54 protein-coding genes, 1 tRNA gene and 2 pseudogenes are annotated in these 56444 nt (G+C 70.1%); 17 read left to right on the top strand and 40 right to left on the bottom strand.

What is annotated here, in order from left to right; translation table 11 throughout:
• Positions 1–29: 29 nt before the first annotated feature.
• From ABZ914_RS05050 to ABZ914_RS05040, 3 genes are read right to left on the bottom strand one after another with little or no spacing between them, the layout of a single operon-like run.
• Positions 30–1832, bottom strand: a complete 1803-nt coding sequence (locus tag ABZ914_RS05050) for a choline/carnitine O-acyltransferase (RefSeq protein ID WP_500191744.1) — start codon at positions 1830–1832, stop codon at positions 30–32.
• Between the two features lie 54 nt (positions 1833–1886).
• Positions 1887–2699 carry a class I SAM-dependent methyltransferase gene (locus tag ABZ914_RS05045; protein ID WP_500191742.1) on the bottom strand — a complete coding sequence of 271 codons (813 nt, stop codon included), beginning with the start codon at positions 2697–2699 and terminating at the stop codon, positions 1887–1889.
• Positions 2700–2746: 47 nt separating this feature from the next.
• Positions 2747–3631: a HalD/BesD family halogenase gene (locus ABZ914_RS05040; RefSeq protein ID WP_500191740.1), complete on the bottom strand. Its 885-nt coding sequence runs from the start codon at positions 3629–3631 to the stop codon at positions 2747–2749.
• Positions 3632–3894: 263 nt separating this feature from the next.
• Between ABZ914_RS05040 and ABZ914_RS05035 the strand changes: the two genes are divergently transcribed.
• Positions 3895–5388, top strand: a complete 1494-nt coding sequence (locus ABZ914_RS05035) for a protein kinase domain-containing protein (protein WP_500191739.1) — start codon at positions 3895–3897, stop codon at positions 5386–5388.
• A gap of 19 nt (positions 5389–5407) precedes the next feature.
• On the opposite strand, the gene ABZ914_RS05030 is transcribed toward ABZ914_RS05035, so the two are convergent.
• A complete protein-coding gene (locus tag ABZ914_RS05030; protein WP_500191737.1) occupies positions 5408–7087 on the bottom strand; it encodes a DEAD/DEAH box helicase in 1680 nt (559 codons plus the stop codon).
• Between the two features lie 207 nt (positions 7088–7294).
• Positions 7295–7498, bottom strand: a complete 204-nt coding sequence (locus tag ABZ914_RS05025) for a cold-shock protein (protein WP_067460243.1) — start codon at positions 7496–7498, stop codon at positions 7295–7297.
• Between the two features lie 253 nt (positions 7499–7751).
• Here ABZ914_RS05025 and ABZ914_RS05020 point away from each other — a divergent pair, with 253 nt between their 5' ends.
• Positions 7752–7979, top strand: coding sequence for a hypothetical protein (locus ABZ914_RS05020; protein ID WP_500191735.1), 228 nt, complete (start codon positions 7752–7754; stop codon positions 7977–7979).
• Positions 7980–8123: 144 nt separating this feature from the next.
• Here the strand turns inward: ABZ914_RS05020 and ABZ914_RS05015 are convergent, their stop codons facing one another.
• From ABZ914_RS05015 to ABZ914_RS04990, 6 genes are all read right to left on the bottom strand, one after another.
• Positions 8124–8774 (bottom strand): GAF domain-containing protein, encoded by a 651-nt coding sequence (locus ABZ914_RS05015; RefSeq protein ID WP_500191733.1) that lies wholly within the window; start codon positions 8772–8774, stop codon positions 8124–8126.
• The gene (locus ABZ914_RS05010; RefSeq protein ID WP_433143152.1) at positions 8771–9160 is read right to left on the bottom strand and encodes an STAS domain-containing protein; all 390 of its coding nucleotides are present in this window, start codon (positions 9158–9160) and stop codon (positions 8771–8773) included. Before ABZ914_RS05010 ends, ABZ914_RS05015 begins: the two co-directional genes overlap by 4 nt.
• Before the next feature lie 416 nt (positions 9161–9576).
• Entirely contained in the window at positions 9577–10656 is a 1080-nt protein-coding gene (locus ABZ914_RS05005; protein ID WP_500191732.1) for an XRE family transcriptional regulator, read from the bottom strand.
• The gene (locus ABZ914_RS05000; RefSeq protein ID WP_500191730.1) at positions 10656–11297 is read right to left on the bottom strand and encodes a hypothetical protein; all 642 of its coding nucleotides are present in this window, start codon (positions 11295–11297) and stop codon (positions 10656–10658) included. The genes ABZ914_RS05005 and ABZ914_RS05000 overlap by 1 nt, the downstream gene beginning before the upstream one ends.
• A gap of 10 nt (positions 11298–11307) precedes the next feature.
• On the bottom strand, positions 11308–11898 hold the full coding sequence (locus ABZ914_RS04995; protein WP_500191728.1) for a hypothetical protein: 591 nt from the start codon (positions 11896–11898) through the stop codon (positions 11308–11310).
• 70 nt (positions 11899–11968) lie between these two features.
• The gene (locus tag ABZ914_RS04990) at positions 11969–12277 is read right to left on the bottom strand and encodes a hypothetical protein (protein WP_190866052.1); all 309 of its coding nucleotides are present in this window, start codon (positions 12275–12277) and stop codon (positions 11969–11971) included.
• Positions 12278–12503: 226 nt separating this feature from the next.
• On the opposite strand from ABZ914_RS04990, the gene ABZ914_RS04985 reads away from it, so the two are divergent.
• Positions 12504–12740 (top strand): hypothetical protein, encoded by a 237-nt coding sequence (locus ABZ914_RS04985; protein ID WP_500191727.1) that lies wholly within the window; start codon positions 12504–12506, stop codon positions 12738–12740.
• Positions 12741–12767: 27 nt separating this feature from the next.
• Positions 12768–13010 carry a dihydrofolate reductase family protein gene (locus ABZ914_RS04980; RefSeq protein WP_500191725.1) on the top strand — a complete coding sequence of 81 codons (243 nt, stop codon included), beginning with the start codon at positions 12768–12770 and terminating at the stop codon, positions 13008–13010.
• Positions 13011–13393: 383 nt separating this feature from the next.
• On the opposite strand, the gene ABZ914_RS04975 is transcribed toward ABZ914_RS04980, so the two are convergent.
• Positions 13394–13525, bottom strand: coding sequence for a hypothetical protein (locus ABZ914_RS04975; protein WP_500191723.1), 132 nt, complete (start codon positions 13523–13525; stop codon positions 13394–13396).
• A gap of 292 nt (positions 13526–13817) precedes the next feature.
• The gene (locus tag ABZ914_RS04970; RefSeq protein ID WP_500191721.1) at positions 13818–14624 is read right to left on the bottom strand and encodes a hypothetical protein; all 807 of its coding nucleotides are present in this window, start codon (positions 14622–14624) and stop codon (positions 13818–13820) included.
• Between the two features lie 867 nt (positions 14625–15491).
• Here ABZ914_RS04970 and ABZ914_RS04965 point away from each other — a divergent pair.
• Positions 15492–15998: a very short patch repair endonuclease gene (locus ABZ914_RS04965; protein WP_500191720.1), complete on the top strand. Its 507-nt coding sequence runs from the start codon at positions 15492–15494 to the stop codon at positions 15996–15998.
• Between the two features lie 14 nt (positions 15999–16012).
• Here ABZ914_RS04965 and ABZ914_RS04960 read toward each other — a convergent pair whose 3' ends face one another.
• From ABZ914_RS04960 to ABZ914_RS04950, 3 genes are read right to left on the bottom strand one after another with little or no spacing between them, the layout of a single operon-like run.
• On the bottom strand, positions 16013–16807 hold the full coding sequence (locus ABZ914_RS04960; RefSeq protein ID WP_500191718.1) for a protein NO VEIN domain-containing protein: 795 nt from the start codon (positions 16805–16807) through the stop codon (positions 16013–16015).
• A 28-nt stretch (positions 16808–16835) separates the two neighbouring features.
• Positions 16836–18671, bottom strand: a complete 1836-nt coding sequence (locus tag ABZ914_RS04955) for a DEAD/DEAH box helicase (RefSeq protein ID WP_500191716.1) — start codon at positions 18669–18671, stop codon at positions 16836–16838.
• Positions 18668–20083, bottom strand: coding sequence for a hypothetical protein (locus tag ABZ914_RS04950; protein ID WP_500191715.1), 1416 nt, complete (start codon positions 20081–20083; stop codon positions 18668–18670). Before ABZ914_RS04950 ends, ABZ914_RS04955 begins: the two co-directional genes overlap by 4 nt.
• Before the next feature lie 114 nt (positions 20084–20197).
• On the opposite strand from ABZ914_RS04950, the gene ABZ914_RS04945 reads away from it, so the two are divergent.
• Positions 20198–20896, top strand: a complete 699-nt coding sequence (locus tag ABZ914_RS04945) for a KpnI family restriction enzyme N-terminal domain-containing protein (protein WP_500191713.1) — start codon at positions 20198–20200, stop codon at positions 20894–20896.
• A 194-nt stretch (positions 20897–21090) separates the two neighbouring features.
• Entirely contained in the window at positions 21091–22443 is a 1353-nt protein-coding gene (locus ABZ914_RS04940; protein ID WP_500191712.1) for a DNA cytosine methyltransferase, read from the top strand.
• Between the two features lie 48 nt (positions 22444–22491).
• Here the strand turns inward: ABZ914_RS04940 and ABZ914_RS04935 are convergent, their stop codons facing one another.
• Entirely contained in the window at positions 22492–23088 is a 597-nt protein-coding gene (locus ABZ914_RS04935; protein WP_500191711.1) for a KpnI family restriction enzyme N-terminal domain-containing protein, read from the bottom strand.
• A gap of 57 nt (positions 23089–23145) precedes the next feature.
• On the bottom strand, positions 23146–24594 hold the full coding sequence (locus ABZ914_RS04930; RefSeq protein ID WP_500191709.1) for a PIN-like domain-containing protein: 1449 nt from the start codon (positions 24592–24594) through the stop codon (positions 23146–23148).
• 484 nt (positions 24595–25078) lie between these two features.
• Between ABZ914_RS04930 and ABZ914_RS04925 the strand changes: the two genes are divergently transcribed.
• The gene (locus ABZ914_RS04925) at positions 25079–28651 is read left to right on the top strand and encodes a protein kinase domain-containing protein (RefSeq protein WP_500191707.1); all 3573 of its coding nucleotides are present in this window, start codon (positions 25079–25081) and stop codon (positions 28649–28651) included.
• Here the strand turns inward: ABZ914_RS04925 and ABZ914_RS04920 are convergent.
• From ABZ914_RS04920 to ABZ914_RS04910, 3 genes are read right to left on the bottom strand one after another with little or no spacing between them, the layout of a single operon-like run.
• Positions 28648–29211, bottom strand: coding sequence for a TetR/AcrR family transcriptional regulator (locus tag ABZ914_RS04920; RefSeq protein WP_500191706.1), 564 nt, complete (start codon positions 29209–29211; stop codon positions 28648–28650). The genes ABZ914_RS04925 and ABZ914_RS04920 overlap by 4 nt on opposite strands.
• A gap of 18 nt (positions 29212–29229) precedes the next feature.
• The gene (locus tag ABZ914_RS04915; RefSeq protein WP_500191704.1) at positions 29230–30396 is read right to left on the bottom strand and encodes an acyl-CoA dehydrogenase family protein; all 1167 of its coding nucleotides are present in this window, start codon (positions 30394–30396) and stop codon (positions 29230–29232) included.
• 17 nt (positions 30397–30413) lie between these two features.
• Entirely contained in the window at positions 30414–31436 is a 1023-nt protein-coding gene (locus ABZ914_RS04910; RefSeq protein ID WP_500191703.1) for a lytic polysaccharide monooxygenase auxiliary activity family 9 protein, read from the bottom strand.
• 270 nt (positions 31437–31706) lie between these two features.
• Here ABZ914_RS04910 and ABZ914_RS04905 point away from each other — a divergent pair, with 270 nt between their 5' ends.
• The 3 genes from ABZ914_RS04905 (at position 31707) to ABZ914_RS04895 (ending at position 35842) form a co-directional block, all read left to right on the top strand.
• Positions 31707–32198 (top strand): hypothetical protein, encoded by a 492-nt coding sequence (locus ABZ914_RS04905; RefSeq protein ID WP_500191702.1) that lies wholly within the window; start codon positions 31707–31709, stop codon positions 32196–32198.
• Positions 32199–32323: 125 nt separating this feature from the next.
• Positions 32324–33556 carry a chromosome segregation ATPase gene (locus tag ABZ914_RS04900; RefSeq protein WP_500191700.1) on the top strand — a complete coding sequence of 411 codons (1233 nt, stop codon included), beginning with the start codon at positions 32324–32326 and terminating at the stop codon, positions 33554–33556.
• A gap of 111 nt (positions 33557–33667) precedes the next feature.
• Entirely contained in the window at positions 33668–35842 is a 2175-nt protein-coding gene (locus tag ABZ914_RS04895; protein WP_500191698.1) for a bifunctional serine/threonine-protein kinase/ABC transporter substrate-binding protein, read from the top strand.
• Positions 35843–35891: 49 nt separating this feature from the next.
• Here ABZ914_RS04895 and ABZ914_RS04890 read toward each other — a convergent pair whose 3' ends face one another.
• The 5 genes from ABZ914_RS04890 to ABZ914_RS04870 all read right to left on the bottom strand — a co-directional run bounded on the left by ABZ914_RS04890 (position 35892) and on the right by ABZ914_RS04870 (position 41109).
• Entirely contained in the window at positions 35892–36578 is a 687-nt protein-coding gene (locus ABZ914_RS04890; protein ID WP_500191697.1) for a response regulator transcription factor, read from the bottom strand.
• On the bottom strand, positions 36575–37807 hold the full coding sequence (locus ABZ914_RS04885) for a sensor histidine kinase (RefSeq protein WP_500191696.1): 1233 nt from the start codon (positions 37805–37807) through the stop codon (positions 36575–36577). The genes ABZ914_RS04890 and ABZ914_RS04885 overlap by 4 nt, the downstream gene beginning before the upstream one ends.
• A gap of 248 nt (positions 37808–38055) precedes the next feature.
• Complete coding sequence (locus tag ABZ914_RS04880) at positions 38056–38892, bottom strand: hypothetical protein (RefSeq protein WP_500191694.1); 837 nt, start codon at positions 38890–38892, stop codon at positions 38056–38058.
• 397 nt (positions 38893–39289) lie between these two features.
• Positions 39290–39362: transfer RNA gene (locus ABZ914_RS04875), tRNA-Glu, on the bottom strand.
• A gap of 73 nt (positions 39363–39435) precedes the next feature.
• Positions 39436–41109, bottom strand: a complete 1674-nt coding sequence (locus ABZ914_RS04870) for a metallophosphoesterase family protein (protein WP_500191693.1) — start codon at positions 41107–41109, stop codon at positions 39436–39438.
• A 31-nt stretch (positions 41110–41140) separates the two neighbouring features.
• Here ABZ914_RS04870 and ABZ914_RS04865 point away from each other — a divergent pair, with 31 nt between their 5' ends.
• Together ABZ914_RS04865 and ABZ914_RS04860 are read left to right on the top strand one after the other, a co-directional pair.
• Positions 41141–41482 (top strand): metallopeptidase family protein, encoded by a 342-nt coding sequence (locus tag ABZ914_RS04865; RefSeq protein WP_190859235.1) that lies wholly within the window; start codon positions 41141–41143, stop codon positions 41480–41482.
• 111 nt (positions 41483–41593) lie between these two features.
• Positions 41594–42928: an MFS transporter gene (locus ABZ914_RS04860; protein WP_500191691.1), complete on the top strand. Its 1335-nt coding sequence runs from the start codon at positions 41594–41596 to the stop codon at positions 42926–42928.
• Positions 42929–43050: 122 nt separating this feature from the next.
• Here the strand turns inward: ABZ914_RS04860 and ABZ914_RS04855 are convergent, their stop codons facing one another.
• The 7 genes and pseudogenes from ABZ914_RS04855 to ABZ914_RS04825 all read right to left on the bottom strand — a co-directional run bounded on the left by ABZ914_RS04855 (position 43051) and on the right by ABZ914_RS04825 (position 45744).
• A complete protein-coding gene (locus ABZ914_RS04855; protein ID WP_500191690.1) occupies positions 43051–43368 on the bottom strand; it encodes a PspC domain-containing protein in 318 nt (105 codons plus the stop codon).
• 510 nt (positions 43369–43878) lie between these two features.
• Positions 43879–44097: a hypothetical protein gene (locus ABZ914_RS04850; protein ID WP_500191745.1), complete on the bottom strand. Its 219-nt coding sequence runs from the start codon at positions 44095–44097 to the stop codon at positions 43879–43881.
• A 9-nt stretch (positions 44098–44106) separates the two neighbouring features.
• A pseudogene (locus tag ABZ914_RS04845) lies at positions 44107–44219 on the bottom strand (hypothetical protein); the annotation flags it as partial.
• Positions 44186–44509 (bottom strand): annotated as a pseudogene (locus ABZ914_RS04840) (hypothetical protein); the annotation flags it as partial. The pseudogenes ABZ914_RS04840 and ABZ914_RS04845, both read right to left, overlap by 34 nt.
• A gap of 163 nt (positions 44510–44672) precedes the next feature.
• On the bottom strand, positions 44673–45245 hold the full coding sequence (locus ABZ914_RS04835; RefSeq protein WP_500191688.1) for a hypothetical protein: 573 nt from the start codon (positions 45243–45245) through the stop codon (positions 44673–44675).
• Entirely contained in the window at positions 45242–45460 is a 219-nt protein-coding gene (locus ABZ914_RS04830; protein ID WP_500191687.1) for a hypothetical protein, read from the bottom strand. Before ABZ914_RS04830 ends, ABZ914_RS04835 begins: the two co-directional genes overlap by 4 nt.
• Entirely contained in the window at positions 45457–45744 is a 288-nt protein-coding gene (locus ABZ914_RS04825) for a hypothetical protein (protein WP_500191686.1), read from the bottom strand. The genes ABZ914_RS04830 and ABZ914_RS04825 overlap by 4 nt, the downstream gene beginning before the upstream one ends.
• 268 nt (positions 45745–46012) lie before the next feature.
• Here ABZ914_RS04825 and ABZ914_RS04820 point away from each other — a divergent pair, with 268 nt between their 5' ends.
• Positions 46013–47977: a class I SAM-dependent methyltransferase gene (locus ABZ914_RS04820; protein ID WP_500191685.1), complete on the top strand. Its 1965-nt coding sequence runs from the start codon at positions 46013–46015 to the stop codon at positions 47975–47977.
• Between the two features lie 14 nt (positions 47978–47991).
• Here ABZ914_RS04820 and ABZ914_RS04815 read toward each other — a convergent pair whose 3' ends face one another.
• The 6 genes from ABZ914_RS04815 to ABZ914_RS04790 form a co-directional block, all read right to left on the bottom strand.
• Positions 47992–48909 (bottom strand): reverse transcriptase domain-containing protein, encoded by a 918-nt coding sequence (locus ABZ914_RS04815; RefSeq protein WP_500191684.1) that lies wholly within the window; start codon positions 48907–48909, stop codon positions 47992–47994.
• Positions 48872–49426: a reverse transcriptase N-terminal domain-containing protein gene (locus tag ABZ914_RS04810; protein ID WP_500191683.1), complete on the bottom strand. Its 555-nt coding sequence runs from the start codon at positions 49424–49426 to the stop codon at positions 48872–48874. Before ABZ914_RS04810 ends, ABZ914_RS04815 begins: the two co-directional genes overlap by 38 nt.
• Positions 49427–49996: 570 nt before the next feature.
• Positions 49997–50167: a hypothetical protein gene (locus ABZ914_RS04805; protein WP_500191681.1), complete on the bottom strand. Its 171-nt coding sequence runs from the start codon at positions 50165–50167 to the stop codon at positions 49997–49999.
• Between the two features lie 146 nt (positions 50168–50313).
• On the bottom strand, positions 50314–50481 hold the full coding sequence (locus ABZ914_RS04800) for a hypothetical protein (RefSeq protein WP_500191680.1): 168 nt from the start codon (positions 50479–50481) through the stop codon (positions 50314–50316).
• A 201-nt stretch (positions 50482–50682) separates the two neighbouring features.
• Positions 50683–51315 (bottom strand): IS66 family transposase, encoded by a 633-nt coding sequence (locus tag ABZ914_RS04795; RefSeq protein WP_500191679.1) that lies wholly within the window; start codon positions 51313–51315, stop codon positions 50683–50685.
• 103 nt (positions 51316–51418) lie between these two features.
• The gene (locus ABZ914_RS04790; RefSeq protein WP_500191677.1) at positions 51419–51679 is read right to left on the bottom strand and encodes a hypothetical protein; all 261 of its coding nucleotides are present in this window, start codon (positions 51677–51679) and stop codon (positions 51419–51421) included.
• Positions 51680–52576: 897 nt separating this feature from the next.
• Here ABZ914_RS04790 and ABZ914_RS04785 point away from each other — a divergent pair.
• The 3 genes from ABZ914_RS04785 to ABZ914_RS04775 all read left to right on the top strand — a co-directional run bounded on the left by ABZ914_RS04785 (position 52577) and on the right by ABZ914_RS04775 (position 56056).
• A complete protein-coding gene (locus ABZ914_RS04785) occupies positions 52577–54148 on the top strand; it encodes a type IV secretory system conjugative DNA transfer family protein (protein WP_500191676.1) in 1572 nt (523 codons plus the stop codon).
• 179 nt (positions 54149–54327) lie between these two features.
• On the top strand, positions 54328–55347 hold the full coding sequence (locus ABZ914_RS04780) for an aspartate-semialdehyde dehydrogenase (protein WP_387033174.1): 1020 nt from the start codon (positions 54328–54330) through the stop codon (positions 55345–55347).
• 91 nt (positions 55348–55438) lie between these two features.
• Positions 55439–56056 carry a hypothetical protein gene (locus ABZ914_RS04775; RefSeq protein WP_500191675.1) on the top strand — a complete coding sequence of 206 codons (618 nt, stop codon included), beginning with the start codon at positions 55439–55441 and terminating at the stop codon, positions 56054–56056.
• Positions 56057–56087: 31 nt separating this feature from the next.
• Here ABZ914_RS04775 and ABZ914_RS04770 read toward each other — a convergent pair whose 3' ends face one another.
• Positions 56088–56306, bottom strand: coding sequence for a DUF2277 domain-containing protein (locus tag ABZ914_RS04770; RefSeq protein WP_190859209.1), 219 nt, complete (start codon positions 56304–56306; stop codon positions 56088–56090).
• Between the last annotated feature and the right edge of the window lie 138 nt (positions 56307–56444).

Below are 56444 nucleotides of genomic sequence, written 5' to 3'. Positions count from 1 at the left end.
CGGGCGACCGCGCCCCCGGGCGGGGCGCGCTACCCGGCGAGCAGGTCCTGCAGCTCGCGGACGGCCTCGCGGAGCCGGTCGGCGAAGTCGTACATGGCGCCCGCGACCGGCTCCGGCGTGCTCAGGTACAGGTTGAACCGGTCGGGCAGCAGCACGTAGGCGACACCGATGCACTGCTCGCTCGTCGACCCGAACCCGAAGTACCGGATGTTCACCGACGGCGCGGAGCTGGTGCTCAGGTAGTCGTCGCGCATCGTCACCCAGCCGGGCGAGTCGAACAGCGCGAGGTGCTCGGTGACGCCGAGCTCCGCGCCGCGCCGCTTCTGGATCAGCTGCAGCTCCCACAGGTGCTGCTCGGGCGCGCGGCCCGCCTGGCAGTCCTTGGCGCGCCGGACGTGCGCCTCGGCGGCGGCGCGGAACGCGGCGCGGCGGGCGTCGGCGCCCGCGCCCGGGTCGTCCATCGCCGCGACGAACCGCAGCACCTCCGGGGTGACGACCCGCATCGCCTCGGTGCGCCCGTTGCGGTACTGGCGGGTGGCGATCGACTCGTAGGTGGCGCCGGTGAGGCCCTTCGCCCGCTTGTGCGCGAGCTGGTACGCCATCTGGACGAACGCGTCGGGGGAGGTCTTCAGCGCCTTGGCGCGCTCGGAGCCGAAGTCGTCGAACGACACGCAGGTCGTGGCGGTCGCGGCGCCGTAGGCGGCGAACGCGGCGGCCGCGTCCCGGATGTCGGCGCGCAGCGCGTCGTCCAGCGCGAACTCGATCGCCTCGATCGCCGGCAGGCCCTGCGAGCGGGCGCCGGACCGCTGCGCGTGCGCCTCCGCGGACGCGCCGAGCAGCGCGTCCACGAAGCTGAGGATCGTGGTGCCGTCCAGCCCGCAGTGCTCCACGTTGATGCCGGCGGTGCCGTCGGCGAAGACGACCAGGGAGACGGCCTTGTCGAACCAGCGGTTGCCGCTGTCGCCGTGCAGCAGGTTGTCGCACGCCTCCAGGTCGTTCCTCGGCGCGACGTCCTCCAGACAGACGCAGAACAGCGCGGTCTCGATGTCGTCCAGCGCCCGCGCGTTGGCGGGGTCGGCGGCGAGCAGCGCCTCCCGGCTCGCCGCCCACTCGGCGCGCGCCTTGGTGGTGAGGTGCCCGGCGGACGGCTCCGGCGCGGGCTCCGCCTTCATGATCGTGCCGAGGCCCGCGACCAGCTCGTCCAGCGTGTGCGGGACGCCGTCCGGGCCGATCACGTCCATCCGGACGATGTTGCCCCGGTAGAACACGACGATGTGCCTGGCCTGCGACGGCCCCGGCCACTCGGCGCTGTAGGGGGCGCGGACGGTGTCCTGCTCGGCGCCCGGGATGCGCGTGGTGGAGAACAGGAACTTGTTCTGCTCCATCGACAGCGGCGCGCCGCGCTGCAGGACCGGCGGGACCCGCTCGGCGTCCAGCAGCAGCTTGTAGTCCAGCGCGCCGGCGATCAGCCCGGCCGCGCGCTCCAGCTGCCGCTCCCCGGTGTCCTGGAACAGGAAGAAGAAGTTCGCGTTCAACGCGATCCGGTCACGCCGCCCGAGGTAGCGGTACGGCCAGAACGTGTCCAGCCAGCTGCGCACGCCGGGCTCGGCGTCGTAGCGCTCCAGGGCGGCGTGGAGGGCGCGGCCCGGGCCGTCCGGCCGGGCGAACGCCTCCACCGCCGCGCGCGTCTCCGCCAGCTCCGCCTCGGTCAGCAGCGGCGCGCACCACTCCAGGAACCGCTCGCAGGTCTCGTCGAGCGCGGGGAGCGGCACCCGGGGCAGCGCGTCCTCGTTGCCGAAGGTGCGGGCCGACGGTTCAGGGGTGGGGTTCACTTCGTCCCTCGTTCTCCATGCCCGGGCGTTCCGCACGCCCGGGGCCGATGGTGGTCATTCCCCGCGCGGGCGCGACACGTACAGGCCCGCGTAGAGCCAGCCGCCGTCCTCCAGCCCGGACGGGTCGACGCCGGCGTCCGCCAGCGTGTCCAGCACGAGCGCCTGCTCCTCCTCCGTCGCGAACCGCCGCTGCCGGAACAGGCCGTCGCGGCGGACGGTCTCGTACCCCGCCGCCGCCAGCGTGTCGGCGACCGGGTCGAACGGGAACATGCGCAGGATGAAATGCGCCATCCACGGCCGGCGCCCGCCCGCCGCCTCGACGACGCGCGCGATCGTCCGCTCGGTGACGTAACCGAGGCAGCCGGTGGAAATGACGAGATCGGCGCCGGCCAGAAGCGCGGCCTGCTCGTCCGTCGGATCGCGGTCCTCGAGATCGGCGTGCACGGCGCCGTCCAGGAAACCGGCGTCGAGCGCATAGGAGAGCGCGTTCTCGGACGCGTCGAGACCGACGAAGCGGACGCGATTCGCAGCTTCACGGGAACGGACCAGCTCACGGTCGCGGGACAGGAGGGCGCCGCGGGTGAGCCGTTCGGCGTCGCGGCCGGCGTAGCGATCGTACAGCTCCGCCATGGTGGCGCCGTATTTCAGCAGCGCCGCGTTGATGCCGTACGAGCAGCCGATGTCCACGACCGTCGGGACCGGCACGCCGCGGGCCTCCCGGTATTCGGCGATGAGCCCGGAGAAGTGCGGCTTCGCCAGTTCGGGGATGTTGTAGTCGAGGCCCCGCAGGGTGCCGAAGTAGGCGCGCGGGTCGGGCTCGGTGTAGATGTGGTCCAGCGAGATCTTTCCGGTCGTGTCGACGCGCACGTCGCGGTCCTTCCTGGAGAAGGCGGATGGGCCGGGCGGTTCTCGCTTCAGTCGAGCAGCGCGTCCACCCGGACGGCGCGTCCCTCCGCCGCCAGGTGCTCCGGCAGCACCCGGCCGAACAGCTGCCGGGTGCGCGCGACGCTGCCGACCACGCCGGGCCGCTCGCTGTAGGCGAGGATCGCGGTGTGCCGCGCGACGTCCCCGCGCACCTCGCTGACCCGGTGCAGGGAGTAGCGCCCCTTGAAGAGCTGCAGGTCACCGGGGCGCAGTACCAGCCGCCGCACCAGCCGCCCGCCCTCGCCGGCGAGGACGGCGCGGACGTCGGCGAAGTTCTCGTCCGCCGCGGACCGGATGTTCGGGCAGTACTCGAAGACGCCGCCGTCCTCCGGAAGCTGCGTCAGCAGGCTCACCGTGAACTCGTTGGTGTCGAAATGCCACGGGTGCTCCATGCCGGGATTCACCACGTTCAGGCAGAGCCCGGACAGCGGGTCGCCCAGTTCGTGGACGCGCGGCAGCCCGAAGCAGGCGGCCACGAACCGCTGGAAAAGCGGGTCGGAATAGAGCCGGTGGACGATCAGGTCGCGCGGGATGAGGTCGCGGGCCACGAACGCGTTCCCGCGCTCGACGGTGATACGGCCGGGGTGGTCGTCGGGCAGCGGCGTGCCGATGTCGATGTTGTAGGCGTTCACCGTTTCGACGTCGTAATGAGCGTCCGGCGCGATGGCGGCGCATTCGGTGCGCAGCCGCTCCTGCAATGCGCCGCGAATGAAGTCCGGAAGCACGCAGCACCCGGAATTCGCCAGCTCCTCCCGGACCCGGGAAACGACGGCGGTCCAGCCCGCGCCCTCCGGTTCGTCCAGCGGATAGAGATCGGTGTCGACCAGTTCCGTTCCTGCCGCCCGGCCGGCGGCCCGAGCCTCCACTGCGCCCATCAAGATCCTTCCGCGTGGCGAACCCCATCCGGGTTTTAGCACATTCCCCGTGCACATTCATGGCCGTGTTTTGCCGGCGGCTTTGTCAGAATTCGATAAGCCCGGTCGGTGACCTGTGTCTTCGAACGGTCCACTGCCCGCGCCGGCACACTGTCCGGTGTGTCCCATATCACCTCCGGATCGCGGTCGGCGCGAACCTTCGCCCGGGTGACGGCGTCATCGACGGTTGGGACACTGGTCCACTACTTTCCCCAGGAGGGCGCATGGCGGACTGGCGGCTGACGGGCTTCGTCGAGGATCGCGAGCTCGGCCGCGGCGCGCAGGGCCGCGTCGTACTGGCCCGGCACGCCGAGACCGGCGCGCCCGTCGCGATCAAGTACCTGACCGGCGGAGACCCGGCGGCCGTCGCGGGGCTGCGCGCCGAGGCGCAGATGCTCGGCCGGCTGACCAGCCCGTACGTGGCGCGGCTCTTCCGCTTCGTGGAGAGCGGCGAGGGCGCCGCGATCGTGATGGAGGCGGTGAACGGCGCGTCGCTGAAGGCGGTGCTGGCCGAACACGGCCGGCTCGCGCCGGAGGCGGCGCTGACCGTGCTGAAGGGCTCGCTGCTCGGGCTCGCCGCCGCGCACGCCGTCGGCGTCGTCCACCGCGACTACAAGCCCGCGAACGTGGTCGTCCGGCCGGACGGGCTGAGCAAGCTCGTCGACTTCGGCGTCGCCGTGCTGGCCGGGCAGGGCTCCGCCGCCGGGACGCCCGCCTACATGGCGCCCGAGCAGTGGCGCGGCGAGGCCGCCACCCCCGCGACCGACGTGTACGCCGCGACCTGCGTGTTCGTCGAGTGCGTGACCGGGCGGCGGCCGTTCGCGGCCGGCGAGCGCGGCGCGCTGTTTAACCAGAACCTTCCCGCGGGGGCGCACTTGGCGCACGTCCCCGTGGCGAAGCGCCGGCTGTTCCTTATGGGGGTGGCGACTCAGGCCGGGGACCGCCCGCCCGGCGCCGCCGCGTTCGTCGGCGAGCTCGAGTCGGCGGCGGTCGCCGCCTACGGGCCGGACTGGGAGCAGCGGGGCGTCCGGGCCCTCGCGGCGGCCGCCGTCGCGCTGGCGTTCCTGCCGCGCGAACCCGTCCGGCCGCCCGTGCGGGACGCGGCGTGGCGGCCGTCCGCGCGGCTCGTCCGCCTGACCGTCGCGGGGACCGCCTTCGCCGTCGGCTACCTCGCCGTCCTCATGTACATGCCTCTGGTGCTGCTCCAGCGCGGTGCGCCCGCCTGGCTGCCGGGCCTCGCGCTGACCGGTGCCGCCGTCCTCGCCCCGCTGACCGGCCGCCTCGGCCGCCGCGCCCTGGACCGGCTGCCCCACGAACGCGTCCTCGCGCTCGGCACCGGGCTCCTGGCCGCCGCCGCCCTGGTCCTGGCCGTCGGACGGGCCGTCCCGGTCACCGTCGCCGCGTACCTCGCCTGGGCGGTCGCCGACAGCGTCCTCCAGGGGCGGTGGCAGGCGTTGATCGCCTCGATCGCGCCGGAGCCCGAGCGGCCGCGCTGGTTCGCGTTCTTCGGCTCGTCCTGGGGCGTCGCGCAACCGGCCGTCCCGGGCCTTGCGGCCCTGGCGGGCGGCGCGATGCCGGTCGCGGCCGCCGCGTTCCTCCTCGTCCCGCCGATCCTGCGCGGGACGCCCGGCCGGAAGGCCGGCGGCGATGACGGCGGCCCGGTCGTGTCCACGCGGGATGAACGACTGGCGTCCGTGACGGTCGCCGACCCGTCCTGAGGCCGTCCGCTCCGGGACGTCAGCTGTTCAGGGACGAGACCCGGCGGCGCGGCTTGCCCTGCGACGTGCCGCCCTGCGCGTCCGTGTGCGTGCCGCCGCGCCGCGATCGGCGTCCGGCCGCGGTCCCCGCCGAGGACGAGCGGGTGTCCTGGGCGGTGTCGCGCTGCGCGTTGCCGGCGGCGGTGCCGCCGCCCCGGCGCGACCTCCGCCCGGGGGCCGCGTCCGCCGAGGACGTGCGGGCCGCGGGAGTGTCCTGCGTGTTCTTCCGCTGCGCGCCGCCGGCCGCGGAGCCGCCGCCGCGGCGGGACCTCCGGCCGGGCGTGTCCTTGGCCTGCTCGGCGCCGCGCGACGGGGCGGGGTTCTGCACGGCGGGACGGGCCGGAGGGGTGCGGGCGCCGGTGATGCGGGCCAGCTCGCCGTCGCCGGGACGCACCTCGGTGACGCGCGGGCTGATGCCCGCCTGGGCCATCAGGTCGGCGACCTCGCGGCGCTGGTCGGGCAGGACGAGCGTGACCACGGTCCCCGCACGCCCCGCGCGGGCCGTCCGGCCGCCGCGGTGCAGGTAGTCCTTGTGGTCGGCGGGCGGGTCGACGTTGACGACGAGGTCGAGGTCGTCGATGTGGATGCCGCGGGCGGCGACGTTCGTGGCGACCAGCACGGTGATGTCCTCGGTGCGGAAGCCCTCCAGCGCGCGGTTGCGCTGCGACTGGGACTTGCCGCCGTGCAGCGCGGCGGCGCGGATCCCCCGCGCGGCCAGCTTGCGGACGAGCCGGTCGGCACCGTGCTTCTTGCCGACGAACATGATCACCCGGCCCTCGCGCGCGGCGATCTCGGCGGTGGCGTCCTGCTTGTCGGTGTCGGAGACGTGCAGCAGGTGGTGCTCCATGGCGGTGACCGCACCGGCCGCCGGGTCGACCGAATGGGTGACCGGGTCGTCGAGGAACCCGCGGACGAGCCGGTCGACGTTGCGGTCCAGCGTCGCGGAGAACAGCATCCGCTGACCGCCGGCCGGGGTCCGCTCCAGGAGCCGGGTGACCTGCGGCAGGAAGCCCATGTCGGTCATCTGGTCGGCCTCGTCCAGCACGGTGATCCGCACGTCGCCGAGCCGGCAGTCGCCGCGCTCGACGAGGTCGGCGAGCCGTCCCGGGGTGGCGATCAGCACGTCGACGCCGCGCCGGAGCGCGTTCGCCTGGCGGGTGATCGACATGCCGCCGACCACCGTGGCGGCCCGCAGGCCGACGGCGTCCGCGTACGGGGCGAGCGCGTCGGTGACCTGCTGGGCGAGCTCCCGCGTCGGGACCAGGACCAGGGCGAGGGGCGCGTGCGGCTCGGCGCGGTGGCCCGCCGTGCGGGCGAGCAGCGCCAGCCCGAACGCGAGGGTCTTGCCGGAGCCGGTGCGGCCGCGTCCGAGGACGTCCCGCCCCGCGAGGGCGTTCGGCAGCGTCGCGGCCTGGATGGGGAACGGGTCCGTGACGCCCTGCGCGGCCAGCGCGGCCAGCATCCGCGGCGGCAGCGCCAGCCGGTCGAACGACTCGACCGGCGGCAGCGGCGGGGTGCGGGTCTCCGGCAGAGCGAACTCGGTGTCCGGCCGCTGCGCCTTCGCGCCCTGCGGGGCCTGCGCCGGACGGCGGCGGCCGCCGGAACGCGACCGGGGCGAGCCGCCTCGGGCCGTCGGGCGGCCGTTATGGGGCATGGTCATGGTGAAGCCTTCCTCGGAAGCGGTTGCGTCCCGAGGGAGTGCTCCGCATGCGCGGCCGTGCGCGGCGAAGAGCTACAAGAACGAACCGGTGCGCGCGGTCGCGCCGCGCGCGTGTGAAAAGGGGGGTCGCCCCCTGGGAGCGTCGTGCGGCGGGGGGGGGGGCCCGGGGGGGGGCGGGGGGGCCCCCCCCCCCCCGCCGGTCCCCGGTCAGGCGGGGACGATGTTCTCCGCCTGCAGGCCCTTCTGGCCCTGCGTGACGTCGAACGACACCTTCTGGCCCTCCTGGAGCTCACGGAACCCCTGGGCGGCGATGTTGGAGTAGTGGGCGAAGACGTCGGCGCCGCCGCCGTCCTGCTCGATGAAGCCGAAGCCCTTTTCCGCGTTGAACCACTTGACGGTACCGGTGGCCATATCGTCTCCTTCTGGGTCGGTCCCGTCCCGCACACCGTGCGCGGGACGGCGCCGCGATGGCCCATCCGGAAGATCCAGAACAACAAAAAATGCGCCCGAGGATGAACCGTCAGGCGCACATACATGTCTATGGGAACCGCAACTTTTCCTACGCTACCACATGGTAGGGCGGACGGAACCGGGTCTTCGAATTTTGCCCGCAACCGCCGGGGGGACTCCCCGCGAACGCCCGGCCAGGCGCATACTGGCAGGAATGAAACCCTTCCGGCCCGCCAAGCGGCGACACCTGCCCACCAGTCCCTTCGCGCCTCCGCCCGCGGCACCGCCCGCCAAGGAGTTCGATCCGGACGACCAGGTCACCCACGACAAGTACGGTCTCGGACGCGTCCTGGAGGTCGAGCCCGGACGCGCCGTCCTGGTCGACTTCGGAACCCGCAAGGTGAGGATTCTCGCCCCGTTCGCCAAGCTTTTCAAGCTCTGAGACCGGCCTCCGCGCCATCCTGGAACACCGCACGAAACCCCGTCGTCTCCCGCCGCCGAAATCACGAAATCGGCGGCACCGCCGCCGCGCGGCGGAAATATCCCACGGCCTGCGGCTCGCGGCCGCCCCCGCGCCGCGGGCCGTTCACATTCCCGTGCCCCACGGCGGGCGAGGCTCGCCGTGCCCTGGCCCGTGCCCGTCGCCGGCGGACCCTGCCCGGAGGGCGCGGCGGTCCTCGGCGAGCTCGACCAGCCGGGCCGCCATGTCCGCGTACAGCAGCAGCTGGCGGGCGGTGCCCGGCCCGAACGGCTGCGCGCCGGGGCGTCCGAGGACGGCGAGCACCCCTCGCGTCGTCTCGCCCGTCTCCAGCGGCAGGATCAGGATCGGGCCCGCCGGAAGCCGGGTCAGCGTCTGGTCGTCGACGATCCGCGCCGACAGCGCCCGGCGCGACGCGAACGCCCGGCCGAGCATCGACTTGCCGCGCCGCACCGCCAGCCCTCGGACCCGCTCGGCGTCCGCTCCGACCGCGACGTCGATCCGCAGCAGGTGGCCGTCCTCGACCGGCAAGGCGATGAACGCCAGCGGGACATGCGCCAGCCCCCTCGCCTGCGTCGCCACGAGCTTCAGCAGCTCGGGCAGGTCGGTGCCGTCCAGCACCGCCGCCATCAGCTCGAACGACGCCGCCGACCGCTGGTCGTCCGCCATGTCCCGGGAGACCCGCGAAGCGCCCCACGCGCTCGGGAGCGGATCGTCGCCCGTCCCGCTCTCCCCGTGGAGGTCCGCCTCCGCGGTCACGCGGCGACCGAACGGGCGCGCCGCGACTCCGCGGCGCCGCCCAGCGAACGGACGGTGAACACCCGGTCGAGGCCGGTGACGCGCAGCAGCCTGAGCAGTTGCGGGCGCGGGCCGTCGAGGACGACGGTGCCGCCCGGCCCGGTCCGGCGGCGCGCGTCGATGAGCAGCGCCAGCCCGGACGCGTCGCAGAACGTCACGCCGGACAGGTCGAGCACCACGCGCGGACCGGGGTCCGCGAGCGCGACGTCCGCCAGCTCGGAGTGCAGCCGCTCCCGCAGGGACGGCGTGGAGGCGATGTCGAGTTCGCCGTCGAGGGCGATGACGGTGTGGTCCGCGCGCTGCTCGCGGCTCAGCCCGACCTCGGTCGAGGCGGTGCGGGTGGGCATGTGGATCTCCGATCCCAAGTATGCGGATACCGGTCCCCGGCGATAGCGCGGCCAAAGGCGCGCTCCGTCGTGCGCCTGGTGCGCGTTGTGCGCCTCGCGCGCGTCGCGCCTGCGGCGCCCGTCGCGCCTGCGGCGCTCGTGGCGCCGGCTCGGCGGTTCGCGGCGGCGGTGGCGTGCGCGCCGCCGCGCGGGAGGCGCCCGTCCGCGGGCGGAAGGCGACGGTGTTGCGGCGTCACGTGCGCCGGACCTGTCTGGCCTCCTCGGAGACCGAGTATCGGGAAAGCAGGGGGACGCGGACTTGGCCGCCCGCATCGAAAACCCCTCGCTCGCACCCCACTGTACGCCGCACGACCGCCCCCGTCCCGAAAGCCCCGCCGCACCCTCGCGGAGCGACGGGCCGGGCGCGGCGGCCGGGGTCAGCGGTGCGGGACGAGAAGGTCCAGGTCGGCGCGGGTGACCCGGGCGCGTTCGGCCAGCGCGTCGCGGTCCGTGCCCGCCGCCGCGACGAGTTCCAGCGCGCGCGTGAGCATCGTCGGCTGCTCCAGCGCGCGCGCAGGGCCCGGCTCCTGCCGCCGCCATCCGCGCGAGCTCAACGCGCCCATCGCGTTCCGGTACACACCATCTTCCATGACGCGCAGCGTGCGGGCCCGGTACAGCAGCGCCGCGATGCTGACGCCCCACTCCGCCTTCAGCGCGCCGAGCCGGTCCCAGTCGGCGGACCGGGGGAGTTCGCCCGCGATGTCCTCGGCCGGCATCAGGAACTCCGCCGCGAACCGGTGCGCCTGGTCCTCGACGATCTTCCCGCCCGGCTCCGCGTCGGCGTGCATCACCAGATGCCCCAGCTCATGGGCGCCGTCGAACCGGTTCCGCCAGTAGTCGGCCTTCACCGGATTGAAGAACACCATCGGACGCGGGTGCAGCCCGACGCTGAACGCGTCCACCCGCTCCGCCGCGTCCGGCAGGACGAGCACCACCACGCCCCGCGCCTCCAGCGTCCGCACCACATGCGGCACCGGACCCGGCTCCCCGACCAGCGCCTTCCGCGCGACCCGCGCCGCCTCCACCGGCCCGCCGCCCGCGATCTCGTCCGGCGGCACCATGTACTCCGGGACGTCCACGACCGGCAGATCGACGAGCTCCTCCAGCGCCGCCACCACGTCCGCCGCGATCCGCCCGTACGCGAGGGCCTGGTCCCGCTCGATCTGGCTGGTCGACCTCAGCGACCGGAAGTGCGCGCCGTCCAGCGACACGCCCCCGCGCCCGCCCCGGAAGAACTCGACCGGCACCCCCAGCGCGAACGCCAGCCGCGACACCACCGCGTCCTCGGGGCGCTGCACCCCGGCCTCGTACTGCCCGATCGCCCGCGGCGTGCTCCCCACGGCCTGCGCGAGCTGGTTCTTGCGCAGCCCCCTGAGCCGCCGGGCCAGCGTCAGCCGCTCGCAGTCGAACAGCAGCCGCGCCTCGGCGACCCGCCGAGCCGTTCGCTCATCGTTCACTATGCCGTTTCAGTGCTCGTCTCTTCGCGCAGCCGCACGGGCACGTCGGCCTCGTCGTCCCAGAGCGGCATCGTCCGTTCGACGAGCTTACGGCGTGGATCACCCCCAAGCGCGTCGTCCAGCTCCCGGACCCAGTGCCACGCCGTCCCGCCGTCGGCGTTCCACCGGGGACGTCCCAGGAAGAGCTCCATCTCCAGCGGCTCGTCGCTCGCGCTGTGCGCGAGGACCAGCGTCACGACCTCGGGCGTGTCGCCCCCGACCCCGACGTCCAGCGCGAGCTGCCGGTCGTCCGCGTACTCCTGCCGCGCCACCGCCTGCTTGGTGGGACTGTCCCGGTCCCACCTGATCTTCCGCACCGCCCCGAACTCGTGCCGCTTCAACAGCACCCGGTACTTCCCGTACCGCCACCCGGGCGACCCGTTCAGGTCGTCCCGCACCACCCGGTGGTCGCCCTCGAAGACCCGGTCGATCCAGGACGTCAGCACGTCGAACGCGGTCACCCCGTACGACCGCTCCGTGAACCCCGCCGCCCGGCTCAACCCGCCGAACACGGCCAGCGTCGCCTCGCGGTGCGCCTCCCGCACCCCGTGCAGGAACCCGCCCGCCCGCAGCTCCCCCCAGACAACCGTCTCCTCGCTCACACCCCGGACCCTAACCGCCGCCACCGACAGAACCGGGCCGCTCCTCGACGGCGAACAACCGGACCTCCCGCAACCGCGGCACCGGCCCCGTCCTGCCCTCCCGCACCCACAGCGCCCGGACGGTCGTCAGGACCAGCGTCCGCGCCCCCATGAAGAACAGCACCGCCAACGGCAGCTCGCCCAGCAGCGCCGTCGCCACGCTGACCGCGAACTCCCCCGACCCCCACGACAGCATCACGTCGAACCACGCGTCGCACACCAGCAGCGTCCCCGTGACGAGCTGCCCCAGGATCGCCATCTGCAGCCGCCGCCACACCGCGAAGGCCGTGAACGCGAACGCCGCCGTCAACGCGGCATCGAACCCGATCCACGCCGCGCTCCACTGCCCGGACGTGTAGTGCTGCGGCAGCGTGAGGCCGAGCACGACCGTCCACGGGATGAGCCATGCACAGCAGGCCACCAGGAAGACCAGCACGAGCCCCCGCCGCCGCCGGTACCGCGGCAGTTCGAGCGGGTCCTCGTCCCCGAGCGCGATCAGCGCCCGCAGCAGCTCGGCCCGCTCCTCGGCCGGCAACTCCCGCAACTCCTCGACGGACACCACCGCGACCACCGCCTTCCGGCCGACGTCCCGCCCCCAGCATAGGAAGCCGGCCCCGCGGTGCCCGAGCGCCCTACTTGGCCGCCTTCGTCCGCGTCTTCACCGGCGCGGCCTTCCCCTCGGCGACGAGCCGCTCATGCTGCTGCCACCCCTGCAACCACTTCCACCCGGCCCCGAGCGCCGCCGTGGTCGCCGCCACCATGAACGAGGTCACCTGCGTCTCGTCCAGGTGCGCCCCCGGCACCCACTGCGCGACGACCCCCGCCAGCCACCCGGCCGCGACCGCGAACACCGGCGTGAACAACGCGACCCCCCGCCCCAACCAGGACCCCTCCGAAACCGGCTCCTCCGCCCCCTGCACCGGCACCTCGACCTCACTCACACCCATCACCATCCCGTTCCAGACGCGAACCGACGACGCCTCACATGGTGATCCGCCACCGCGCCACCTGCCCCCCAAACCCCCAATTCCGACACAACGCACTCGACCAAGAGGGCCGCCGCGAACCGGAAGGCCACGGCACAGCCCGGAGGGGCGAGCACGCCGTGGCGACCGGTCTGTATATGAGATGCCCGACACATGAGCAGCCGCACCCGAGGAGGGCAGCATGACCGCTACCTACACGTTCGACGTCTTCTCCGGCCTCTATGGCTTCGGCGCCGCCGATGGTGCCTGGACCGGCTACCGGGGCAAGCAAGGCTCCGAACTCCTCGACCACCGCCTTGCCCTGTACGACGAGGACCAGCGAATGGTCTTCGGCGCCAACACCTATCGCGAATTCGCACGATCCTGGCCTCGAGCACCGAGGATTCCGACGTGCGTGACCCCGGGGACACACGCATGACGAACTCCGGCAACAGTGGTGTCGACCATGCTGAAAGAACCCCTCGACTGGCCGAACGCAACCGTCGCGAACGGCGATGCTGTCGAGGTCGCCGCCCGTCTCAAGCAGGGATCCGACGTACCGCTGCGCTCCCACGGCAGCTTGGCGATGAACCGCGCCTTGATGGCAGCCGGCATGGTCGACCGCGTCCAGGGAACAGTGTTCCCACTGATCATCGGCCAGACCGGCCTGGACCCGGTCTTCGACGGCGCCGCCGACTTCGATCTGTAATTGATCGAAACCCACACCATGGACGCTCACATCCAAGAACTCACCTACCAACCCGCCCTTCACCCCTGTTCCTGCAGTCCGCCGCGAGTGTGAAGTGGAACGAGTTGGCTCCAAGCCAACGGGCAACCATTCGCACTGCGCCACCGGGCGTCTTCGACGGTTGCAGCGGCGAGTCCGGCGTCGGCCCCAGAGCGGCGAAGCACTGGATCGACCATGGTGTCCAGAATGAATGCGCGGGCGCCAACGTCCCACGCGACGTTCACAAGGAACTGCCTGGAACTTTTGGACAGTTTCTATAGCTGCACTAGGTTGCAGAGCGGGCGTCCGGGCACCCGGACGCCCACCGGTTGGTCTGCGTCGAATGTATTCTGCGGACAGCCACTTCAGCGCACGAAAGTGCGCACGACCTCGCCCACGATTCGGATCACGACGCCGACGACGAGGTCGATGCAGCGCAGGAGCAGGATCTTCTTGCGGAAGCAAGCGTCGTCGCTGTTATTATTCGAGTTGCTCACTGAGTTTACTCTTTCTGCGTGGACCTGAGGCGTCCCCGTCGCCCGCCGGGGCCGCTCGTGTGTCTGGACAGCTTCTTGCGTTCGTGCAGGTAGTGGCGAAGCCCGAGCGCAGGCCCTCTCGACTGGTCGCGCCGGATCCTGCTGCGGCATGGCTTCCTCGTCGGCTTCGGGTGGTCAGTACCTCCCTGCAGTCAAGTCCGTCGGCCCCCAGGTAGGCGCCTTCTGCTCTGATCCGCACCGTGCAGCAGGTCGGCGGTGAGCGTGCATTCCTTCTGCGGCCCTCGACTTGCGATCAGCGCCATACGGCCCTCTCGTTGCCCTGAGATTTCAGGGCAGACAGCCGCTTGCCGGCCTCGCTGTGCCCGTTGCTCTTCGCGACGTAAAACCAGCGCAGAGCATCTGCATTCTGCTGCGTCATTTCCAGCATGTCGCCCAACAGGAAAGCGGCATCTGCATGGCCCGCGTCGGCAGCGAGGGTGAAATAGATCTCGGCGACTGCCCGACGCTCACTGTAGAGATACCAGCGCCCGGCCGCGAACGCTTCCTGCGCCGCGATCCCAGCATCCAGGTCTTCCGGGCTGCCCTGCCCCGCCTCGTGTGCGCGCTGGTTCCAGTATCGTGCGTCGTCAGTGTTGCCTGAGAGCCACTGGAGTATGGCGAGCTTTCGAAAGGTGGGCCCATCTTCTTGTGCGATCGCGCACTCGATCAAGCCGATTCCATATTCGCCGAAGAGGTCGGCGGTGCGGTCATGGCGCGGGTCGTTCGGGTTGTAGAAGCTGGTAACCGCCCCCCTGGGCGCGGTACCGGCAGCCAGTACAGTTTTTGCGAATGAAGTCGCGGCTTCTGCGGCCTTGGGCGACACTGCGGCCGCCTCCCGCTTTCCACACTGCAAATAATGGACCGTTAGATGAAGCAGCCGAAGGTTGCCTTTCTTCAGGGCCTTCAGAGCACTCCCCGTCGCCATGCGGCTGATAGTCGCCGTACTCAGGCGCGCTGGCAGATCGGGGCAGAGCGGCTTGTAGGCTTTTGCCGCGCGTTCGCTGTCTTCTGAGATGGCGCCCAGGGTGACCCCAGACCCTTTGATCAGCGCTTTCACCATGCGAATCTGCTCAAGAGGTATCTGCGTAGGGAGTGTTTTCTCTTCCACTGCCGCGAGCGCCTTCCTGTCCTGGCCGCCGAGAAGCTCGTGATCACAGGAGAGTAGACCGGTATGCCGTATCCGTCCAGGCGCTCGGTGTACTTTATGCCTCCCCGTCCAGATTCCATTTTTTTTCACGCTCGGAAGGACCGGCACACAACGTTCACCTCACCTTCACAGCGCTCCGCCGACCATAGACCGCGGTGTCTCGCTGCTGTCACGGAGGGCGCAGGCGATGAGACCGGCAGTCCAATCCGTTGCAATATTTCAGAGGGCGGTATGTGTGGGCCCGGAGGCTCTGAACGCGATCGCGCTGCACCGCGGCGGTGGTCGGCAGCCTCCCTGCGCTGCGGAACACGAGCCCAAGGTCCGGACGGTACAGCGACAACCACTCCCGGCTCGTTGATCCCACTCAGTTGCGCTGGCGGTGCTCGCGGGCCCCTGCCAGCCGCAGCGCTGCACGCACTGCATTGAAGTGGACGTCGCCTCTAATGCCTCGCACCCTAGGAGCAGCGTCATTCTGATCACAGGCGGGGGCCGCTGGCGGCCGAGGGTGGACTTTTTGCCAGGGGTCAAGCAAGTGGTCTGGTACTCGAACGACGAGTGGTTGCGGCGATGAGTTGGTCGAGCTGCAGCGAGGTCGGCGACGATGGTTGCGAGTTCCGCAAGGTCTAGGTGTTACGTGATGGACGCTTGGAGTACGCTGACGGGCAGCATGGGGCCAAGGGCGACCGGCCTTTCGGAGGTGCCCGTCGGGGCGGGGCAGCCAGCGCTGCCCCGGGCGAGTTCTGGCCCCAAGCGAATCGGTGAACGGGAGCTTGAAGAGACGTGGGGTCGGGCCATCGCGGCGCGGGACGAGTGGGTCCCGCAGCTGACGGCAGTGCGGTAGGCGACGTGGCTTGGACGCCTCCGGAAGGCTCGTGGGCATCGTCGGCCGCAAACCGCCGCAGCATGCTGGGCAACCGAAACCGCGACACATCGCCAGAGCTCGCCCTCCGGTCGCTCGTCCACGCCGCCGGATTGCGCTACCGGGTGGCTGCTAAGCCGCTACCAGGGATGCGACGTACTGCTGACATGGTTTTCCGGCCGACTCGGGTCGCCGTCTTCATCGACGGCTGCTTCTGGCACGGCTGTCCTGAGCACTTTGTACCGCCCAAGACCAACCCGGAGTACTGGCGCGGGAAGATCGGTCGCAACATGGAGCGTGATCGCGACACGGACGCACGTCTCGCAGAAGCCGGATGGGTCGTGCTGCGGTTCTGGGAGCACGAGTCAGCCGACCACTGCGCCCGCGTCGTCTGCGAGACAGTCAGGTCGCGCCGTCGCTCCAGCTAGGCGTATTCCGCAGTTCATCCGCGCAGCAGCGGCGAGGCTGTTGGAGCCAGGATAGGGGCGAGACGCGGGATGCCTTCTACCACTTGCTCGGGCGGGACGTCGATCCGACACGATTCCCATCGTCCGTGCAGCCCCTGGTCGCTCGGGGCCTGGTCTTCGATCCAGTTGCTAGGGACACAGCCGACAGCGTTAATCTCGAGCTGATCCGTGAGCTTGAGGACGACGAGCTGCCAGAAGTGGTCGCGCTGCATCACGTCGTATTCGCGGCGTGACAGGAAGAAGGTCATGCGGTTGCGCCGCGTGGTGGCTTTGACTTCTACGTGCAGGCGGCACCGGTCGGCAAGGACAGCGATGTCATAGCCGTACCCGTCGGAATGTGAAGCGACATGCTCGATTCTCGCGGTTGTCGAGGATGTGAGTAGCTCAACGAGGGCGGCCTCGCCGGCAGCGCCGATCCGCGAGCGTTCTGCAGCATCGACCTTGCCCTGGACAGCGTGGATCTCCTGGTACGCCTGGAGTTCGCTGAGCCCGAGCGTTTCGGCGGCCCGGGCCGCGTCGATCGGCAGTTCGGTCGGCTCCCGTACATGGAGGTCGGCGTCCGGGAACCATGGAGCGTCGCCGGTTAGGATAGCTGCCCGGAACACACGCTGGCTGACTGGTAGTGCGCTGTCTGAGCCGTGGAGGAGCCCGCACTCGTCAAGCCATCTATACGCGGCGTCGTATTGCGTAGGGCTGATGTCACTGTATTCGGCGTGGTTTGTAAACAGCGACCGGCACCTCGCCCTGCCGACGGCGGGCAGCTTCTCCATCCAGCGCACAGCAGCTCGGAGAACGGGATCAGGAAGCACGGGCACGGAAGTGGCCCATCAGCGCTTGGAGGTCTTCCTCGTCGAGGCCGCCGCCGACGGCAGGCTCCTCATCAAGATCGGAGAGCTGCCTCACACCCGGGTCGTCCAGCACGGTTCCCATGAACTCGAGCTTTTGATCAAGCCTCAGCTTCACAACCTCGTCGATGGTCTTCTCTGAAGCCAGGACGGTGACACGAGTCTCGGTCTCGGGGTCCAAGCCGAGCCGGTGGATCCGGTCCAGGCTCTGCAAGAAGCGACCGGCCGCGAAGTCGCGGTCGATATAGACCGCGTCGTGGCAGTCGTGATGGAGGCTGATGCCCTCTCCGAGGGTTGCCGGGTTCGACAGCAGTACCATGCAGTCGGGGTCGTTGCGAAATCGGGAGATCTCTGCTTCGCGGTCGTCTGTACCGCCGTGGACTACCGCTGGCTGGAATTTCTTGAGAATGCGCTCGAGGGTGTTGAGGCTGCGGATGAAGGTAGACCACACCAGGGTCTTCCGGCCTTGGGCAGCGTTGGCATCCACGATAGCTAGCGCTTCGCGGTACTTGGGCGACAACTCGTAGCTCGGCAGTTCGCGCAGCAGGTCATATAGCTGCGTTCCCCGCGGCACCTGCAGAGGCGGGACCTGGTACTCCAGCGGTTCGTAGCGGGTGCTCCCTGCATGGAGGAGCGCGGGGCTGGTCGCGGCCATCAGCAGGTAGACCGTGATCTTGCCCCATGCCAGGAAATCGGCCTCTGATCCGGTGGCGCGGGCGGAGAATCTACCGAGAAGCGCCTCGTAGATCTCGTTGTGCAGGGGCGGCAACTCGAGCGGCCTGATTGTCGTCCTGACCGGGGGAAGGCCCAACTCCCGTTTCGTTGTGCGGACGAACAGGGGGCGGAGGACCAGGCTCGCCTTAGCAAGGTCGCCGTCGCCGACAGCTTGGATCACTTGCTGCCGGCCGTAGCCCGGCCAGACGAACCCGAACAAATTCTCCAGGTCTTTGGCTCCGTTAGGCGCCGGCGTCCCGGTCAGGATGAGTCGGCGCCGGGCCCGCGGCCCGAGAGCTAGGCACGCTGATCCGTAGACGCCTCGGGAGCCGGCCTTCATTCGGTGAGCTTCGTCCAGCAGGAGCAGCGAGGGCCGCGCCGAGAGCCAGGTGGCGAGATCGTCGGTGGCGCCGTCCAGCCGCTCGTAGTTGATGAGCAGCACGTCAGCTGACGGGTCGGAGCCCTTGCCGTACACGGACATCCGCAGAGGCAGACTGAAGCACACTTTGTTCTCGTATAGCCAGGACTCGTAGGAAGACTTTGGGCCGACAACAAGCAGCCGCTCGGCCTCCCCGCGCTGGCGGAGCGCCTGGAACACAGCCAGGCCGACACGGGTCTTGCCGGCCCCCGGTACAGAGAAGTTCGCGCCATGGCGCAGCGACAGCAGCTTGGCAAGGTCGCGGCGCTGGAAGGAGGTGAGGTTGCCTCTCCAGAGGGGTCCGAGGAGTTCTTCGATGTTCTCTGGAGCTAGCTCGGCTTCGATCGGTGCTGCCGAGCCGAGCCGCTGGGCAACAGTCTGTGCGCCGATGGCGGAGTCTTTGGCCAGGTTGGCTAGTTGCGGGTCCCAGCGCACGCTGCCGGGCTCTGGCCACGTTCTAAGGGCGCGGAGGTTGCTGAGCAGGTCGTCGATCTCGACATCGAGGATGCTCGGGGTGCGCTGGATGCCGCTCTGGAACCGCAAGGCGAGCCGTCGCAGGTCAGCTTGGCGGTCCTTACGCACATTCAGTCGGGCAGTGACTGCATCGTCCCCAAAACCGATCTCGAGGCTCGGTCCTGCGCCGTCGCCCACTGTCACCGGTCCTTTGTAGCGTTGAGCAGCCAATCAACGCCGTCGCCAGGGGAGGTAAAGGCCCTTCCGGCCTGCTTGGCTAGGCGAGTCAAGCTGTCACGCAGAGTGATCAGGGCATCATCGAAGGCGTCTTCGTCCAGAGCGCGCTTGGCCTTGGCTTCGGCGAACTCAGCGGCGCACTGGTCGATGTATTCCGCAGCGTCTGTTATCCGCGCCGGAACAGCAGTCTTCCGCTTCCGCAGCTGAACGTCTTTTCCAGCGAGGTCAGTTGCTGTAGCGAACACCTCCCCGGCGACAGAGAGGACCGCGTTCGCGCTAGAGACTTCGGCTGGAGAGAGCTTGTCCGGGGCTCTCCTGGCCGCATCCGCCTTCAACAGCTTGTCTGTGAGGTCTCGGACGGCTTTGACTTCGGGCGCGTCATCGGGGAGGACGACGTCGTCGAGCCCGGGTATGCCCTGCGATGCCGTGTTCTCCTCCGTATCCGGGCGAAGAGAGTCGGGGAGCCGCTTCTCGAGATAGCGGGTGTAGAAGTCGGCTTCGGCGAGGCGGAGCGTCGTCTTGGGGAGACCCAGGACCACCATGGCGAGACGTGCTTCCTTCAGCCGTTCAGCCGCGTCGGGGTCTGCTGCAGCCAAACTGGCGTAGTCGCGCGCCAGCTCCCGCAGCTTCTCCTGGTGGTCTTCGAAGTCCACCAGGCGGAGAGTCACCCCGCCTTCGGCCTTGCTGCGGTCGATGGCGTCGTTAATCAGCTCGTAGACCCAGCGGTCCCGCTTGAGGGTCGGCAGCTTGATGTTGAATTCTCTGGCGACGTCCTCCTGCTTTCGCCCTGCCGCAAGCTCCTCCTCCACAGCTATGAGCCGGTTGAGGTAGGAGTAGTCACGGCGCTTGTCGCGGCGCAGCTGCAGGGACAGCTCGACCCTGTTGATGTCCTGCCGACTGGTGTCCTCAGGCAAGACGCCGACGCGGATGTACTCTTTCCCCAGCTCTCGCAGTGCTGCGCACCGGGTGTTGCCATCGACGAGGATGCCGGACGGGCTGATGATCCCCGGGTCCCGCTGGCCGAACTCTTCCAACTCGTCGAGGAGTGCTGCGTAGTCAGGATCCGTCTTGCTGAGATCCTTGGGGTCCCGGGTCAGCAGGTAGCGGAGGTACTCCTGGCTTTCCTCGCTCCAGGGCTGCTCGTTGAGGACCCGGTTGCGCTCAGGGTCAAGGGTGCGCTGGGCCCGGACACGGTGAGTGTCCGGGTTGAAGTACAGCATGCTGACCGGCATGGAGATCACATAGAGGTGCCGCTGCTCGGCATCCCGCCAGTCGACGGTTACCTTGGCGCCGTCCTCAGCTATCGCCTGCTTCAGCCGCTCCTGGACGAGCGCCCTGATCTTTTCACCCTCGGGCGGGATACCAAAGCTCGCAACCATAAACAAAGTCCCTCCGGCAAGCTAGCGTAGCGACCGCCGTGGGTTTCGTGGCCCGAAACGCTTCGGCCGCTCGGACTGGCATGCTGCCACGCTTCGTGGTTAGGGGGAGACAGAGTGAACGCACCTGCCTGGAACGCCGCAGGCCTCAAAGCAGGCAGTATGGTCCGGGCTGCTCTATGGCTCATCCAGGAGGTAGGCGAGGGCAACACCTTCACCAAGGAGCAGCTCCGAGCTTCCTTCCCAGGCGTCTCGCAGATCGACCGCCGCGTGCGCGATCTGCGCGACTACGGCTGGGTCATCCTAGCCAACACCGAGGATGCCAGTCTGACGACCGAGGAGCAGCGCTTCCTCAAGGCGGGAGCCGCCGTCTGGGATCCGAGGGAGCGGCGCGCCGCCGCTCCCAAGAACGCCCTGTCCGCCAAGGAGATCAGGGCTGTCATGGAGAGAGACGACTTCCTGTGCACAGTCTGCGGCATCTCAGGCGGCGAGGAATACCCTGACGACCCCAACAGGACGGCGGTACTGTCGGTGACCCGGTGTACCACGATCCTGCCGGACGGCCGTGAGGAGGTGCTGCTGCTCACTGAGTGCAAGCGCTGCCGAGCCGGCTCGCCTGGAGCCCCAGCCAGGGCAGACGAGCTCGTGGCTGACATCCGCACCCTAGATCCGGTGGAGCGGCGACGGCTCGCCCGTTGGATCGAGCGCAACCGCCGCGTCTCCACCCCTCTCGACCGCGTCTGGTCGGCGTACCGGAGGCTGCCGGCAGAGGCTCGGGCCGAGGTCCTTGCAGAGTTGAGGGCTGAACTCCGATAGAAGCGCGGCGCAGGTCGACGGCTGGTCGCCCCGACCGTAAACTTCCACATTGCTCGTGGTCCCGCCCAGCGGGGCACTGAGGCGCATGGAGTACCCGCTCCGGCTCAGAGCTGCGACCGGGATGTCCGGATTCCCGCGGGCGGAACGCAACGCAGGCCGTAGACAGTCCCCAGGGTGCTTGAAGGGAGAACAACTTGTCCGGAGCAGCCGAGGGCAAGCCGCTCGAGGTCGTGGAGATCTGCGCCGGCGCAGGCGGCCAGTCGCTCGGCTTGGAACGCGCTGGCTTCCGCCACCGCCTCGCCATTGAGCTGGACGACAACGCAGCCCGGACACTTCGCCATAACCTTGTCAAAGTCCTGGGATACGACGAAAAAGAGGCCGACGACACTGTCCGTGTGGGCGATGTAGCCGACCCCAAGACATGGAAACTCGATGAGGACTGGGATCTCAGCGAGTACAAGGATGTGGACCTACTTGCTGGAGGCGTTCCCTGCCCTCCATTCAGTATTGCCGGCAAGCAGCTCGGCGCCAATGACGAGCGCGACCTGTTCGCCTGGGCAGTCGAGCTGTGCGGCCGCATGAAACCCAGAGCTCTTCTCCTGGAGAACGTAAAAGGATTGAGCAGGAGCCGTTTCACTGCGTATCGGCAGCATGTCCTCGACCGCCTCCAGGAGCTCGGCTACGTCGCCGAGTGGCGGCTGCTCCAGGCCGACCAGTTCGGAGTCTCCCAACTCCGACCCCGTTTCGTGCTGATTGCCCTGCAGTCGGAGTATGCTGAATACTTCCACTGGCCGAAACCGAATGCCGAGCGTCCTCCTACAGTCGGCGAACTGCTCCGGGATTTGATGGCCCAGGGAAATTGGAGTTCAGAAAGGCTCGAAGCCTGGGTCAAGCAGGCTAACGACATCGCCCCTACCATCGTGGGGGGCTCGAAAAAGCATGGCGGTGCCGATCTTGGCCCGTCCCGCGCGAAGGAGGCGTGGGCGGGTATGGGCATCGACGCCAAGGGGGTCGCCGACGATCCGCCGGGACCGAAGAACCCGAGGGTCAAAGGTGTCGAGCACCCGATGCTGACGGTCGAAATGGTTGCCCGAATCCAGGGGTGGCACGGTGAGGACTTCGCCGAGTGGGAGTTCCTCGGTCGCAAGACATCTAAATACCGTCAGATCGGAAATGCTTTCCCTCCGCCGGTCGCGAAGGCGCTCGGCATAGCGATCAAAAACGCCCTGCTGAAGACCGGCGAGCCGCGGCCCCTCGTCGAGGTCTCGAAGGTCGCCCACGATCCTGTCTACAAGATTCTTCGGGGCCGGAAGCGCCCCATGACAGTCGAGCAGATGGTCGTAGAGCTCGCCAGCAACGGAACGCCGCTTGAGCAGCCCGAGGTCGAGCGTCGCCTCGTCCACCTCGGTCATGATTTCGAGCTGATCCAAAAACAGCGTTCAAGCGGAGAGGTCGCTTTCCAGTTGGGCGATTTCAAGGCTTTTATAGGTCAGGATGACCACCAGCGCCACCAGTTGTTCATCCAGCATCGGGCCAAGATAAGTTAATCCCAAGCGAATGGAATTGCGCGTTGGGTGCACCGACTGGATCGGCCTTCAGGGATGACACCCCAGGATGCGCGCGAGTTCTTCTTCCGGCATCTCTCTGTACTTCCTCTTGTGGGCCACGTTCTTGATGATAGATGGGATCATCGAGAAGTCGGGATCGCTGGACACCAGCCTGTAGAAGTCGATTCCCTCTGATTCGGAGCTGGCGATGGGGAAGCCAAGTTCCCGCAGCTCCCTGATCCGACGCTCGGTGTGAACCGAGTCCGCAGTGACGGTGCGTAGCAGTGAGCCGGGGACTTCTTCACCGACGCGTTGGTGAAGTAGGCAGAAGAGTTCCTCGTTGACCCGGCTCTTGTAGGGGACCGCCAGGTAAGCATCCGGCAACTTCCCCTTGTATTGCCGCTGCAGCTCCTCTTTGATCTCTGCACGCCGCATATGGAACTCCTCGCAGCGCTCTGGAAGGCCCATGCGGACGTAGGCCCTCATGGATTCCGCCAATAAACGCTTCGCATAGAGGTATGCGTCTATAAGTTCCTCTCTGTTTTCAGAAGCTCCTTCGAGCTTGCGGGAAAGCTCGCCTACTGCAATCACGGTATCGGGCTTCAGGCGCGCCCACTCTTCGCTGGCAGTGTTTTTCTCTGGCATTTACTCAATCCAAAGTGTCGATCGGACCGGGCAAGAGAACCCCAGGGTGCGCTTATTCTAAGCATCCCTCCCAGAGGTGGGATCGTTCTTTTCGGAGTGCGCATTCAACCATCGCACCTCAAGACGCAGCAGCGAACTGCGGTCTGCCACCGGAACGGACCTGACAGCGTCTACGAACCAGGGGGCGATCCAAGAAGAGGACCGGTAGGGCCACTGGCCCGGAGGGAAGACCTCGCCGCCGACCCAGCTCTCGTCCGGAGGCTCCCCTGAGATGACGACGGCTCCCAGGTCCACGCTGGGCTCGTTCTCTGCCGACTCCCTGAGATCCAGCTGGGTGGTGACTCCGATCAGCCACCACTTGAACACCAGATTCTCTGCGTCGCTCAATACGTACCGCACTACTGAAGAAGGCAGCTCTGCCGCGCGGCAAGCCTTGAGCAGGAGTTCTTCTGGCGGCGTCAGCGCACGTGCCTGCCCCTCGGTTATCACTGCCGCACCGCGCGCTCGGCTGTCTCTCGAGTCTGCCGCCTTCTCGATCTCCTCCACCGTGCTCTGGGCGATGGCGGCATCGAGGTATTCACGGACACCTTTGAAGAAGTCCTGCGGCCGCACGACCAGTAGCTCGGCTTGCGACCGCCTCCCCATCTCCTCGAAAAGGTGCGGCCACGGCTGGTTCGTACGCCCTGGAGCGGACGGCTCGTACCAATCCTCTTTGGCGTCGCCCGATACGAACAGTACTCGCCGCGGGGGCGGCAGCTCGGCGGCTCGTTGGACAATCTCCTCCCAAAGCAGGAAGTCGCCGGCCGCTGCCAGATCGGTGTCCTTGCCAAAGTCGGCGAACCCAGGGGGGATGCGGTTCGGATACCGGAATCCAGTGGCCCATTCCACCCGCTGCTGAAGGTCCGAGTTGGATGGCGGCTCCCCGATTCGGTCTCCGTAGAGCTCCGCGACCTGGCGCAGTACGCGGTCCGATCCGGATACCAGGGAGCCGAGCTGGACGTCGTGGGAGTCTCTGATCTGCTCGGCGCGGGCTATAAGCTCTTGCTTCCAAGGTGCGGTGAGCTTCTCGAAGCTCTGCCGGTTGATGAGTTCGTCGAGCTCCTTCTGCCCCGACTCGTCATTGGCGTGTTCTGCGAGGAGCTGCTTCACCTGGGCAAGGGTGGACGCGATATCCTTCCAGGCTTGCTCGAAGCCTTTTCGGACTTCCTGCGCTGCTGCCCCGAGGAGCCTGGTGCGGTCGTGGATGACCTTGTTCCGGCCGCGGACGAATTCCAGCCCCACCTGATACGGCATCCAAAGGCGATCGACGACCACCTTCAGGGCTTCGATCACCTCATCGCGTGCAGACGGCGTGTATCGGTACAGGTCGAGCAGCACATTCGTGTCCAGAACGATCATTCCGCGGGTGTAGAACGGCTCACGGGCGTGTGCGTCGACCCCGCCGTTCGCTTCGATCCACGCCCGATACCGCTGGATCAGCGGAAGGTCAGCAGCACCATCAACCACTTGAGCCTCTCCTCGTCCTCTACTCGCCATGCTGGTTGTCGGCTTGAGGGTGGTCAAGGGGGTCTAGGGAGTTCGGGCCTCGTGATCTGAGTCGATAGCGGCCGGTTTGTAACGCGGGACAGCCGCCTGATGACCGTCGAGTTGTGGCGCAAGAAGAATCGTGGGCAGCGGCCGCCGCCATGGTAGAGCCCGGGCCGCCCCTGGTCATCTCGGTAAATCGTGGAAGGGAGGACTCAGCCTCGCCGTCGAGGGCCGAACTCGAAACCGAGGAGTTCTCGATGCTCGAGCCGACTTGCTGAGGAACGGCTGCTAGTCGCCACCCAGCGGTGGGCGGGGTGGCATGGGGTGGGTCACATCGGGGTGGGAGGGAGCAAAAGAACATTCATGTCTGTATATCCTGGCGACCTTGAGGGCGCCGGAGGGCGCCCCGGTCGTGAAGGGTGCCCGCATGTCCGGTCCGCTTTTGGTGAGTGATCCTCGGCAGTTGGGCGGGTACTGGCTGGCCGGGCGGCTGGGGGCCGGTGGGCAGGGGGTCGTTTACGAGGGGTACGACGCCGGGGGCGCGCGGGTCGCGGTCAAGGCGCTGCATGTCGAGACGGTCAACGAGGCGCTGCGGAACGGGCTGCGCAAGGAGGTCGCGACGCTGCAGCGGGTGGCGTCGTTCTGCACGGCGCGGATCATCAGCGCGGATCTCGACAGCGTGCCGCCCTACATCGTCAGCGAGTACGTGCCCGGGCCCGATCTGGCGGAGTGGGTGCGGGAGCGGGGGGCCTACGGGGCGGACGAGCTGCACCGGCTGGCGATCGGGATCGCGACGGCGCTGGCGTCGATTCACCGGGCCGGGATCGTCCACCGGGACCTGAAGCCCGCGAACGTGCTGCTGGGGCCGGACGGGCCGCGGATGATCGACTTCGGGATCGCCAAGACCGACGAGATGTCGCGCAGCGCGACGGGGGCTCTGAAGGGGACGCCGCGGTGGATGGCGCCGGAGCTGTTCCGGGGGAAGCGCGCCACGCCCGCGGTGGACGTGTGGGCGTGGGCGGTGGTGGTGCTGTTCGCCGCCATGGGGCGGGCGCCGTTCGATGGTGAGACCTTGGCGAGCCTGCACCACCAGATCCTGAACGAGCGGCCGAAGACGGACGTGCTGGCAGAGCCGTTGCGGGGACTCGTGGACGCGGCGCTCAGCCAGGATCCGGAAGAGCGCCCGAGCGCGCAGGACGTCCTGGACGGGCTGCTCAGCGGGGTGAGCGGGGACGCGCTGGAGGCGGGGACGAAGGCGGCCGGGCTGGGGGAGCCGCCGTCGGTGACGTTGCCGCCCGCGCTGGGGGACGTCGCGGAGCAGGTGTACAGGGGGCTCGGCTGGGAGGCACAGCAGGCGGTGCCGCGGGTGCTGCTCAGGATGGTGGCGGCGCCGGCGGACGCGCAGGGCGCGCTGCGTCCGGTGCCGGTGGGCGATCTCGTGGACGGGGTGACGAGCGAGCGCGCGTTGCAGGAGGTGCTGGAGGGGTTCTGCGGCGCGGGGCTGCTGCGGCGGGACGGCGTCACGATCTCCATCGCGACGCCCGCGCTGCTGCGGGCCTGGCCGCGGCTCGCCGAGTGGGTGACGGCGGAGAGCGAGGGGCTCGCCGCGCATCAGGCGCTGGCGGGTGCGGCGCGGTTGTGGAACGCGAACGGGCGCAAGCAGGCCGACCTGCATCAGGGGTCGGCGCTGGACGGGGCGCTGGCGTGGGCGTCGGTGGGGCGGCGGCAGCTCACGTTGAACCTGGTCGAGCGGGCCTTCCTGGACGCGTCGGTCCGGCAGACGCGGGACCGTGCCCGGACGCGGGCCGCCGTCACGACCACGCTGGCGGTGCTGCTGGTCATCGCGCTGTGCGCGGGGGCGGCGGTCGCGGTGCAGAGCCGGAGCCTGCGGAAGACGAACGCGACGGTGGCGGAGCAGCGGGACTCGGCGATCGGGCGGCAGCTCGCGACGCGGGCCGTCCAGCTGCGCCGGACGGATCCGGTGCTGGCGCGGCGGCTCGCCGTGGCCGCGTCCGCGCTGGCCGGGGACACGTTCGAGACGCGCGACGCGCTGCTGACGCTGACCGAGCAGTGGGAGCAGGGGATGTTCCGGCCCGCCGGGGTGGGGACCGACTGGAACACGTTGAGTCCCGACAAGGCCGGTCCTTATACGTGGTTTAAGGACAACACCATCATCCTGGGCGACCCGGATACGAAGAAGGCGCTGACCCTGCGCGTTCCGGGCGCGGGCGTGGCCGGCCTCGGGCTGACGCTGGACGGCAAGCGGCTGCTCTCGCTGCAGAAGGACGGCACGCTGGCGCTCTGGGACACCGCGTCCGGGGCGCGGACTTCGCTGCCGTTCAAGCACGCGATGGGGGACGGGCTCTGGTTCAGCCCGAGCGGCGCGCGGCTCGTCACGACGCACCACGGGACGGTCAAGATCCTCGACACCGCCACCGGGAAGGTGCTGTTCACCGCCAAGGAGGACTTCAGCATCACGGGCCCGATCTTCTCGCCGGACGAGAAGTCCCTGGTGGGGGTGGCCAAGGACGGCGGCCACTGGAGGCTCGTCGGGCGGGACCTCGCCTCCTTCAAGCGGATCAAGGTGCCCGAGCCGGTCCGGGACCTCAAGGCGACGTCCATGATCGCCTTCAGTCCCGACGGGCGCTTCTTCGCGGCGACCGGGGCCGGAGGGGCGAAGGACCAGATCACGGTGGTGGACGCCAGGACCGGCGAGCTGCGCACCCGGCTGACCGTGCCGAAGGGGTACGACGGCCTCGACACCGACATCACTTTCAGCCCGGACGGGAACTTCCTCGCGTCGAACATGGCGCTGTGGAGCACCGATACCGGCACGGCCGAACCGCCCTACCTGTTCTACAAGCCGGACGACATGTGCAACCACACCCGTTTCAGCGCGGACGGCCGGAGCCTGCGCTGCGTCGACAGCGAGGGGCGCGTCCAGGGCATCGACGTGTCGGTGTTCGTGCGTCCGGTGCAGGTCGCGCGGCCGTACGGCGACTCGGCGATCAGCCTGGACGGGTCGACGCTGGCCACCGCGGACCCGTCGCCGTCCAACGGCGTCCAGATCTGGGACACCGCGAAGCGGGCCCGCCGCACGACGCTTCCGATCACCTACACGAACGGCTACGGCGGCGACCGGATGGCGCTGTCGCGCGACGGGCGGCTGCTCGCGCTCGTCCGGCAGGACCGGACGGTCGAGATCTGGGACGTGCGGTCGCGGACGAAGCGGACCGCCATCGACCTCGGCCCCGCGGCGATGCCGTCGTCCCGCCCGCTGCCGTCCTTCTCGCCGGACGGCAAGGCCATCGCGACCGTCACGCTCGGCGGCCCGGCGACCCCCGCGAACCAGGACCAGCCCCGGACGACGCAGCTGCGGTTCTGGGACACCGCGACCGGGCGGCAGCTCGGGCAGGCGCGCGCGGCGGGACGGACCGGAGCGTCGGACGGCTCGCCGGAGCTGAAGACCGTCTGGAGCGCGGACGGGAAGAGCGTCGTGTCCGCCAACGACCTGGGCGTGGTCGCGTTCCCGTCCGGGAAGGTCCTCGCATCGCCGAACCCGCTCGCCACGACCGTCCAGGCCGCCGACCGGCAGGGGACGCTCGTCACCGTGCAGGACCGCTCCGACCGGCGGTCGCTCTCGTTCTGGAACGTCCGGACGCTCAAGCAGATCGGCACCCCCGTCGCGACGCCGGACGGGAAGACCCCGATCGCGGCCCTCTCGCCGGACGGGCGGCTGCTCGCCACGACGGACACGCAGGGCAAGATCGACCTCTGGGACGTGCGGGGGCAGCGGCGGCTCGGGCTGCCGCTCACCGGGCACACCTCGGCGTCGGTCGACGCGACGATCGAGTCGCTGGCGTTCAGCCCGGACGGCACCCGGCTCTACAGCGTGAGCGGCGACGACGGCAAGCTCGTCACCCACACGGTCGCGCCGCGCCTGCTGAAGGACGGCCTGTGCGCGCGGGTCGGGGGGCTGTCGAAGCGCGAATGGGCGCAGTACGTCCAGGACATCCCCTACGAGAAGACCTGTTAGCCCAGCAGGATCTCCAGCATGCGGTCACCGGGGTCGGATCCGGCGGCGGCCCCAGGGCCGGCAGCGGCGCCGGGCGCGCCGGACGGGACCAGGTAGCCGCCGACCCACGAGCGCAGCATCAGCAGCGCCCGCAGCCGCGCGTCGTCGGCGCCGAACCCGAGGCCCTCCAGGCACGCGGCGATGTGCCCGAGCAGCGCGCGGTCGGCGTGCCGGACGGCCTCCTCCGCCGCCGGGTCGTGCTGCGCCCACAGCCGCATCGCCCGGTCGACCGGCGCGATCTCGCGGCCGAGCGCCTGGATGCGGCGCAGCCGCTCGCGCGGGTCGCCGGTGCTGCCGAGGGCGAGGTCCAGCATCTCGTCGGTCCGCTCGTGCGCCCACCGGTCGAGGAGCGCCCGCATCAGCTCGCCGCGGTCCTTGAAGTGCCAGTAGAAGCTGCCCTTGGTGACGCCGAGCCGGGCGGCGAGCGAGGTGATCGCGACGCCGCGCTCGCCGGTGCGCGCGAGTTCCTGGTAGCCGGCCTCCACCCAGTCCCGCCTGGCCATCCTCGTACGGGCCGTCATCGCGCTCCCCACGCTCCGCTACACCAGGACCACCGGTCCCGGGTCCATCCCCAGCTCGATCCTGCCGTAGAGGGCGTACGCCGCGTCCGGGTCGAAGACCACATGCCCGCTGATCGTATTCACATCCCGCTGGGCCCGCTGGAACGGCGAGTCCGCGAACTGGGTGCTCGCGCCCGCCGCGCCGCACAGCTCGTTCACGACGCGGCGGGCGGTAGCGGCCACGTGCGCGGCGACCAGCCGGGCCCGGGCGCGGCGGTGCAGGCCGGTGGCGTCGCCCGCGGCGGCGGCCCCCGCCACGTCCCGCAGGGCGTCCTCCAGGAGCAGCCGCGCCGCCGCGAGGTCCGCGGTGGCGGTGGCAAGGCGGATCTGGCCGCTCATCAGGTCGCGCTGCCGCTCGCCGCTGTAGGCCATCCGCCGGCTCCGCATCCGCTCGGCGAACCGCGCGAGCACGCCCTCGGCGATGCCGAGCACGGGCGCCGCGCTGGTCAGCGCGAACACCGGGACGAGCGGGGTCCGGTAGAGCGGCGCCGGGTGGACGCGCGACCCGGGCGAGCGCCCCTCGGTCAGCGCCGCCAGCGGCACGGAGCGGTGCGCCGGGACGAAGACGTCCGCCACCTCGATGTCGTTGCTGCCGGTCCCGCGCATCCCGCTGGTGTGCCAGACGTCGTGGACGGTCACGTCCGCGCGCGGAAGCAGGAACAGCCGCGGCTCGATCGCGCCGTCGGTGGTGACCAGGCCCATGACCATCGCGTGGTCGGCGTGCACGGAGCCGCTGCCCCACGACCAGCGTCCGGTGACCCGGTGCCCGCCATCGGCCGGCTCCGCGGTGCCGGTCGGCGCGAGGACGCACGGGATCAGCGCGTACGGCCGTTCGGCCCAGACCTCCTCCTGCGCCTGCTCCGGGAACAGCGCCACCATCCAGTTGTGCAGCGTGTAGATGACCGACAGCCAGCCGGTGGACGCGCAGGCGGCGCCGGCCGCGCGGCACGCCGCGACCATCGGCTCGAACCCGAGCTCGGCGCCGCCGTGGCGCTTCGGCACGAGCATGCTGAACAGGCCGGACGCGGCCAGGTCCGCGATGGTGGCGTCGGGCAGGCGGCGCGCGTCCTCGGCCTGCCGGGCGCGCTCGGACAGCGCGGGCGCCAGCTCCCGCACGCGGCGGACGATCTCGTCTCCGTACTCCATGGTACGGAACCATACCCTCAAGTATGGCGGCTCGGGCGGTGAGGGCGGCCGAGGCCGCGTGGGCGCCGGGGGCGGCCGGGGCGGCCGGGGCGGCGAGGGTGGCGGCCGGTCAGGAGGAGGCCCGCGACCCCGCCGAGGGCCAGCCCGGCCGTCCCCGTCATCAGCACGGTTCCGGTGATGGTCGCGGGACTGTCGTCCGTGGTCCTCGCGGCGGGCTCGGCGTTGACCCGCCCTGCCGGGGCGCCGCCGTGGACGTGCCCGTGCGCGGTGAGCGGCGCGGCCGGTGCGGAGGGCGCCGGCGTGGACGGGGCCTTCCGCGCGGGCGCCCCCTTCGCCTTCCCCTTCGCCTTCGGTACACCGGCGGCGCCGGTCCCGGCCGTCCCGCCCTTGCCGCCGAAGACGACGTCCGAGCAGGAGTAGAACGCCTCCGGGCTGTCGCTGCGCTGCCAGATCGCGTAGATCAGGTGCCGCCCCTTCTTGCCCGCCGGGATCCGGCCGGGAAGCTGGTAGGCGCCGTCCCTGACCGGCGGGTCGCTCTTGGTGAGGAACGGCCTGCTCTCCAGGTCCGCCCAGGTGAGCGGCTTGCGCGGGTCGTAGCCGTCCCGCGTGACGTACAGCTCGAACCGGCCGCGGTGGACGGCCGTGACCTGGTAGCGGAACGTGTAGGAGGCGCCCGCCGCCAGGCGCGTCGCGGGCCAGTCCGCCCGCGGCAGGTCCAGGCCGCGGAAGGCCGCGACGCCCGCGCTGCACAGCCGGCCGTCGGGGATGATCCGCCGGTGCCGCCCGGCCGCGTCGCCGATCCGCACCCCGTTCCAGTCGTAGAACGCCTGCTTCCCGCTCGCCGAGACGGCCGCCCGGCACGCCGCCGACCTGGGCGACTCAGGGTTCTCCTGGTAGCAGGCGAGGACCCGGCTCACCGGCGTCCGCATCGAGCCGTGGGCGAGCGCGGGGGACGCGACCGCCGCGAACGCCGCCAGCGCCGCGGCTCCGGCGGCGGTGACGGTCGAGGCACGTCGGAACAGCGCGGCACCGGTGTTCATCGGACTCCCATCTGAGACGCCATCGGCGAGGCCCGAGAGTAAAAGCGCGACGCGCGTTCCGGAACGGTCTTCAGAAGCTCTTAATCGATGCCTCAGCGACCTTTACGGGGATCGCTCCGAACTGCGGCATGGGTTTGCGCGCCCCGGTGATTCACGGTTAGCGTGCCGAGTGGCCATCGGGGTCGTTTTCCGATTCCCGTCCTGTGGTGATGGTTCGAGAACCGGGTCGAAGAAATGCGACGTACGAAGATTCCCTTTCGGTTCATACTGGTGTGGGGCGCGGTCACCGCGACCGGCATGGCGATCAGCTGGGCCGGCGTGGGCGACGCGCTGCGCGGCACGGTGCTCGCCTCGCCCGACTTGACGGCCGGCCTCCCGGTGGCGACCGGGCGCCCGCCGGCGCCGCCGACCTCGGCCGCCGACTCGGCCCCGCCCGTCCGCGCCACCGCCCCGGCCTCCTCGACGTCGCCGTCGCCGTCGTCCCGGCGGGCTCCGGCGAGAGCGACCGCTACCGCAAGCCCGTCGGCCGGTCTGCCGGACGGGAAGAGGCGCACCTATGACGTCCGGTCGGGACGGGTGGTGCTGGCCGTGAGCCCGCGCTCGGCGGAACTGGTGTCCGCGGCGCCCGACAACGGTTTCCAGACGAAGGTATGGCGGAAATCGACCTGGATTCGCGTCGAGCTGACCGACGGGACCCACGGCTCCGCCGTGATCGCCTCGTGGAACGACCACCCCACGATCGTCCAGATCTACGAATACTGACGCCGCGGGACCGGCCGTCCCTTTAACGCCGCCCTTAAGGGAATGTTGAGCCATCGCTGACGCGGTCCTAAGCGGCACGCGGCTACCGTCGTCGCCATTCCCCGTTCCCGCCGTGATCCCCGTCCTTGGAGGCCGTCATCGAGAGCACACCGGCCGCGCGTCCCTGCGGGTTCTGCCGGCGGCCCGTCCCGCAGGCGCCGGGACGGCCGCCGCGCCGGTTCTGCGCGACCGGCCCCGGCCCGTCGGCGTGCGAGGCCGCTGCCGCCGAGCAGCGCGAACGCGGCCTCGCCGCGCCCGGCCTCGGCGGTCACGTCGCCCGCACGTGGGACCTCGTCGAACGGCTTGAGGCGACGGCCGCCCTGCTCACCGGCGCGCTGGACGGCGAGCTCACCGTCGCGGGCGTCGAAGCGCGCATGGCGCAGGTCCGCGCGGAGACCGCGGCCGTCGAGGCCGAGGCGCACCGGGCGGCCGAGGACGCGCGGGCCCGGGCCGGAGAGGCCCTCGCCGCCGCCGACGCGCAGCGCCGCCGCGCCGACGAGGCCGAGGCGCTGACCGCGGACCTGCGCGGCCGGCTCGGCGAGGCGGTCGCCGGACGCGACGAGGCCCGCCGCCGCCACGAGCAGGTCGCCCGGGCCGCCGAGGAGGCGACCACGGCGCTGGCCGCCGCCCGCGCCGACCGCGCCCGCCAGGGCGAGCAGATCTCCGAGCTGAGCCGGACGCTCCAGGCGTCGCTGGACGAGGTCAAGCGACTGCGCGGCGACCTGGCCGCCGCGCAGTCCGCCGAGAAGGCCGCCCGCGAACAGGCCGCGACGCTGGCCGCCGAACTGCGGCAGCAGCGGCTGCGCCTGGAGGAGGTCTCCACCGAACGCGCCCGCGCCGTCCAGGACGCGCACCAGGCCCGCGCCGAAGCGCGCGCGGAGCACACCGCCCGCGTCCAGGCCGAGCAGCACGCCCGCGATGCCCGCGAGCAGATCCAGGACGCCCTCATCCAGCGCGACCGCGCCCTGGAGAGCACCCGCTCCGCGCACGAGCGCCTCGACCAGACCCGCGTTTCCCTCACCGAGCGGCAGGCCGAGCTGGACGAGCGGTCCCGGCTCGTCGAGGAGCTCCGGGCCCGCACCGCGATGCTGATCGCCGAACGGGACGCCGCCCGCAACGAGGCCGAGCGCGCCCGCCGCCGGATCGACCAGTTCATCAGCCGCAGGCAGCAGGCGCCCGGCGACGTCCAAAACGTCACGTCCCTCGCCCGGCGCCCCGACGAGGACGCCGGCACCCGCCCGCCGGAAGGCACCGTGTCGATCCTTCACCGCCTCCCGCCGACGCGGACCACCCCCACAGCCGTCAACGGCGACCACTGACCCCGGGCCCGCCGTCCGGCGATCGCGAACATCCGTTCCGGGGCATTCGCCCGACGGCGCGCCGGGGGCGTGCCATGATCGTTCGCCGTGCGACATCCTCCGGAGGGCCCGATGGCCGATCCTCTGCTGCCCGAGGACCCCCAGCGGGTGGGCCCGTACGAGCTGGCCGGACGGCTGGGCGACGGCGGCCAGGGGACGGTCTACCTGGGCCGGGACCCGAACGGCCGCGAGGTCGCCGTCAAGCTGCTGCACGCCCGCCTGGGCCGGGTCCCCGAGGCGCGGCGGCGCTTCGTGCGGGAGCTGGAGGTCGCCTCCCGGGTGGGCGGCTTCTGCACGGCACGCGTGCTGGACGCCGACATCCAGGGCGACCGGCCGTACATCGTCAGCGAGTTCGTCCGGGGCCCATCCCTCACCGATCTCGTCCGCGCTCAGGGACCGCTCGATCCGGGGGCGCTGCTGCGCCTGGCCATCGGCACCGCCACCGCGCTGTCGGCGATCCACCGTGCGGGCATCGTGCACCGCGACTTCAAGCCGCCGAACATCCTCATCGGGCGGGACGGTCCGCGGGTCATCGACTTCGGCATCGCCCGCGCCCTGGACTCGTCCGCCATCACCGTCACCAGCCAGGTCGTCGGCACGCCCGCGTACATGGCGCCCGAGCAGGTCGCGGGTGACGCGGTGGGCCCGCCCGCCGACGTCTTCGCCTGGGGCGGCACGATCCTTTTCGCCGCGACCGGCCGGCCGCCCTTCCCCGGCGACTCGATCCCCGCCCTGCTGAACGCCGTCCTCAACGCCGAGGCCGACGTGAGCGCGCTCCCCGGACCGCTCGCCGAACTGGTCGGGGCCTGTCTCGCCAAGGACGCCGCCCGCCGCCCCACCAGCGCCGACGTGCTCTTCCGGCTGCTGAGCATGGCCGGTGCCGACCTGCCGCCGGGCGCCCGGCCGGACGATCTCCTCGAACGTGGCATGGCGACGGTCACCGCGGTGCTCACCAAGGTCGCGTACGGTCCGCCGCCCCCGCAGCTGGCCCCGCCTCGCTCGCGCCGCCGCCTGCTGATCGGCGCCGGAGCTCTTGCGGCGGTCCTCGCTATCGCCGTGCCGGCCGGGATCGTCCAGCTGTACAGCGGCCCCTCCGAGCACGGCGCCACCGGCACCACCGGCACGTCCGGGGGGACCGCCGGGACGGGAAGCTCCGGAGGCACGGTCAGGATCGGCGTAATGGCGCCGATGCGCAGTCCGCAGACCGGTGCCCTCGGACAGGGCGCCTGGGCGGGCGCCCAGCAGGCGGTGAACGAGTTCAACGCGAAGAAGCCGCCCGTCCGCGTCCAGCTCGTGCGGCTCGACACGATCGCCGGGGGCGAGGCCCAGCAGGCGGCGGCCGCGCGGGAGGCGGGCCGGCAGAAGGTGGACGCCGTCGTCGGCATGGTCGGCGACGGCGCGGCGGGCGCCATGCCGGTCCTCGAAGCCCAGCGCATACCGGCGCTCTCGTCGGCCGCGTCGGCCTCCGCGCAGTCGGGTACGAGCTGGACGTACTGGCACACGGTCGTCCCCGACATGGACGAGTCGGTGAGCGATCTCGCCCAGCTGATGAGCCGGCGGCGCCTGCCCACGCGGACGCGGGTGGTGGTGCTCGACGACACGGCCCAGCCCGTGGCGCACGAACTCGCAAACGTCTTCAAGACGCGCGCCGAGGCGCTGGACGCGCTGGTCAGCGTCGTGGTGATAAGGCCGACGCCGAGTCCGTCGAACTACGCGGCGGTCATCCGGAAGCTGAAGGAGGCGGAGGCGGACGCGGTCTTCTACGGCGGCTTCCCGGCGGTCTCCGGGCCGCTGCTCAAGCAGGCGCGGGCGGCGGGCTTCAGGGCGCGGTTCTACCTGGGGCTGCCGTCGCTGGACCCGCAGCTCATCTCGGGCGCGGGAAAGGCCGCCGAAGGCACGGTCCTCACCTGCACCTGTTCGAGCTACGCCCCGGCCGGCGCGGGGATGCCGGCGGCCTTCACCGGCTTCGCGACCCGCTACGCCCGGGCGAACCAGGGGAGCCGGCCCGCTCTCAACGCCCCCGAGACGTACGACGCGACCTGGGCCGTCCTGCACGCGTTCGAGCACGGCGGCCGGACGGGCGCCCAGGTCAACGACTACCTGCGGAACATCGACGTCCCCGGGGTCGCGCAGCGCCTCCGCTTCACGGCCCAGGGCCGGCTGACCGACGGCGTCGGCTACGCCTACGAGGTCAAGGGCGGCCGCTTCATCTGCCTGGGCGACTCCGCCACCGCGCCGGTCCCATGACCCGTATCGGGCACCGCTGGACGGGTTTCGGCGGGTCGGGCGCGGCGGGCTACGCGTCCGGGCTGACGAGGCCCGTCCGGTAGGCGATGACGACGAGCTGCGCGCGGTCGCGCGCGCCGAGCTTCGTCATCGAGCGGCTGACATGGGTGCGGGCGGTGGCCGGGCTCATGAACAGCTCGGCGGCGATCTCGGTGTTGCTCAGGCCCCGTCCCACCAGGGCCACCACCTCCCGCTCGCGCGCGGTGAGTACCGCGAGCCGGCCGTCCGCGGCGGCGGCCGCGGTCCGCCGCGCGGTGAACTGGCCGATCAGGCGCCTGGTGATGCGGGGTGCGAGCAGCGCCTCGCCCGCGGCGACGACCCGGACGGCGTGCAGGAGCTCGGCCGGTCCGGCGTCCTTGAGCAGGAAGCCGCTGGCCCCGGCCTGCAGCGCGTCGAAGACGTGGTCGTCGGTGTCGTAGGTGGTGAGGATGAGGACCCGGGTCTTCTCCAGCCCCCGCGTGGCGGTGATCCGGGTGGTGGCCTGGATGCCGTCCAGCCCGGGCATGCGGATGTCCATCAGGACGACGTCGGGGCGGGTGGCGCGGGCGCGCTCGACGGCGTCCTCTCCGTTGGTCGCCTCGGCGACCACGGTGATGCCGTCCTCGAGGTCGAGCAGCACCTTGAATCCCGAGCGGACGAGCCCTTCGTCGTCGGCGATCAGCACCCTGATCTGCGGCGACTCGGCTGGGTCGGTCATGCGCGGGAGCCGGACGGTGCGAACGGCAGCCGGGCCGTGACCTCGAACCCGCCTGCGGGGGTCGGCCTCGCGTCGAGGTCTCCGCCGAGCAGCCGGCAGCGTTCGCGCATTCCCGCGATCCCCCGTCCCTGGCCGGACGGGGACTCGCGGCCGTCGCCGGACGCCCGGTCGACCGCCACACCTCCGGACGCGGCGCGGCGCCCCTCGTCGGTCACGCGGATCTCCAGGAGGTCGATGCCCGAGGTCAGTGCGACCGTCACCCGGGTCGGCCCGGCGTGCCGGATCACGTTGGTGATCGCCTCCTGGAGGATCCGGTAGGCGGCGCCGCCCACCGCGCTCGGCAGCGGGGTCGCGGGCGGCGCCGCGTCGAGCGTGACCTCCAGCCCGGCCTCGCGCGCCTTGGCGGCGAGCTCGCCGATCTGGTCCAGGCCGGCGGGCGGGACGCGGCCGTCGCCGTCGTCGCGGAGGACGCCGAGGATGGCGCGCATCTCCCGCAGCGCGCGGGAGCTCGTCTGCTCGATGGCGCGGAGCGCCTCGCGCGCCTGCTCGGGCCGCTTGTCCAGGACGTGCGCGGTGACCCCGGACTGCACGTTGATGATCGCGATGGCGTGCGCGACGGTGTCGTGGACCTCGCGCGCGATCCGGAGCCGCTCCGCGTCGACCCGCGCGCGTGCCTCCTCCTCGCGGGTCCGTTCGGCCATTTCCGCGCGCGCTTGGGCCTCGGCGGCGATGACGCGCCGGGACCGGACGGACTCGCCCAGGGCCGCGCTCATCACCGACGCGCCGATGCGGAAGAACACCCAGCCGATGGCGGCGTGCGGCTTGATGTCGGCGGCGGCGGGAAGCCAGCCGGCGGCCAGGACCGCGATGCCCGCTCCGGCGATCACCACGGACCGGCGGCCGTCGCCGTAGGCGGTCAGCGAGTACAGGGAGACGAACAGCGCGAGCCATCCGGGGCCGTCCGGGAGGTCGAGCCCGTAGTAGACGAGGCTGGCCAAGGCAGTGGTGGCGAACACGGCGGCCGGCCACCGGCGGCGTCCGGCGACGGCCAGGCCGCTGACCACCAGCAGGGCGAGGCCGAGGCCGGTGAGCTCGGTGAGCGGCCGCGCCGCGCCGTCGGCGGCGACGCGGGCGAGGGTGCCCTGCACCTGCATCACGGTGACGAAGAGCGCGAGCAGCACGTCCTGCGTCGCCCCACGCAGCGCGAACGACCTGGCGCGCTGGTTCATGCCGCGATCCTATAGTTCGCGTGCGCGGACAAATCTCCGTCCAGAGGCCCAACTCGCTACGTCGACGGACGTAGCGGGACGCTCCCGGCTTACACCCTTTCGCGTAGCGGCATCCCGCAGGAGTGATCAGACGGCACTTGACCAGCCCGAGGAGGGCGATGCAGGCCACGGCCCCGTCGCCCATCGCCGCCGAGGAGCCGGATTCGCCGGACCAATGAGCCCGACCCCTGTCTCGTCACGGACACCTCCTAGAGAAGGAGGTGGTCGCGGAGGGGGCGGCCGTCGAAGGTGAGCGTGATGTCCAGGGCGCCGGCGGCGCGAGCGAGGTCGGCAAGCCGATCAGTGCAGGAGACCGCGGCGTCGACGGCGGTCAGGACGGGGGTGAGGTCGTGGGCGCGGGTGGTCTGCAGGAGGGCGCGGATGGTCGCCTGGTCGAGGCCGGTCGGCCGTGTGGCCCACTCGCTTCGCAGGTCACGGATGGCGGCCAGGGCTGAGCGGGTCTCCTCGCGCAGCGAGGAGTCCGCCAGCCGCCAAGCGGCGGCGTCCGACGAGAACGAAGCCGGGAGGAAGGGGTTCCCGTCGAGAGGGCCGGCGACATCGGCGAGCCGGGTGCTGATCCTGCTGAGTTCCGCACTGCGCTGCTCCATCGAGATCAGCGAGGCGGCCAGTGCCGAGGCGTCGGGCCAGCGGGTCGTCCAGCCGTTCAGGAACATCGTCAGCGCCTCGGCGACCGCGGCCAGCCGATCGTCCGCGTCCGGGGCGATGGCCGTCACCAGTGCCGAGGAGCGGCGCCGTACAAGCCTCCCCTGCTCGTGCAACTCGTCAGGCTCGCCGGGAGCGAGTACGGCCCCGCTGAGAGCGATCGACTCCGCTGCGGCGGACGCTCTTTCCAGCAGTGCACGGACGGCCCGTCGCTCCTCCTGGCCGGCGTTCACCTCGCTCAGCACGAGGACCGCCAGCGGCACTGCGAAGAAGAACCCGGTCACCGACGAGACGACGTTGGTCAGGAAACCGCGCCCGGCCAGCCAGTCCGTGGTCTCGTCCACGACGATGCCTGCCAGGAGCAGCACCGCCCCCAGCAGCACGCTCAGCCGCGTGCCGGCCTTTACCTCGGGCGAAGCGCTGCGCCACGCTCTCGTCAGATGCCCGCGCAAGGTCCCCCGCGCCTGTGGTGTCCCCGACGCCCGTCCCGCCACACGTCACCTCGTTCCCAGGCCAGGAGCCGACCGGGCTGCCGCCTGCCGGCGCTCTCTGTGAGGTTTTCAGCCGCGTGCCGATCGTCCGCAGAGCCCGCCGGCACTGAAGAGTCTGCTCCCAGAGCCTCACGGTGACCACCGGGATCCGGCAGGCACCGGGTCTGCCTGGTCGCGGTGGGGGCTCGTTGACAGGTGGTGTCGGGGGAGAGGCCGCCGCTCAACTCAACAGGCGAGCCATCGTGCGTCCAAGACGCGCCCCGGTCGACGCAGGCGTTCCTATGCGAGGTACCCCCTACCGGATTCGAACCGGCGCTACCGCCTTGAAAGGGCGGCGTCCTAGGCCGCTAGACGAAGGGGGCCCGGTGGTGGCAGAGATGGTTGCCACTCGACCCGGTCAAGTGTAGAGGACGGGGCGGGGCGGCGCGCAAACGGTTACCCGCGTTCGCGGGTGGGGGACGGCGACGACGTGGGCGACGTGGTGGGGGACGGGCTGCGGGACGGCCAGTCGGACGGGAACCTCGACGGGAACGGGGAGGTCGGGGACGCGGGCGGGGCGGTGGCCGGGGGCTGCGGCCGGATGGCGCGGTCCGGGGCGGGTTCGAGATGGCGCTCGATCTTGGCGGAGGTGAGGCCGAGGCCGCCGAGCTGCAGGTCGTCCCAGCCCTGGAGGCGGTGCGAGGCGCGGTTGAAGTAGAGGACGGACAGCTCGATGGGGGTCGGCTGCTCGTGTTCGAGGCCGCGCAGGCCGGCGCCGCCGGTGGAGCCCTGGACGAACAGGCGGGTGCCGGTGGGGAGGAGCTTCGTCTCGCGGGCGTGCAGGTGGCCGGAGAGGATCAGGGGGGTGAGGCCGGAGAACGCCTGGCCTTCGGCGGGGTCGTGGGTGAGGACGACGTCGGGCCTGGTGCCGGACTTGCTGAGCCGGTCGGCGAGGACCTGGCCCTCGGCGCGGACCTGGTCGGCGCCGACGAAGTCGTCGCGGGTGCTCTTGTCGGGGGTGAAGCGGGGGTCGCCGACGCCGTAGACGCGCAGGCCGCCGACCTCGCGCATCTGGTCGTCCAGGACGATCGCGTTCTTCTGCGCCGCGACGGCCCGCTGGGTGCCCCTCGAGTCGTGGTTGCCGCGGATGTAGACGTACGGGATCTTCAGGCCGGAGATCGAGTCGGCGAACTTGTCCTCGGGCTTGCTGCCGTGGTCCATGAGGTCGCCGGTGTCGATGATGAAGGTGGCGTGGAACTGGGTGCTGACGGACTTGATGACGTTCCACGCGGTGGGGTTCAGGTGGATGTCGGAGACGTCCACGACGCGGATGGTGGACGGGTCCGGCTCGTAGGTCGGCAGCGCCGAGGTCGCGGCGTAGAGCTTGGAGGCGTTGCCGACGAGGCGGGCGAGGTTGGCGCGGTAGGTGGAGAAGCGGGTGAACACGGTCTGGGCGTCGCCGACGACCTGCGGGGCGTTGGCGAGCAGGCCGGTGTAGCGGGGCTCGGCGATGGAGTCGGGGTTGAAGGTCGTCCAGGCGACCAGGGCGACGGCGACCACGCCGGCGGCGGACGCGCCGAGCGCGGCGACGGCGCGCCGCCAGGACCGGAACAGGATCAGCGCGGCGAGGAACGCGAAGACCAGCGCGAGCACGACCGCGCGGGCCAGCAGGACGGTCACGCCGTGCCGGATCTGGTCGGCGATCTGGTCGGTGACGCGGTCGAGCTGCGAGTCGTCCTCGATGAGCTTCTGCGCCTGGTCGGGCCGGACGTCGGTGAGGTGGGCCTCGACGGAGACGGGGCCGGCGTGGGTGTCGAGGTGGACGGCGCCGAGCGGCGGCAGTTCGAGGGTGGTGCCGCCGTGCAGGGACGGGTGCAGGACGAGCTGGACGTTCGCGGGGCCGACGGGCGTGACGGTGCGGCCGCCGACGAGGAGGCCGACGTAGCCGCCGGCGAGGCCGATGGCGATGGTGAGGGCGACGCGCGTCCAGCGGCTGCGGGCGGCGCGGACGCCGGCGGCGCGCGCGCGGACCGCGCCGGCGCGCGTCTTACGGGCGGCGGACGCGGCGCGGGGCAGGCGGGCGGCGAGGGCGGTGATCCGGGCGGCGAGGGCGGTCGGCCGGAACGGCAACGATCCTCCTTCTGTCGAGCAGAATGGCACTGTGATCGAGATGTCGCGGGAGGCGTTCGAGGACCTGGTCGGCGAGGCCCTCGACACCGTCCCGGCCGAGCTGGCCGCCCAGATGCGCAACGTCGTCGTCGTGGTCGAGGATGACGCACCCGAGCGCGGCCTGCTGGGCCTTTACCAAGGCGTACCCCTCACGGAGCGCGGCGACTGGTACGGGGCCGTCCTGCCCGATCACATCTCCATCTACCGCCGGGAGATCCTGCGGATCTGCGACACCGAGGAGCAGGTGGTGGAAGAGGTGCGGATCACGGTGATCCACGAGATCGCGCACCATTTCGGGATCGATGACCGCCGGCTCCACGACCTGGGGTACTGACGACCGGCGGCGACAGGTTTCAATATTTGGGCACGGTAGGTCACATAACTGCCACGCAGCGTGAGTTAATAGGAGGGTCGTCCACCCCTGGACGAGCCAACTGGAGCGTGCGTGGCGGGAAGGCAGACCGGCCGGCATCGGCGTCCGGCGGAGGAGCAGGCCACCTACCGCGAGGTGTTCGCGGTAGGTGAGTTCCGTGCCCTCTGGCTGGCACAGGCGCTGTCGTTCATCGGGGACCAGCTGGCGCAGGTCGCGCTGGCCGTGCTGGTGTTCCACCGCACGGACTCGGCGCTGCTGACGGCCGTCACCTACGCGCTGACGTACCTGCCGCCGATCGTGGGCGGGCCGGTGCTGTCGGGGCTGGCCGACCTGTTCCCGCGCCGCACCGTGATGATCGTCTGCGATGTGCTGCGGGCGTGCCTGATGGCGCTGATGGCGCTGGTCGAGCTGCCGTTCGCGGGGCTGTGCCTGCTGGTGTTCGCGACCGTGCTGCTGGGCGCCCCGTTCACCGCCGCGCGCGCGGCGGTGCTGCCGGACGTGCTGGAGGGCGACCGGTATGTGGCCGGGTCGGCGATCAACAACATGACCCATCAGGGCACGCAGATGCTCGGGTCCCTGGCCGGAGGCGCGATCGTGCTGGCGGTCGGGTCCCGCGAGGCGCTCGCCATCGACGCGCTGACGTTCGGCCTGTCCGCGGTGATCCTGGTGGGCGGGCTGCGGCCGCGCGCCGCGCCGAAGGAGCGCGAGCGGGAGTCGCTCGGGCTGTGGCGCGGGACGCGGGACGGGGCGCGGCTCGTGTTCGGCGACCCGGTGCTGCGGTCGCTGGTGCTGTTCGCGTGGCTGTGCGCGTTCTACGTCGTCCCGGAGGGCCTGGCGGCGCCGTACGCGGCGACGTTCGGCGGCAGCGCGGTGACGGTGGGGCTGCTGATGTCGGCGATGCCGACCGGGATGGTGTTCGGAGCGTTCCTGTTCAGCCGGTTCGTCCGCCCGATGAACCGGCTGCGAGTCATGGGATGGATGTCGATGGCCGCGTGCCTGCCGCTGGTCGGCGCGGGCGTCCACCCGCCGCTGTGGGGGGTGGTGGCGCTGTGGGCGCTGTCCGGGATGGGCAGCGCATACCAGCTGGCGGCGAACGCGGCGTTCGTCGCGGCGGTGCCGCCGTCCGGGCGCGGCCAGGCGTTCGGCCTCGCCCAGTCCGGCATCCTCGCCGGACAGGGCCTCGGCATCCTCGCCGCCGGGGCCGCGACGCAGGTCCTCGGCCCGCAGACGGTGGTGGCGCTCGCGGGCGTCCTCGGTCTGTCGGTCGCGGCGATGCTGTCGCTGTCCTGGAACCAGATCCGCGGCGGCGTCATCTCCGGCATGACCGAGCCCGTCGACTCCGTGGAGGTGGCCCCGTCCCGGGACGAGGACCTCCCCGGCATCCGCCGCTCCGCCCCCGCCCCCTGAGCCCCGCCACGGGGGCCGCCTCAGTCTGGTCGTTCATGTGGGGGGCGATCCCCACACCCCCAGGGAGGGCACGCTTGAGGCGCCGCCCTCCACTCCGCTGGCGCTCCGCTCCGGCCGGCGCCTCAAGCGTGCGTGCGGTTCTTGTTGACGGCGTCCTTGGTGCGCTGGACGGCGTCCTGGACGTTCGGGTTGTCCTGGGCCTTCTTGAACAGGTCCTCGGCGATGGACGTCGCGGCGCCCTCCTCGGGGATCAGCAGCCAGGCGATCAGGTAGAGGGCCACGCCCGCGCCGCCGAAGATCGTGAAGACGGCGAGGACGAGCCGGACGATGTTGGCGTCGACGCCGAGGAATTCGGCGGCGCCGGAGCAGACGCCCGCGAGCATGCGCCCGTCGCGGGTGCGGCGGAGCCGCCGTTCGGTGGTGCCCTTGTTCATGTCCATGCCTCGATGATGCCCACCCTGGCGCCGGCGCGACATCCGGAACCGCCCTGATTCGCCCCTGAGTCCACCCCGACGTCCCGGATACCGCCTCGCGGGAGGACCCTCACCCGCCGGCCGTCGAGCCGAGGAGGGTCAGGGTGTGCAGCGCGAGTCGATCGCGAATGCGATCGATCGAGTCCCTGCCATTGCTGCTGGAATCTGACCTTGCACCGTGTCCAGACTGACGCCTGTGCCAGCACCGTGCCGACGGCCCGCACCCCGCGCCCGGACCGGGTCGCCAGCTCGCAGTCGACGCCCGCGACGACGTTCGGCGAGACCGCGTACGGGATCGGCCGCTCGAAGGTGTGCACCGGCTTACCGGGGAGGACCGCCAGTGCCGCACGTGCATCGGCGCGGGACGCCGCAGCGGAGTTGAGCAGCAGCCCGGTGCGGACCACGCCCATCACGATTCCGCCCTGGGTGGGGGCGGCGCGGCGGCCGCCGGGACGGGTCCCGGCGGCCGCGCGGGTGTCAGAACCCACCGGCGAAGACAGAGGCGACCCTGTCCACCACGGCCGGGGGCAGCTCGATGGATTCGGCGGAGCCGCGGTCGGCGATCTGCCGCAGCATCTCGTCGTCGACGGCCACCTGATCAAGGATGGTGCGGACCGCCCCCTCGACCGGCAGGAAGCGGGGGTCGAGCACGGACATGGTCCGGTAGGCGCTGAACGGCCGGGCGGCTCGCTCCAGAGCTCCACGTCCACGAAGATCGAGTGCTGCCGGGCGGTGTTCTCACGCGGCGGCCGCCAGGGCGCGCGTGCCTGCGCATCGCCTCGTCGGCGGAGGCGGTCGTCGAGCGCTCGCCATTGCACAACCAGCCCACTTCGTGCAGGGGCGGACGGGAGCCGTCGGTGCTCGGCGGAGGGGCCGGCCTGCGCCCGGCGGCCGCACCCCCATGCCCACCTGGTCGGAGTCGCGCCGACGTCGATGTGGTCCGGCTCGGCGATCCTGCCCTGGAGGAAGGAGCGCAGGCCGCCGCAATCGATGCCGCGGGCGGCCCGCTCGACGCCGAAGACCGCGCCCGCCGTGGGCGATCCGAGGTCGAAGTCGAGATAGCAGACGTCGCCGCCGCGCAGGGACCGGCGGTAGGCGATGTTGCCACCGGTCACCGATCGCCCGGTGCCCCCCTTGTCGGAGGTCGCAATGACGAGCACGTCAGGCCGCCCCCGTGGCGTCGCGGTAAGCCACCGTGAACAGGCCCGGCTCAACGGTGGCGCGGCTAGCCGCGCACGGGACCCGCGGCGGGCGCCGCCGAGGCTGGATCTTCATCGAGGCCCTTCCCTCCTTGCCGTCGTGCCCCGGACGAGGAGCATGCCGCTGTAGCCCTCACGGAGCGGCTTCCCGCCAATGTCGATGCGGTCGATGCCGACTTCCTCGGTCAGGCCGGCCATCACCTCGCGGAGATCCGCCGGGCTCACCGGCACGGCCGGGAAGGACGTGCCCCCGACGTCGTAGCCGGCGGAGTTCTCCATGAAGGCCGCGGCGAACGGGGATCCCGGCCGGAGCGCCCGCAGGAAGCCACGGGTCGCCGCGCGGAACCCGGCGACCTGGGACGAGATCGACTCGGCGACGAAGAACATCGTGCCGACGTCCCATTCCTCCTGCGGCAGGTCGAAGATGCTGCCCTGGCGGATGACGGCGCGCGATCTGAGGGCCTGACGCGGGTCGGTCACCGCGGCATGGCGCGGGCTCTCGCGGAGCAGTCGCCAGAATTGGTCCCAGGAAGTCGAGTACGACGCCAGTTGCTTCTCGAGCCATTCGATGTTGGGCGAGGCGTACTTCCAGAGCAGGGCAATTTCAAAGTCGTTGGGTGATGGCCAGGGCTCATGCGTTCTCAACTCGTGAGACCGAGTAGCTGAAGGGCGTGGTCGGGGCGGCCGCGGATGTACGCGGCGAGGAGAGCGGGGCGGGCATGCTCGGCGGTCAGGCTGGTGACCGCGTACACAGTGGTGATGGTGGTCTTGCCGGTCACCGCATCGGTGCGGCGTCGCTTGACCTGCACGGCCTGGGCGGCGTGCGGGAACAGCAGGCCGCCGACGGTGCAGACCTTCAAGCGGCGGATCTCATCGCGGCCATGGGCGTGGTCTCGGGTCTTGTCGGCCAGCGGCACATCGCGCCAGGGCAGACGCTTGAGCTGGCGGTACAGATACTTCTGGTTCCCTTGACGATCACGATGTAGTCGGCGTTCTCGACCTCGGCCAGCCATGTGGCGTGCTCGCGGACGGTGTGCAGCGCGTCGGTGGTGACGACGGCGCCATGCAGGTTCAGTGGTTCCAGCAGGTCGGTGAAGCAGGTGGTCTCGCCGCTCTTGGCGGCGACCTGACGCCGACCGAGCACGATTCCGGCATAGGTGGCGGCCGCGACCAGTCCTCAGCCGGATCCTCCGGTCCGTTCGCCCCCGCCGCAGCGAGAGCGTCCAACTTGCCCTTCGGTTCCAACGCCTTGACCACTCAGATGGTGTTGCCACCAAACGCTCGCACCGGACAGTCCTAGTAGGTTCCTGAACCTACAGGACCAGAAAGCCGTTGTGTGCCCCGCGCCAGATGCCCCTGTGTCCCGACAAAGACAGAGGAGAATATGGTTTGGGACGTCCGGTTTCGTGGCTGTGAATTTGCTGGAAGCAACACAATGCAACGAGAAAGGCACCCACGTGAAGACAGATATCGAAATGCAGGCCGACGCCCTTCTGTCTAACGGCCGAACCGCGGTTCGCAACGGAACCTATGGCGAGTACTCTAAAGAGCACTTGGCGATGCTCGCGCACTCCCTGACCTTTCGACCGCAAGTGAATTATTCGCCGCTGAATCGGGTACGTTCCGAGAAGAGCGATCATATACTCCGCGAACGCTGTGAAGGTGTACTCGAGCGGCTTAAATCCTACGCCGCAGAGTATAGGAATCGCCTGGAACTTCAATCGATGGTGGTCCGGCATGTTCTTCGCGCCCTGGGGGAAGGCGACTACGAGGAACTCGCCAAGCTGGGAATCGACATTTCCTATGCCTGGTTGGATGACATTCTCAGGACGGCGACCAGTGGGGCATCCGTCATCGGTATCGAAACTGTTGGACCTTACGCCGCTAATCATCTTACCGCCGACGGGTTGGAGATCCGGACAGAGCGACTTCCCGCGGATGAACAGATCGGACTACTACTCGCTGGAATCTTTCGTGACGTCTTCGCGGATTGCGAAAATGTCCGATGCGTCGCCCTCATTGACGATCTGACGAGTTATATCCCTGGCCGGGAACTTACCCAGGAGGAGCGCGATCGCTACGTGGTCGCGATAGCTGACATCTTCCGAGATTTCGGTGCGATCAAACCGGATGATCGTCCGGGTAAGAACTACATCTTCATCCGGGAAAGCGAGCTGCCGCCTGCGGTAGACGAGTTGGTGCAGCGGCTGAGGCAGAGTCATGCGGGAGACGTCGATACGTTGCCCAATGGCGATGTGATCTTCTATCCATCTGAGAGTTTCATCGAAAGACTTGCACTTCTCTCTCACAACCGGAAACGAGAATTCCGCCGTCGAGGCATCCTGGTCAAGCGGCAGGGGCGGCCCACCTGTCACGCTATGGAGGCCGCCAGCCACTTCCACCCGGCCAGCCGGGAGATGCAACACGTCATGATGCTGGACCGGTATTTCCAAAGCCAGCAGGATAAGACATACGCACTAGTGCGGGCGATGGAGATCGTTACTCAAGACCGATACCACAATCTGTTCTACGACAGTGAGCGACTCTCGCCCGAAGTTATCGTGTACGTCATCTGTGAATTGTTGGCCGAGCAGGCACGCCGACTCTTGGTATCCCACGACCGGGAGAGCAGTTGGGAACAGTTCGATTCGGATGAATACGTCACCCGCAATTATGGAACTCGTATTCTTCCGGAAGATCGCACGATCATCAATATCGTCACGGACCATCTGGCCCAGCTGAATATTCCGTTCAAGGATGCGAAGCTGGTGGCAGATATCGGATCAGGCCCAAATCTGTATCCGGCGATGATCCTCGCACCTTACCTGGCTGACGACGGGGCGATTGACCTGATCGAGTACAGCTCGTCGAATCGCTCGTATGTGCAGGCCATGATCGCGCAAACTCCAGAGGAGAGGAGTGGGGGGATATGGAATAAGTTCGAGGAGTTGATGATCGGTACCGCAGGTGACCAATATTTGGGCTGCCTTGAGCGAGTATGTGAACTCGGGAACTCCGTGCTCGGCTCTGTGTTCGCCCTGCCCAAGAGTCGCTATGATATCGTGAGCTCATATTTTGTCACGGAATCCATAACCAGTTCCCGGCAAGAATTCTGGCTGGCGACCCGAAACTTGGCCACAACTGTCCGGCCGGGCGGGATAATCATCGCCGCTCACATGGTGGGTTCACAAGGATACCAAGCTGGCGAGGGGACTCATTATCCCGCTGTAGAACTCTCCGTGGAGGAGATTGCTCAGGCGTATCGGGACGCTGGCCTGACATTCAGCCTCTCTGTCGTCGAACAGACGATGCTCAAAGCTCGAGACGGGTACCAGAAGATGATGGTGGTCATAGCCCGGCACGGAAACAACAAGTAATCCGCGAGCCTCGGTTATCGGTGGGGTGGCCCGCAAAGTGCCTGCAATGTCGCGGCAACCGGCTGCCGGCAATTGGAGCGGTCTCGTGGCGTGATCGAGGGCCGCGAGCAGATGGATCTTGCGGCCTGCCGCCTTGGCCGCGCCGCCGGGTAAGCCCCGGCACGTTGCCGTGCCGGGGCCCCCTCAGAACCGTGCGTGCCACTTGTCACGGCACACGGCTCATGCCGGCGACTTGTCCTTGTGCCGATGCTTGGCCACCTCGTCAACGTCCACCACAGGGTGTGGTCGATGGAGGCGAACGTCTGCTTGGACACCGCTGTCCGGTAGTAGGCCGCCCAGCCGCGCAGGACCGGGTTGAGTTTCCCGATCACCGACGCGTTCGCTCCGTAGAGTCGCCGCACCTCGGTGCGCAGCCTTGTCCGGAAGCGTTTCACTGCTGCCTTGTCCGGTTTGATCAGCAGCTTGCCGCTGGGGTAGTGGCGGATGTTGAAGCCGAGGAAGTCGAAGCCCTCATCGAGGCGGACGATGCGTGTCTTGTCCTCGTTGAGGACCAGCCCTCGTGGCTCCAGCCACGCGGCGAGCTGTGCTTTGACCTGCTCTGCCTCCTGCCTGCTGTGGCAGAGTACGACCAGGTCGTCGGCGTACCTGATGACCATTGGTGTGCCCGGCACGCTCCATCCCTTGTGTGATGGTTTGGTGCTGTATCGAGCACCGGCAGCGTGTTCCATCCCCTGAAGCGCCACGTTCAACTGGCACGGGGAGAGCACACCGCCTTGCGGCGTTCCCTCCCACGTCGGCGCGAATCGACCGTTCTCCATGACCCCTGCTCTGAGCCACTGGGTGACTTGGTCCCTGGCGGGGAACAGGCCGAGTTGGTCCAAGAGCTGCTGATGGTCAATGCGGTCGAACGCGGCCGCCGAGTCGGCATCCACGATCCAGGCCCGCTTGGGTCGCTCGCGCCTCCCACTCGGGCTCCAGCGCGTTGAGGGCCACCGCCTGGCAGGCGCGGTCCCGGATCACCGGTATTCCCAGTGGACGCCGTTTCCCGTTCGTCTTGGGGATGAACACCCGCTTGACCGGCCGAGGCCGCCAGCCCGCACGACGATGCTGCACCCAGTCGGCCAGTTCGGCCCTCTGAGACGCCAGCAGCGCGGTCCGCCCGTCGACCCCGGCCGTCGCACGGCCCTGATTGCTCTGCGCCACCCTGTGCACGCTCACCCGAGCGTTCGCGCGTGAGTGCAGCATCGGCTTTTGCGGGTTGCGCAACCGTTTATGGTCGCCGTCCCGCGCCACCGCGAAGATGCGCTGCCGCAGCCGCCGTACCCGGTCTTCCTCCTGGTCCCAGTCGATCCCGAACCAGTCCTCAGCCGGATCCTCCGGTCCGTTCGCCCCCGCCGCAGCGAGAGCGTCCAACTTGCCTTCAGTTCCAACGCCTTGACCACCGGTCATCTCCACAGGCTCACCCGTCCCGCGTCAGCGCTCTTTCGAGCCGGGGCATCCGCCCCGTATCCGGCCGGTTATACGCCGTCCGGCAGGAGAACCGGACACACGACGCCTTCCCGCCACCTTTCGGTAGCCGGCCTTTGCTTCTCGGGCCGTCCTACGCCCGCCGGGGAGTTGAAGCCTTCCTTACGGTCGGCCTACCGGCACCAATGCCGGACCTCGACGGGACTACCACGTTCCGCACGCATGAGACACGGCCGGATTGGGCGCCCTCTGTACCCCGGGGAGGATGGTGCTCTCCCGGTCGCCCTGCGCTCTGCGACCGGCATCTGCCGCCTTCCAGCGGCACGCCCCCGCTCGGCCCGCTACCGCTTCCTTTCCGGGCGTTCAAGATGACGAGGCATCAACCAAGGGTTCACGCGTGTTCGCCCGCCCGGGCTTCCCCTCGCCCGTATCCCCCGGAAAGAACAGGAGACCTCCGGCTCTCCCCCGGGCTTCGCACCCCGCAGTCACCCGCGACGCACGCAGAGGTGGGGACAGGCCCGTGAGCACTGGCCTGAGATCACGTCACCGGATTCACCCCGGCCTCCTCAACGTCATCCACTCACAGCGTGCGACCTCGTGTCGCAAGTGCAGGTCCTTGCCGTCCAGCGCGATCTGCCACCCGCCCTGGTCGCAGGCGGCGCAGGCCCGCAGCCGGTCGCCGATGACGCGGTCGAGCGCGTCGGCGTCCACCGCGATCAGCACCCGGCGGATCGTGGCGGCTCCGGCGGCGGCCCGCCGACGCGTGAGCGGGCTGGAAGCGTGAGAACTCCCCTGATCCCGAACAGAAGGTCATCTTCGTTCCGGCGTCACCCTGCGTGGCCCCAACCGATCCGGACAACAGGGCCTGATCACCTCAGACAGGCGACCTTGAAATTGCCCTGCTCCCAGAGAGTGAGTCCCTCTTCGCACAGCGGCAGCAGCGCGAGTGCCGGATAAAGGTCGGTTCCGGTGCCGACATCGATTCCGCGTGCACCGGCGGGCAAGGTGACGGTGGCGAAGAAATCGTGTCCATTCACGGGTGCTGCATGAGTGGCGTCGGATGATGGCGGGGAGCGGCGGTAGCCAGGGTTTCTCTTCGACGGCGGTGCGGACGGCGTCAAGGACGCTGAGGTCGTGGCTGGCGGCTGAGGTGAGGTAGCTGCGGATGCGGCACCAGCGGGCGAGGGCGGCGAGGCTGTGCCAGTGGCCGGAGACGGCCTGGTGGCGCTTGGGTCCCTTCACGGCGCGCTCGGAGGCGTTGTTCGTCCACTCCACGGCGAAGTCGCGGGTGAACAGCCACACCTGTTCCCTGAATTTCTGCAGCCAGCGGGCGAGGGCGTAGCGAGGTGGCTGTCCTTGGCCCAGTTCAGCAGCCGGTTGTTGGTGACGCCGAAGGCAGCGGCCTTGTCGTAGCGCTCGCGGAGCCCCTCCAGCAGCTCCCCGCCCAGGGCGGTGTCGCCGCGGGCGCGGGCTTCCTCCACGGCCTGGCGTGCCTCGTGCAGGACGGCGATGACGTCGCCGGCCCAGGACTGCAGGCTGCCAGGGCCGAGCCTGGTGACGGCGCGGCAGCGGCGGATCACGTGCGCGCAGCACTGCTGGATGCCGGGAAGCCGGGACAGCAGCCCCTGGTAGGCCGGGTAGCCGTCAGTGATGAGGACTCCGGCGAACCTTTCCGGGCTGCGGACCACCAGCAGGTGCGGCGCCCCGGGCGCCGCTTTCCCGGGTCTTCCCCCTCCTCGTCCTGCCCTGCCGGCCGGGGCGCGGTGCGGGACGCCGAGCAGCATGCCGATGACCTGCGCCCGCCCCGCCTCGGCGGGCTCGGCCCCTTCCGGGCCCGTCCCGCAGCGGCGGCACTGCGTCGGCGGGGCCACGTCCTCCGGCCGCCCGGATCGGGGTCCCGCGCCACGCCCTTCCCCGGATGAACCGCACCCGGCAGCCCCAGGACAAGAGAATCAGGCGCCCCACTGGGGCAGGCTATTCAGCAAGCGTCGCCCGTGTGTGCCCGCGTGACTTCCCCGCCTGCGCCGCGATGGCGGTGGCGAGGAACACCACAGGCGCGAGCGCCGATCCGGCCAGGACCGAGAGCAGGAACTGCCCCGGCTGAGGCTTGGGATACCCGGCAGGCACCTTCGGCGGGTTCAGGTGCAACGTCTTGGTGACATGGTGCCAGTAGAAGATTTCCAGGCCGAGACAGAACCAGCTCACGATCCAGGCGATGCCGCTGACCTGCATCACACGGCGCGAACTTGGCCATCGCACAGCTGACCTCCCTGCTGTGATGCACCCTTGCCGACGGCCACCGACCGGGCTCTGAGGGCCGGCATTTCCGTGCCGACACGGATATCCACGCCGCCGCTGTACTGGATAGATCTTTGCCGCCGGGGCGGGTGATGTCATCAGCCTCCGGAATGACGGGCACGTAGGCCGCCAGGCGGGGACAGGCCCGGCCTGACCGCCGGCACCGCACACCGGTCACGTCAGCTGACGCCGCCGAAAAGCTACCTATGGACCATAAAACCCCAAGCACCCATCAGCGCCGGCGGAGCGCCCAAGGACCCGTGAATGGACACAAGAAATCGCGAACGAGCTTGAGGATCCGGATATCGTCCTCGCGCGGCCGGCTGTGGTTGAGGCTGAAGTAGTGGCCCGAATCGAATTCGTGCCAGGGTGCGGTGGAGAGTTTGACATCGAGTGTCGTTCCTTCAGAGCGTGCTCGGTGAGGTCGAGGCCTCGGGTTCGCCATGCGGCTCGGGAGCCACCTGTCCGTCGTGACCGCCCGTCCGCAAGGCAGAAGTGAGCGGTGGTGTCATGGGGCCTCTGGTCGCCCCGGTTCGTTCTCGGGCCGCGTTCTCGCCGGGTCTGTACCAGATCCGCACGGTTCATCGACAAACAATGGTTAATGTTCGTGTTGTATGGTTATGTAAAGGTTATAGCTAGTTCATGCCACTATGGGTAGATCTCTGTGATCGGAAGATATCTGCCCGCAATCGCGCCGGCAGTGCGGACGAATTCTCCGAACCAGGTGGTGGCGTCCCTCGGCCTTCTGCGGACAATCCGGAGCACCAGGAGATGTCGCCCGCAGTTGAGCGACCGTCGAGGTCGCGCCGGCGGGGCAGTGAGGAGTCACCCAAGGTGCCGGTCCCCTTGCTGATCGTGATCATCGCTTCTGTGCCGGTGGTGGGCTACTTCGCGGTACGGCTGCTCTTGAACGTGCGCCGCCGCCGGACCTTCCGGCGGCTGCGGCTCGGCTTCGCGTCCGGGTGGGAGGTCCGCAGGCTGCTGAGCGCGCGGGCCGTCCTGAGAAAGGCGCGGCTGCTCCGCCCGTCCTTCGAGAACCGGCCCATGCGCGAGGTGCGGCCCGAGGACGTGGGCTTCTGCATCGGACGGGACATCAGGTCGCGCCGGAAGCTGTACGCGTCCGTCGAAGACCCGCTCGTCGTCGTCGCCGCTCCACGGCAGGGGAAGGATGTGCACTTCGTCACGCCGTTCACCATCGACGCCCCCGGTCCCTGCATCGTCACGTCGAGCCGGCGGGAGACGTTCGTCAACACCGCGATGGTGCGGGCGCGGTACGGCCGAGTGTACGTGTTCGACCCCTACGACTGGACGGGGTGGCCGCATCGGGTGCGCTGGAACTACCTGGAGGGATGCGAGGACGCGAACGTGGCCGGGATCAGATCCGGCGCGCTCGTCTGGGCCGTCGGCTTCAGGATGGAGAAGGAGGGGGGCCGGGCGGTCGCCGGAGTGACCACCATCGTCCGCTCCCTGATGCACGCGGGCGCGGTCGGTGGTCTCACCATCCGCGACGTGGTGCGCTGGGTCTACGAGGCCAACGCCGACGAAGCGGTGGACATCCTGCGCCAGGCCGAACGCGAAGGCAGGGGCGCACCGGGATATGCGGCGCAACTGGACTTCAACAGGCGGGACGAGCGTCTCTGGGCCGGCGTGATGCAGGTCATGAGCTGCTTCTCGATCCCCCGTGTCGTCGACGACCTCTCGCCGCCTCCCGGCGAGCGGTTCGACTTCAACGAATTCCTCAAGGGCCGCAACACCCTGTACTTCATCACCAAGCGGCACAACGAGCCCGGGAGCATCGCGCCGATCGTCGCCGACATCGTCGAAGAGTTCTTCGCGCTGGCCCGGCGTGCGGCGAGGATTCAGGCCACCGGCCGCCTCGACCCGCCCCTGACCTTCGAGCTGAACCAGGTGACGGACATCTGCCCGCTGCCCGAGCTGCCCACCTATGTGGGAGATTCGGGTGCCTACGGCATCGCCGTCCACACCTACCTGACGTCGATCTCGGACGCGCGGGCCGAATGGGGGCAGCGGGCCGAGGAGCTGTGGGACAACTCCACGTTCCGGATCATCGCCGGTGGCGGCGGCAGCGCCGGGGACCTCGCGGAGCTCTCCGAGCTGGTGGGCCGGCACAAGGGGCGCCCTGCGCTGCACCCCGAGGAGATCCGGACCCTGTCGTTCGGGCGCGCCGCCCTGGTGGCGGGCACGGCGCGCCCCGTCGAGATGTGGCTCACCCCGTGGTGGCAGCGGGCGGACCGGGACGTCATCCTCGCGGGCAAGCACGCGGTCGAGGAGATGATCCGCAGACGCGCCGCGGACCAGGCGGCGGCGCCCACCGCTGCGGCCTCCGCCGGCACCGAGGCCGCCGGAATCACGCCCGACGACGAGGAGTCGATGATCGTGTGGTGACCCCCGCGGCGCCGCCGGGCGGGACCCCCGACCGGGTGGCCTGCGTGTACATCTCGGTTCAGCGCCGCTTAGAGTCGGTGTGAAGGGTTAATCACTGGACGTCCCGGACGTGGCCCGGCAGACTCGTCGGCCCAGGTCACGGGAGCAAGGACGACCAGAGCGCGAGCAGAGGGAGCGGCATGAGGATCGGGATCGTCGGGGCCACCGGCCAGGTCGGGGGCGTGATGCGCCGCATCCTGGCGGAACGCGGATTCCCGGTGGACGAGCTGCGGCTGTTCGCCTCGGCCCGTTCGGCCGGGCGGAAGCTGCCCTGGGGCGACACCGAGATCACCGTCGAGGACGCGGCGGCCGCCGACTACGCGGGCCTCGACATCGTGCTGTTCTCCGCGGGCAAGGGCTCGTCGAAGGAGCTGGCGCCGAAGGTCGCCGCGGCCGGCGCGGTCGTGATCGACAACTCGTCCGCCTGGCGGATGGACCCGGACGTCCCGCTGGTGGTGGCCGAGGTCAACCCGCACGCGGCGACGGACCGGCCGAAGGGGATCATCGCCAACCCGAACTGCACGACGATGGCGGCGATGCCGGTGCTGCGGCCGCTGCACGCCGAGGCGGGGCTGGCCGCGCTGGTCGTGTCGACGTACCAGGCGGTGTCGGGCAGCGGCCTCGCGGGCGTGTCGGAGCTGCACGAGCAGGCGCGCAAGGTCGTCGAGAACGCCGACCGGCTCACCCACGACGGCTCGGCGGTGGAGTTCCCCGACCCGCAGGTGTACGTGCGGCCGATCGCGTTCAACGTGCTGCCGATGGCCGGCTCGATCGTGGACGACGGGCTCGCCGAGACCGACGAGGAGCAGAAGCTCCGCAACGAGAGCCGCAAGATCCTGGAGATCCCGGACCTGAAGGTGTCCGGGACCTGCGTGCGGGTGCCGGTGTTCACCGGGCACTCGCTGCAGATCAACGCGCGGTTCGAGCGGCCGATCGGGCCGGAGCGGGCCAGCGAGCTGCTGTCCGGCGCGCCGGGCGTGGTGCTGGCGGACGTGCCGACGCCGCTGCAGGCCGCCGGGCAGGACCCGACCTACGTCGGCCGGATCCGCCGCGACGAGACCGTGGAGAACGGGCTGGCGCTGTTCTGCTCGGGCGACAACCTGCGCAAGGGCGCGGCGCTGAACGCCGTCCAGATCGCCGAGCTGGTCGCCGCGGAGTAGCTACATATCCCGCATTCCGGGCAAATTGAACCGATCGCGTGCCGGTCCCGTCTGATGGGCCGGCACGTGATCGTTTCTTGGGGGAGTCCGGATGGGGCGTTCGGCGATCGTGGCGGCGGGGACGGCGGCGGGGGCGCTGCTGCTGGCCGGCTGCGGGGGCGGCGGTGGCGGCGGGGACGCCAAGGGCGGCGGGACGGCCGAGGTGTCGGCGCCCGCGATCGGTGCGACCAGCACCCCGAACCTCGGCGGCGGTGGCGGTCAGCGACCCGCGCCGCGCAGGCCCGGCGCGCCGAACCGCCCGGCGGCCCTCGGCCCGCTCGGCTACGGGACGCTCCGGCTCGGGATGACGGCCCGGCAGCTGCGCGGGAGCGGCCTGCTCATCGGGAAGCTGCGCGGGGGCGCGACCGGCTGCTCCGGCTACGACCTGCGGACGCACCGCACGCCGAAGGGCTCGGTCGGCGTCTACTACTCCCCGCGCCTCGGCATCGCGTCGATCTTCGCCGTCGGGGGCATGCGCACCCCGCAGGGCATCGGCGTCGGGTCGACGCTGGCGCAGGTCGAGCGCGCCTACCCGAAGCTGGCGCGCGGCGTGAACGGCTCGTCCGCCCCCGTCCCCGGCAACCCGAAGGCCGTCTACAGCCTGCTGCTGTCGGGCGGCCGCGTCACGTCCCTCGCGCTGGACCTCGCCGGCCAGGACTGCCACAACTGACCGGCGCCCCCGGCCGGCACGGGACGGGCGGCTAGCCCGCGCGGCGGCCCCTGACCTCCAGGGAGTCCAGGAGCGCCGCGGTGGAGCGGGCGATCTCCTCGACGGCGCGGTCGAACGCCTCGGCGTTGTGGGACGCGGGGGCCCGGAACCCGGAGATCTTGCGGACGTACTGGAGCGCGGCCGCCCGGACGTCCTCGTCGGTCACGTCCTCGCTGAACGGCGGGCGGAGCGTCTTGATGCTGCGGCACATGCGTCCATTGTGACCCGCACCGCCGACAGAACCGCACCCCCTGGCGCCCCTCGATGGCCCGGGGGCTTTTGAGGCCCCGGCGCCCAGCAGAGGTGGGGCGCCGGGGCCCGGCGGGGGGCGGGTCCGCGGAGCGGCGGC

It is taken from the genome of Spirillospora sp. NPDC046719 (assembly GCF_040645715.1).
Taxonomy (GTDB): Bacteria; Actinomycetota; Actinomycetes; order Streptosporangiales; family Streptosporangiaceae; genus Spirillospora.
The sequence above is the reverse complement of the archived record's forward strand: the minus strand, read 5'-3'. Positions and strand labels throughout refer to the sequence as shown.

What these genes read in the sequence shown, in the direction of transcription:
- ABZ914_RS04855 (WP_500191690.1), bottom strand. Translation starts at nt 43,368, where the DNA reads ATGGACATGAACAAGGGCACCACCGAACGGCGGCTCCGCCGCACCCGC.
- ABZ914_RS04915 (WP_500191704.1), bottom strand. Translation starts at nt 30,396, where the DNA reads ATGGAGTACGGAGACGAGATCGTCCGCCGCGTGCGGGAGCTGGCGCCC.
- ABZ914_RS04920 (WP_500191706.1), bottom strand. Translation starts at nt 29,211, where the DNA reads ATGACGGCCCGTACGAGGATGGCCAGGCGGGACTGGGTGGAGGCCGGC.
- ABZ914_RS05040 (WP_500191740.1), bottom strand. Translation starts at nt 3,631, where the DNA reads ATGGGCGCAGTGGAGGCTCGGGCCGCCGGCCGGGCGGCAGGAACGGAA.
- ABZ914_RS04970 (WP_500191721.1), bottom strand. Translation starts at nt 14,624, where the DNA reads ATGGTGAAAGCGCTGATCAAAGGGTCTGGGGTCACCCTGGGCGCCATC.
- ABZ914_RS04770 (WP_190859209.1), bottom strand. Translation starts at nt 56,306, where the DNA reads ATGTGCCGCAGCATCAAGACGCTCCGCCCGCCGTTCAGCGAGGACGTG.
- ABZ914_RS04910 (WP_500191703.1), bottom strand. Translation starts at nt 31,436, where the DNA reads ATGAACACCGGTGCCGCGCTGTTCCGACGTGCCTCGACCGTCACCGCC.
- ABZ914_RS05025 (WP_067460243.1), bottom strand. Translation starts at nt 7,498, where the DNA reads ATGGCCACCGGTACCGTCAAGTGGTTCAACGCGGAAAAGGGCTTCGGC.
- ABZ914_RS04935 (WP_500191711.1), bottom strand. Translation starts at nt 23,088, where the DNA reads ATGCCAGAGAAAAACACTGCCAGCGAAGAGTGGGCGCGCCTGAAGCCC.
- ABZ914_RS05010 (WP_433143152.1), bottom strand. Translation starts at nt 9,160, where the DNA reads ATGCCCACCCGCACCGCCTCGACCGAGGTCGGGCTGAGCCGCGAGCAG.
- ABZ914_RS04950 (WP_500191715.1), bottom strand. Translation starts at nt 20,083, where the DNA reads ATGGTTGCGAGCTTTGGTATCCCGCCCGAGGGTGAAAAGATCAGGGCG.
- ABZ914_RS04885 (WP_500191696.1), bottom strand. Translation starts at nt 37,807, where the DNA reads ATGAACCAGCGCGCCAGGTCGTTCGCGCTGCGTGGGGCGACGCAGGAC.
- ABZ914_RS05020 (WP_500191735.1), top strand. Translation starts at nt 7,752, where the DNA reads ATGAAACCCTTCCGGCCCGCCAAGCGGCGACACCTGCCCACCAGTCCC.
- ABZ914_RS05030 (WP_500191737.1), bottom strand. Translation starts at nt 7,087, where the DNA reads ATGACCATGCCCCATAACGGCCGCCCGACGGCCCGAGGCGGCTCGCCC.
- ABZ914_RS04980 (WP_500191725.1), top strand. Translation starts at nt 12,768, where the DNA reads ATGCTGAAAGAACCCCTCGACTGGCCGAACGCAACCGTCGCGAACGGC.
- ABZ914_RS04895 (WP_500191698.1), top strand. Translation starts at nt 33,668, where the DNA reads ATGGCCGATCCTCTGCTGCCCGAGGACCCCCAGCGGGTGGGCCCGTAC.
- ABZ914_RS04960 (WP_500191718.1), bottom strand. Translation starts at nt 16,807, where the DNA reads ATGGAGAAGCTGCCCGCCGTCGGCAGGGCGAGGTGCCGGTCGCTGTTT.
- ABZ914_RS04775 (WP_500191675.1), top strand. Translation starts at nt 55,439, where the DNA reads ATGGGGCGTTCGGCGATCGTGGCGGCGGGGACGGCGGCGGGGGCGCTG.
- ABZ914_RS04810 (WP_500191683.1), bottom strand. Translation starts at nt 49,426, where the DNA reads ATGACCGGTGGTCAAGGCGTTGGAACTGAAGGCAAGTTGGACGCTCTC.
- ABZ914_RS05035 (WP_500191739.1), top strand. Translation starts at nt 3,895, where the DNA reads ATGGCGGACTGGCGGCTGACGGGCTTCGTCGAGGATCGCGAGCTCGGC.
- ABZ914_RS04985 (WP_500191727.1), top strand. Translation starts at nt 12,504, where the DNA reads ATGACCGCTACCTACACGTTCGACGTCTTCTCCGGCCTCTATGGCTTC.
- ABZ914_RS04780 (WP_387033174.1), top strand. Translation starts at nt 54,328, where the DNA reads ATGAGGATCGGGATCGTCGGGGCCACCGGCCAGGTCGGGGGCGTGATG.
- ABZ914_RS04890 (WP_500191697.1), bottom strand. Translation starts at nt 36,578, where the DNA reads ATGACCGACCCAGCCGAGTCGCCGCAGATCAGGGTGCTGATCGCCGAC.